Annotated in this window: 43 protein-coding genes and 1 pseudogene (1 of these 44 running past the window's edge); 22 read left to right on the forward strand and 22 right to left on the reverse strand. The window is 70.1% G+C overall.

From position 1 onward, the window contains the following. From AQJ67_RS28975 to galU, 5 genes are all read right to left on the reverse strand, one after another. On the reverse strand, nt 1-436 hold the 5' portion of the coding sequence (locus AQJ67_RS28975) for a GNAT family N-acetyltransferase (protein WP_244190624.1). It extends 197 nt beyond the left edge of the window; the window shows 436 of its 633 coding nt (coding positions 1-436); its start codon is at nt 434-436; its stop codon lies off the left edge, out of view. A gap of 59 nt (nt 437-495) precedes the next feature. After that, on the reverse strand, nt 496-996 hold the full coding sequence (locus AQJ67_RS28980; RefSeq protein WP_062722255.1) for a MogA/MoaB family molybdenum cofactor biosynthesis protein: 501 nt from the start codon (nt 994-996) through the stop codon (nt 496-498). Beyond that, nucleotides 993-1,487, reverse strand: a complete 495-nt coding sequence (moaC, locus tag AQJ67_RS28985; RefSeq protein WP_062722457.1) for a cyclic pyranopterin monophosphate synthase MoaC — start codon at nt 1,485-1,487, stop codon at nt 993-995. The genes AQJ67_RS28980 and moaC overlap by 4 nt, the downstream gene beginning before the upstream one ends. Nucleotides 1,488-1,573: 86 nt before the next feature. Next, nucleotides 1,574-2,899, reverse strand: coding sequence for a molybdotransferase-like divisome protein Glp (gene glp / locus AQJ67_RS28990; protein WP_062722256.1), 1,326 nt, complete (start codon nt 2,897-2,899; stop codon nt 1,574-1,576). Nucleotides 2,900-2,903: 4 nt separating this feature from the next. After that, on the reverse strand, nt 2,904-3,806 hold the full coding sequence (galU, locus tag AQJ67_RS28995) for a UTP--glucose-1-phosphate uridylyltransferase GalU (protein ID WP_062722257.1): 903 nt from the start codon (nt 3,804-3,806) through the stop codon (nt 2,904-2,906). A 94-nt stretch (nt 3,807-3,900) separates the two neighbouring features. Here galU and AQJ67_RS29000 point away from each other — a divergent pair, with 94 nt between their 5' ends. Beyond that, complete coding sequence (locus AQJ67_RS29000; protein WP_062722258.1) at nt 3,901-4,521, forward strand: 5-formyltetrahydrofolate cyclo-ligase; 621 nt, start codon at nt 3,901-3,903, stop codon at nt 4,519-4,521. 72 nt (nt 4,522-4,593) lie between these two features. On the opposite strand, the gene AQJ67_RS29005 is transcribed toward AQJ67_RS29000, so the two are convergent. Then, nucleotides 4,594-7,374 (reverse strand): penicillin acylase family protein, encoded by a 2,781-nt coding sequence (locus AQJ67_RS29005; protein ID WP_062722259.1) that lies wholly within the window; start codon nt 7,372-7,374, stop codon nt 4,594-4,596. A 228-nt stretch (nt 7,375-7,602) separates the two neighbouring features. On the opposite strand from AQJ67_RS29005, the gene AQJ67_RS29010 reads away from it, so the two are divergent. From AQJ67_RS29010 to mscL, 6 genes are all read left to right on the forward strand, one after another. Then, nucleotides 7,603-9,129: a potassium/proton antiporter gene (locus tag AQJ67_RS29010; protein ID WP_062722260.1), complete on the forward strand. Its 1,527-nt coding sequence runs from the start codon at nt 7,603-7,605 to the stop codon at nt 9,127-9,129. 246 nt (nt 9,130-9,375) lie between these two features. Continuing rightward, the gene (locus AQJ67_RS29015) at nt 9,376-10,668 is read left to right on the forward strand and encodes an MFS transporter (RefSeq protein WP_062722261.1); all 1,293 of its coding nucleotides are present in this window, start codon (nt 9,376-9,378) and stop codon (nt 10,666-10,668) included. A gap of 67 nt (nt 10,669-10,735) precedes the next feature. Further along, a complete protein-coding gene (locus tag AQJ67_RS45705) occupies nt 10,736-11,065 on the forward strand; it encodes an FmdB family zinc ribbon protein (RefSeq protein ID WP_079056240.1) in 330 nt (109 codons plus the stop codon). A gap of 101 nt (nt 11,066-11,166) precedes the next feature. Further along, on the forward strand, nt 11,167-12,009 hold the full coding sequence (locus AQJ67_RS29020; protein WP_062722262.1) for an S-methyl-5'-thioadenosine phosphorylase: 843 nt from the start codon (nt 11,167-11,169) through the stop codon (nt 12,007-12,009). 219 nt (nt 12,010-12,228) lie between these two features. Continuing rightward, the gene (locus AQJ67_RS29025) at nt 12,229-12,780 is read left to right on the forward strand and encodes a hypothetical protein (protein WP_062722263.1); all 552 of its coding nucleotides are present in this window, start codon (nt 12,229-12,231) and stop codon (nt 12,778-12,780) included. Nucleotides 12,781-12,927: 147 nt separating this feature from the next. Next, a complete protein-coding gene (mscL, locus tag AQJ67_RS29030) occupies nt 12,928-13,386 on the forward strand; it encodes a large conductance mechanosensitive channel protein MscL (RefSeq protein WP_062722264.1) in 459 nt (152 codons plus the stop codon). Between the two features lie 4 nt (nt 13,387-13,390). Here mscL and AQJ67_RS29035 read toward each other — a convergent pair whose 3' ends face one another. Then, nucleotides 13,391-13,582, reverse strand: a complete 192-nt coding sequence (locus AQJ67_RS29035; protein WP_062722265.1) for a hypothetical protein — start codon at nt 13,580-13,582, stop codon at nt 13,391-13,393. A 341-nt stretch (nt 13,583-13,923) separates the two neighbouring features. Here AQJ67_RS29035 and AQJ67_RS29040 point away from each other — a divergent pair, with 341 nt between their 5' ends. Next, the gene (locus AQJ67_RS29040) at nt 13,924-14,820 is read left to right on the forward strand and encodes a low temperature requirement protein A (protein WP_279616906.1); all 897 of its coding nucleotides are present in this window, start codon (nt 13,924-13,926) and stop codon (nt 14,818-14,820) included. A gap of 33 nt (nt 14,821-14,853) precedes the next feature. Here the strand turns inward: AQJ67_RS29040 and AQJ67_RS29045 are convergent, their stop codons facing one another. Continuing rightward, a complete protein-coding gene (locus AQJ67_RS29045; protein WP_062722266.1) occupies nt 14,854-15,063 on the reverse strand; it encodes a DUF397 domain-containing protein in 210 nt (69 codons plus the stop codon). Next, entirely contained in the window at nt 15,060-15,890 is an 831-nt protein-coding gene (locus AQJ67_RS29050) for a helix-turn-helix domain-containing protein (protein ID WP_062722458.1), read from the reverse strand. The genes AQJ67_RS29045 and AQJ67_RS29050 overlap by 4 nt, the downstream gene beginning before the upstream one ends. Before the next feature lie 189 nt (nt 15,891-16,079). Between AQJ67_RS29050 and AQJ67_RS45710 the strand changes: the two genes are divergently transcribed. The 3 genes from AQJ67_RS45710 (at nt 16,080) to AQJ67_RS29065 (ending at nt 19,332) form a co-directional block, all read left to right on the forward strand. After that, entirely contained in the window at nt 16,080-16,289 is a 210-nt protein-coding gene (locus AQJ67_RS45710) for a hypothetical protein (RefSeq protein WP_079056241.1), read from the forward strand. Nucleotides 16,290-16,567: 278 nt separating this feature from the next. Continuing rightward, a complete protein-coding gene (locus tag AQJ67_RS29060; RefSeq protein WP_062722268.1) occupies nt 16,568-16,981 on the forward strand; it encodes a hypothetical protein in 414 nt (137 codons plus the stop codon). Between the two features lie 920 nt (nt 16,982-17,901). Continuing rightward, entirely contained in the window at nt 17,902-19,332 is a 1,431-nt protein-coding gene (locus AQJ67_RS29065) for a replication initiator (RefSeq protein ID WP_341846172.1), read from the forward strand. Between the two features lie 496 nt (nt 19,333-19,828). On the opposite strand, the gene AQJ67_RS45715 is transcribed toward AQJ67_RS29065, so the two are convergent. Beyond that, the gene (locus AQJ67_RS45715; protein ID WP_079056242.1) at nt 19,829-21,361 is read right to left on the reverse strand and encodes a recombinase family protein; all 1,533 of its coding nucleotides are present in this window, start codon (nt 21,359-21,361) and stop codon (nt 19,829-19,831) included. Between the two features lie 33 nt (nt 21,362-21,394). On the opposite strand from AQJ67_RS45715, the pseudogene AQJ67_RS29070 reads away from it, so the two are divergent. The 4 genes and pseudogenes from AQJ67_RS29070 to AQJ67_RS29085 all read left to right on the forward strand — a co-directional run. Next, nucleotides 21,395-21,817 (forward strand): annotated as a pseudogene (locus tag AQJ67_RS29070) (low temperature requirement protein A); the annotation flags it as partial. A gap of 78 nt (nt 21,818-21,895) precedes the next feature. Further along, nucleotides 21,896-22,930, forward strand: a complete 1,035-nt coding sequence (locus tag AQJ67_RS29075; protein WP_062722269.1) for a P1 family peptidase — start codon at nt 21,896-21,898, stop codon at nt 22,928-22,930. 124 nt (nt 22,931-23,054) lie between these two features. Further along, entirely contained in the window at nt 23,055-24,269 is a 1,215-nt protein-coding gene (locus tag AQJ67_RS29080) for a L,D-transpeptidase (RefSeq protein WP_062722460.1), read from the forward strand. A gap of 189 nt (nt 24,270-24,458) precedes the next feature. Further along, complete coding sequence (locus tag AQJ67_RS29085) at nt 24,459-25,205, forward strand: DUF6227 family protein (protein ID WP_062722270.1); 747 nt, start codon at nt 24,459-24,461, stop codon at nt 25,203-25,205. 284 nt (nt 25,206-25,489) lie between these two features. On the opposite strand, the gene AQJ67_RS29090 is transcribed toward AQJ67_RS29085, so the two are convergent. The 5 genes from AQJ67_RS29090 to AQJ67_RS29110 all read right to left on the reverse strand — a co-directional run bounded on the left by AQJ67_RS29090 (nt 25,490) and on the right by AQJ67_RS29110 (nt 31,632). Then, the gene (locus tag AQJ67_RS29090) at nt 25,490-25,744 is read right to left on the reverse strand and encodes a hypothetical protein (protein ID WP_062722271.1); all 255 of its coding nucleotides are present in this window, start codon (nt 25,742-25,744) and stop codon (nt 25,490-25,492) included. Between the two features lie 103 nt (nt 25,745-25,847). After that, complete coding sequence (locus AQJ67_RS29095) at nt 25,848-27,908, reverse strand: PTS fructose transporter subunit IIABC (protein WP_062722272.1); 2,061 nt, start codon at nt 27,906-27,908, stop codon at nt 25,848-25,850. Between the two features lie 229 nt (nt 27,909-28,137). Further along, the gene (pfkB, locus tag AQJ67_RS29100; RefSeq protein ID WP_062722273.1) at nt 28,138-29,085 is read right to left on the reverse strand and encodes a 1-phosphofructokinase; all 948 of its coding nucleotides are present in this window, start codon (nt 29,083-29,085) and stop codon (nt 28,138-28,140) included. A gap of 12 nt (nt 29,086-29,097) precedes the next feature. Then, entirely contained in the window at nt 29,098-29,859 is a 762-nt protein-coding gene (locus tag AQJ67_RS29105; RefSeq protein ID WP_062722274.1) for a DeoR/GlpR family DNA-binding transcription regulator, read from the reverse strand. 204 nt (nt 29,860-30,063) lie between these two features. Then, nucleotides 30,064-31,632, reverse strand: a complete 1,569-nt coding sequence (locus tag AQJ67_RS29110; RefSeq protein WP_062722275.1) for an MFS transporter — start codon at nt 31,630-31,632, stop codon at nt 30,064-30,066. A 62-nt stretch (nt 31,633-31,694) separates the two neighbouring features. Here AQJ67_RS29110 and AQJ67_RS29115 point away from each other — a divergent pair, with 62 nt between their 5' ends. Continuing rightward, on the forward strand, nt 31,695-32,666 hold the full coding sequence (locus AQJ67_RS29115; RefSeq protein ID WP_062722276.1) for a helix-turn-helix transcriptional regulator: 972 nt from the start codon (nt 31,695-31,697) through the stop codon (nt 32,664-32,666). Between the two features lie 495 nt (nt 32,667-33,161). Here AQJ67_RS29115 and AQJ67_RS29120 read toward each other — a convergent pair whose 3' ends face one another. Both AQJ67_RS29120 and AQJ67_RS29125 read right to left on the reverse strand, forming a co-directional pair. Continuing rightward, nucleotides 33,162-33,743 (reverse strand): TetR/AcrR family transcriptional regulator, encoded by a 582-nt coding sequence (locus tag AQJ67_RS29120; RefSeq protein WP_062722277.1) that lies wholly within the window; start codon nt 33,741-33,743, stop codon nt 33,162-33,164. 411 nt (nt 33,744-34,154) lie between these two features. Continuing rightward, entirely contained in the window at nt 34,155-35,153 is a 999-nt protein-coding gene (locus AQJ67_RS29125) for a sigma-70 family RNA polymerase sigma factor (protein WP_062722278.1), read from the reverse strand. 170 nt (nt 35,154-35,323) lie between these two features. Between AQJ67_RS29125 and AQJ67_RS29130 the strand changes: the two genes are divergently transcribed. Beyond that, nucleotides 35,324-35,854 (forward strand): GNAT family N-acetyltransferase, encoded by a 531-nt coding sequence (locus AQJ67_RS29130; RefSeq protein ID WP_062722279.1) that lies wholly within the window; start codon nt 35,324-35,326, stop codon nt 35,852-35,854. Nucleotides 35,855-35,867: 13 nt separating this feature from the next. Here the strand turns inward: AQJ67_RS29130 and AQJ67_RS29135 are convergent, their stop codons facing one another. Next, the gene (locus tag AQJ67_RS29135) at nt 35,868-36,656 is read right to left on the reverse strand and encodes a dioxygenase family protein (protein WP_062722461.1); all 789 of its coding nucleotides are present in this window, start codon (nt 36,654-36,656) and stop codon (nt 35,868-35,870) included. 118 nt (nt 36,657-36,774) lie between these two features. Between AQJ67_RS29135 and AQJ67_RS29140 the strand changes: the two genes are divergently transcribed. Beyond that, nucleotides 36,775-37,278 (forward strand): MarR family winged helix-turn-helix transcriptional regulator, encoded by a 504-nt coding sequence (locus AQJ67_RS29140; RefSeq protein WP_062722462.1) that lies wholly within the window; start codon nt 36,775-36,777, stop codon nt 37,276-37,278. A 108-nt stretch (nt 37,279-37,386) separates the two neighbouring features. Here the strand turns inward: AQJ67_RS29140 and AQJ67_RS29145 are convergent, their stop codons facing one another. Both AQJ67_RS29145 and AQJ67_RS29150 read right to left on the reverse strand, forming a co-directional pair. Then, a complete protein-coding gene (locus tag AQJ67_RS29145; protein ID WP_062722280.1) occupies nt 37,387-38,928 on the reverse strand; it encodes an MFS transporter in 1,542 nt (513 codons plus the stop codon). Between the two features lie 186 nt (nt 38,929-39,114). After that, nucleotides 39,115-39,759, reverse strand: a complete 645-nt coding sequence (locus AQJ67_RS29150) for a TetR/AcrR family transcriptional regulator (protein WP_062722281.1) — start codon at nt 39,757-39,759, stop codon at nt 39,115-39,117. A gap of 256 nt (nt 39,760-40,015) precedes the next feature. On the opposite strand from AQJ67_RS29150, the gene AQJ67_RS29155 reads away from it, so the two are divergent. Further along, a complete protein-coding gene (locus AQJ67_RS29155; RefSeq protein WP_079056243.1) occupies nt 40,016-41,296 on the forward strand; it encodes a M6 family metalloprotease domain-containing protein in 1,281 nt (426 codons plus the stop codon). A 212-nt stretch (nt 41,297-41,508) separates the two neighbouring features. Then, the gene (locus tag AQJ67_RS29160) at nt 41,509-43,179 is read left to right on the forward strand and encodes an IclR family transcriptional regulator domain-containing protein (protein ID WP_062722283.1); all 1,671 of its coding nucleotides are present in this window, start codon (nt 41,509-41,511) and stop codon (nt 43,177-43,179) included. Nucleotides 43,180-43,342: 163 nt separating this feature from the next. On the opposite strand, the gene AQJ67_RS29165 is transcribed toward AQJ67_RS29160, so the two are convergent. Further along, the gene (locus tag AQJ67_RS29165; RefSeq protein WP_062722284.1) at nt 43,343-43,930 is read right to left on the reverse strand and encodes an NADPH-dependent FMN reductase; all 588 of its coding nucleotides are present in this window, start codon (nt 43,928-43,930) and stop codon (nt 43,343-43,345) included. 72 nt (nt 43,931-44,002) lie between these two features. Beyond that, nucleotides 44,003-45,061, reverse strand: a complete 1,059-nt coding sequence (locus AQJ67_RS29170; RefSeq protein ID WP_062722285.1) for a GlxA family transcriptional regulator — start codon at nt 45,059-45,061, stop codon at nt 44,003-44,005. 171 nt (nt 45,062-45,232) lie between these two features. On the opposite strand from AQJ67_RS29170, the gene AQJ67_RS29175 reads away from it, so the two are divergent. Together AQJ67_RS29175 and AQJ67_RS29180 are read left to right on the forward strand one after the other, a co-directional pair. After that, the gene (locus tag AQJ67_RS29175) at nt 45,233-45,811 is read left to right on the forward strand and encodes a cysteine hydrolase family protein (protein ID WP_062722286.1); all 579 of its coding nucleotides are present in this window, start codon (nt 45,233-45,235) and stop codon (nt 45,809-45,811) included. 182 nt (nt 45,812-45,993) lie between these two features. Next, nucleotides 45,994-46,485 carry a nuclear transport factor 2 family protein gene (locus AQJ67_RS29180; RefSeq protein WP_062722287.1) on the forward strand — a complete coding sequence of 164 codons (492 nt, stop codon included), beginning with the start codon at nt 45,994-45,996 and terminating at the stop codon, nt 46,483-46,485. Nucleotides 46,486-46,556: the final 71 nt, after the last annotated feature.

The raw sequence follows: 46,556 nt of genomic DNA on the forward strand, positions 1-46,556 counted from the left end.
GCAGCCCCTCCTCGCGGAATCCGAGTTTCTCCACCACCCGGCGGCTGGGCCGGTTCTCGGGGCGAATGCAGACCTCGATGCGGTGCAGACCGACACTGCGGAAACAGTGGTCCACGACCAGCGCCACGGCCGTCGGCATCACCCCGCGGCCCGCCACCGCCTCGTCCACCCAGTAGCCGACGTGCCCCGAGCACATCGAGCCCCAGGTGATCCCGGCGACCGTCAACTGCCCGACCAGCCGTCCCTGGTACTCGATGACGAACGGCAGCATCCGGCCCGAGTGCGCCTCGGAGCGCAGGTGCCGGACCATCTGGCGGTAGGTCGGCCGGTGCGCGATCGGCCCGGTGGGCGTGGGCGGCGGAATCGTCGCCTCCCACGGCCGCAGCCAGTCCCGGTTGCGCCGGTTGACCTCGCGCCAGGCCCGTTGGTCGCGCATCTTTATCGGCCTCAGGACGACATCGCCGTCCCTCAGCACTACGGGCCAGGATGGGCTGTTCAGCTCGCACCCCCACTGCTGGGTCTGGGGTGGTCGCCGCCGCGGATCTGGTCGACGGCGTGGATCAGGAGGGGCTCCAGGACGGCCAGACCGTCCTTCACCCCGCCGCTGGAACCGGGCAGATTGATGATCAGCGTGCGCCCGGCGACTCCGGCGAGTCCCCGGGACAGCGCCGCCGTGGGCACCTTCTCCCGTCCGAACGCCCTGATCGCCTCGGGAATGCCCGGCACCTCGTAGTCGATCACCGCCCGGGTCGCCTCCGGTGTGCGGTCGGTGGGCGAGATGCCGGTGCCGCCGGTGGTGACGATGACGTCGTAGCCGGCGTCGACGCCGGCGCGCAGGGCGGCGAGGACCGGATCGCCGTCGGGCACGACCTGCGGTCCGTCGACCGCGAAGCCGAAGCCCTTGAGGCCATCGGCGATCAGCGGGCCGCCCTTGTCCTCGTAGATCCCGGCGGCGGCCCGGTTGGACGCGGTGACCACAAGAGCTCGGTACGTCATGCCCGGCTCCAGTCGCCCGACTTGCCGCCCGTCTTCTCCTCGACCCGTACGTCCGTGATGACCGCTCCCTTGTCGACCGCCTTCACCATGTCGATCACGGTGAGCGCGGCGACGGAGACCGCGGTGAGGGCCTCCATCTCGACGCCCGTGCGGTCCGTGGTCTTCACGGTGGCCACGATCTCCACGGCGTCGTCCGCGACCGACAGGTCCAGTTTCACACCGGACACCGCGAGCGGGTGACAGAGCGGGATCAGGTCGGGGGTCCGTTTGGCGCCCATGATCCCGGCGATCCGGGCGGTGGCGAGGGCGTCGCCCTTGGGGACACCCTCGCCGCGCAGCAGCTCGACCACGCGGGGTGAGACGAGGACACGGCCGCTGGCTCGGGCGGTGCGCGCGGTCACGTCCTTCTCGGAGACGTCGACCATGCGGGCCGCGCCCGCGTCGTCGATGTGCGTGAGGTGGTCCTGCCTGGATGGGTCCTGCGTGCTCATGCTGGTGTGGCGCTCCCGGTCCTGGCCCGTCGCGGTGCGGCGCACGGGCCTGCTGTGCGCGACACGGTACCGCCAACCGAGGCCGCTCAGCCGAGCAGGACCACCTCGACCTCGGCGCCGGGCTCGACGCTCTCGGTGTCCTCGGGGACGACGATCAGCGCGTCCGCGTGCGCGAGGGCGGCGACCAGATGGGATCCGGCGCCGCCGACCGGCCGGACCTCGCCGTCGGCGTATGTCCCGCGCAGGAACTGTCTGCGTCCCTTGGGCGAGGTCAGCGCCTTGTCGGCGGTCAGGGTCGCGGTCGTGCGGGGGCGGTGGACGTCCTCCAGGCCCATCAGGGTGCGGATCGCGGGGCGCACGAACAGTTCGAAGGAGACGTACGACGACACCGGGTTGCCGGGGAGCGCGAGCAGCGGGGTGTGGTCGGGGCCGATGGAGCCGAAGCCCTGGGGCTTGCCGGGCTGCATGGCGAGCTTGCGGAAGTCGATGCCGCCGCCGGCCTCGTCCTCGTCGGCGACGTGCGACAGGGCTTCCTTGACGACGTCGTACGCCCCGACGCTCACGCCGCCGGTGGTGACCATGAGGTCGGCGCGGACGAGCTGGTCCTCGATGGTGGAGCGGAGGGTCTCGGCGTCGTCGGCGACGGCGCCCACGCGGTAGGCGATGGCGCCGGCGTCCCGGGCGGCCGCGGTGAGGGCGAAGCTGTTGGAGTCGTAGATCTGGCCGCCGGAGAGTTGCTCGTCGGGCTGGACGAGTTCGCTGCCGGTGGACATCACGACGACTCGCGGGCGCGGGCGTACGCGTACCGTGCCGCGGCCGATGGCGGCGAGCAGGGCGATCTGGGGCGGGCCGAGGACCGTGCCGGCTTCGAGGGCGCGGTCGCCGGACTTCACGTCGCTGCCCTTCGCGCGGACGTGGGCGCGCGCCTCGGCCGGCCGGTGGATGTGCACCTGGCCCCGGGCGCCCTCGGGGGCCAGGCTGCGGGCGCGCATGCCGGTGACCGGGCCCTCGCCGAGGCCGCCGTCGGTCCACTCCACCGGGACGACGGTCTCGGCGCCGGGCGGCAGCGGGGCGCCGGTCATGATGCGGGCGGCCTGGCCGGGGCCCACGTGGAGCAGGTCGGTCTGGCCCGCCGCGACGTCCCCGACGACCTCCAGGACGGCGGGGAACTCCTCGCTCGCGCCCGCGACATCCGCGACCCGTACCGCGTACCCGTCCATGGAGCTGTTGTCGAACGGCGGCAGGGAGACCGGCACCGTGACGTCGTCGACCAGGACGCAGCCCTGGGCGTCGAGGAGTTGCAGCTCGATGGGTTCGAGGGGGCGGACGGTCGTGAGGATGTCCTCCAGGTGTTCGTCCACCGACCAGAGGTGGTCCTGGCCGGCGGGGCGGGGCGCGGCGGCGGTGCTCAACTCGCTACATCTCCTCGGCTACGTAACTGCGAAGCCAGGTCCGGAAGTCCGGGCCCAGGTCTTCACGTTCGCATGCGAGTCTGACAATGGCACGCAGGTAGTCGCCGCGGTCGCCGGTGTCATAGCGGCGGCCCTTGAAGACGACGCCGTGCACCGGGCCGCCGACCTTCTCGTCGGCGGCGAGCTGCTGGAGGGCGTCGGTGAGCTGGATCTCGCCGCCGCGGCCCGGCTCGGTCTTGCGGAGTATGTCGAAGATGTGCGGGTCGAGCACATAGCGGCCGATGATGGCGTAGTTGGACGGGGCGTCGGCCGCGGACGGCTTCTCGACGAGGTCGTGCACCTTGACCACGTCGCTGTCGCCGGTGGGGTCCACGGCCGCACAGCCGTAGAGGTGGATCTGCTCGGGGGCGACCTCCATCAGCGCGACGACGCTGCCGCCGTGCTGCTCCTGGACCTCGACCATCCGCTTGAGCAGCGGGTCGCGCGGGTCGATCAGGTCGTCGCCGAGGAGGACGGCGAAGGGCTCGTGGCCCACGTGGGGGGCCGCGCACAGGACGGCGTGGCCGAGTCCCTTGGGGTCGCCCTGGCGGACGTAGTGCATGGTGGCGAGGTCGCTGGACTCCTGCACCTTCGCGAGCCGGCCGGCGTCGCCCTTCTTCTGCAGGGCCGATTCCAGCTCGTAGTTGCGGTCGAAGTGGTCCTCCAGGGGGCGCTTGTTGCGGCCCGTGATCATGAGGACATCGTCGAGGCCCGCGGACACGGCCTCTTCGACCACGTACTGGATAGCCGGCTTGTCGACGACCGGCAGCATCTCCTTGGGAGTGGCTTTGGTGGCCGGCAGGAAGCGGGTGCCGAGACCCGCTGCGGGGATGACAGCCTTGCTGATCCGAGGGTGGGACTGAGTCATGGCCGCCACCCTATCCGGTGCCTTTGTAGGGAATCTGAGGCTCCGGTTATTTGGCTCTCTTATGAGCACATTGGGAAGGGTAAGGGAGCGGCCTATGAGTCACACCGGACGTCCGGGCGAGCCTGACAAGCGCGTGTTGCGGCGGGAGATCCTCTCGGTGAGAGGCAGGTTGACGGCGGATGACGTGCGGGTATCGGCCGCCGAGCTGGCCGGGCGGGCGCTGGAGCTGCCCGAGCTGGCGCACGCGCGCGTGGTGGCGGCGTACGTCTCCGTGGGGAGTGAACCCGGCACCCTCGCGCTGCTCGACGCGCTGCGCGCGCGGGGCGTCCGCGTCCTGCTGCCCGCCCTGCTGCCCGACAACGACCTCGACTGGGGCGCCTACTTCGGGGAGGACTCCCTGGCCCGTGTCCAACACGGCGGAAAGATGGCCCTCTTCGAGCCCTCCGGTGAGCGTCTCGGCCCGGACGCCGTGACCGACGCCGACGTGGTGCTCCTGCCGGGCCTGGCGGTCGACGCGCGCGGGATGCGGCTGGGGCGGGGCGGCGGATCGTACGACCGGGTCCTCGCCCGGCTGGAACGCGCGGGCGCCCGGCCCTCGCTGGTGGTGCTGCTGTACGACTCGGAGGTCGTCGAGCGCGTCCCGGAGGAGCCCCACGACCGGCCGGTGCACGCGGTGGTGACACCGTCGGGGGTGCGCCGCTTCAAAGAGCCCTGAGCCCGCCCCGATCGCGAAGGGGCCCTCCACGCGCGCGTGGAGGGCCCCTTCGGCGGTACGAGCGTCAGCGGCTCACGGCCTGAGCACCAGGGTGTCGCTGGTGCTGTCCACGACCGCCTCGTCCGAGAAGGACCAGTCGAGCAGTTCGCCGTCGGCCCACTTGTCGGTCTGGTCGGTGTAGTGGGCGTTGTAGGCGTGCCCGGAGGCACCGGTGAGGTTGATCCACTTCGACTTGTCGAGGTCGCTGAGGTTGACCACCATCCGCATCGACGGCACCCAGACGACGCCGTAGCCGCCGGCGGCGTTCCAGCCCGAGGCGTTGACCGTGGCCTCGCCGCCGCTGAGCTTCCAGGGGCCGCGGTTGAGGATGTACTGGAGCACACCGGGGCCCTCGGTGCCGAGGGTCTGGTTCTTCAGGAACAGGCGGTGCAGCCGGCCCCAGCTCCAGGTGTCGATGTCCTTGCCGAGCTTGGCGGTCAGCTCCCAGCGGGCGTCGACCATGGCGCGCCTGAACAGGTCGTCCCGGTTGCGGTCCGCTCCCTTGCGGTTGCCCGACTTCGGTGTCGTCCACCAGTCGCTGTCCTCGTCGTCCATGAGGGTGCGGACGACCTCGAACCAGCGGTCGCCGCCGTCCGGCTGCGCCTGGTCGGCGTCGCGGTCGCCGCACTCGCGTACCTTCTCGGTCGCGTCCACGGGCCCCGTGGTGTTGACCGGGTCGACCAGCAGGCACTGGCCCTTGACCCGCAGCTCCTTGGGCAGCTTGTTGCCGAAGGCGAGCTTGAGGATGTTGCGCCAGACCGAGTTGAAGTAGGCGGCCGCGGCCGAGTCGGCGTCCTGGGTGTAGTCCCAGCCCTCCAGGAGCTCCTGTGCGTCCCGTACGTCCGCCGCGTCCCGGACGTCCTTCTCGGAGATGTCGATCTTCAGCAGCTTGGGCACCAGCAGCTTGGCGATCTCGCTGCTGTTGTCGAGCTGCATCTGGCGCATGTCGTCGGTGGAGATCTTGCCGCCGCCGTCGATCTTCGACTGGATCAGGTCGTTGATGCGCTGGCTGCGGGCGCCGTAGCCCCAGTCCGTGGTGAGCGTGTAGGGGTACTTGGCCTTGTCGACGACCGCCTGGTTGGCGGTGACGATGTAGCCCCGGGACGGGTTGTACTCGTACGGCAGCTCGTCCTCGTCGATGTAGCCGGTCCAGCGGGACCTGGAGTCCCAGCCGGGCGCCGGGACGGAGCCGTCGTAGCCCTTCGCGCGCGTGGGGATCTTTCCGGGCAGCGTGTAGCCGATGTTGTCCTTGGTGTCGGCGTAGATCAGGTTCTGCGAGGGCACGTCGAACAGGGCTGCCGCGCCGCGGAACTCCGTCCAGTTCGCCGCCTTGTCGATGGCGAAGACGGCGTCCATGGAGGTGCCCGGGTCCAGCGCGGTCCAGCGCAGCGAGATGCCGTAGCCGTCGCCGCGGTCGGGGGCGGCGGCGTCCACGGTGGCCTTCTTGCCGACCTTCACCAGCTCGGAGCTGCGGTCGGACAGCAGAGGCCCGTTCTCGGTCTCGCGGACGACGATCTTCTTGGGCGAGCCGCCGGCGACCTTGATGGTCTCCTCGCGCGTGGTGAAGGGCACCGTCTTGCCGTCGAGCTGGTAGCCGTCGCCGGAGAGCTTCTCCAGGTAGAGGTCGGTGACGTCGACGCCGGAGTTGGTCATGCCCCAGCCGATGTTCTGGTTGTGGCCGATGATCACGCCGGGCATGCCGGCGAAGGTGTAGCCGCTGACGTCGTACTGGCACTTGCTGGAGACCGCGCGGCAGTGCAGGCCCATCTGGTACCAGACGGACGGCAGCGCGGCCGACAGGTGCGGGTCGTTGGCCAGCAGGGGCTTGCCGGTGATCGTGTACTTCCCGCCGACGACCCAGGAGTTGGAGCCGATGCCGTTGCCGTTCACGCCGACGGCCGTCGGGAGGTCGTCCAGGACGTCCTGGAGGCCCGCCAGCTGGCCCTGCAGGCCGCTGGTGCCGGAGCCGGAGGCGGTGCCCGTGCCGGTGCCGGTGCCGGAAGAGCCCGCGGAGGACGTGGAGCCGCTCTGCTGGAACGTCTTGGTGATGTCGTCGTACTGGCCGGTCTGGACGATCGTCTTGTTCCGGCCGTACGGGTAGTCCGGGTAGAGGTCCTGGATCTGCTTGGGGCCGAGGCGGCTGGTCATCAGGGCGCGGTCGATCTCGTCCTGCATGTTGCCGCGCAGGTCCCAGGCCATCGCCTTCAGCCAGGCGAGCGAGTCGACCGGGGTCCACTTCTCGGGCTTGTAGTCGTTGGTGAACCCGAGCGCCGCGTACTCCAGGGAGATGTCCTTGTTGTCCTTGCCGTCCAGGTAGGCGTTGACCCCCTGGGCGTAAGCCTGGAGGTACTTCTTGGTGGACGCCGACAGCGTCTTGTCGTACTCCTCCTTGGCGACGCGGTCCCAGCCGAGGGTGCGCAGGAACTCGTCGTTGTCGACCTGGCTCTCGCCGAACATCTCCGACAGCCGCCCGGAGGTCATGTGCCGGCGGACGTCCATCTCGTAGAACCGGTCCTGCGCCTGGACGTAGCCCTGCGCCATGAACAGGTCCGCGTCGGAGGAGGCGTAGATCTGCGGGATGCCGTAGTCGTCGCGCTTCACGTCGACGGGCCCGGACAGGCCGGGGAGCGTGAGTGATCCCTTGGTCTGCGGGAAGGAGGCACGGACGGTGCTGATGGACCAGTACCCCCCGTAGCCGACGCCTCCGACAAGGGCCAGCACCAGCAAGAGGACGATCAGACGGGCTCTGCGCCCCTTCTTCCTGCCGGACTTGCCGGGCTTCTGACCCGTGGAGGCGGTGGTGTTGGGGGGCATCGCTGTCCTTGCTGTCCTAACGCGAGCGGCAGGCGGTCCTGGAGTGCTGGAGCAACCATAGGCGCAGGGCCCGACGCAACTTGACTCGGAGTAGGGAACCAGCACGGACGGACGTTCGATCATGCACCCATTAGCGTCAAGAAATCGTCAAGAGTTAGGTAAGGTAACGAAGTAGTTGGGTGCGGAGAACCGCCACTTCGTGTCCTATGTACATGAGCCCGCGCGCGCGTGCGCGCGGGCCAGGGAAGGGAACGGCCGCTGACTGTCCACGACCTCAACCAGCTCCTGCTCGTCTGCTCGCTCGTCCTGCTCGTCGCCGTCGCCGCGGTCCGGATCTCCTCGCGCAGCGGGCTCCCCAGCCTGCTCGTCTACCTCGGCATCGGCGTCCTCATGGGCCAGGACGGCATCGGCGGCATCCGCTTCGACGACGCCGAGCTGACCCAGGTCATCGGGTACGCGGCCCTGGTCGTGATCCTGGCCGAGGGCGGTCTCGGCACGAAGTGGAAGGAGATCAAACCGGCCCTCCCGGCCGCCACCGCACTGGCGCTGGTCGGCGTCACGGTGAGCGTCGGGGTCACGGCGGCGGCCGCACATTATCTGATCGGTCTGGAGATCCGGCAGGCACTGATCATCGGGGCGGTCGTCTCCTCGACCGACGCCGCGGCGGTGTTCTCCGTACTACGGCGGATTCCGCTTCCCTCGCGCGTGACCGGCACCCTGGAGGCCGAGTCCGGCTTCAACGACGCCCCCGTGGTCATCCTGGTGGTCGCGTTCTCCACCCACGGTCCGATCGAGCACTCGTACGTGCTGCTCGGCGAGATAATGCTGGAGCTGTCCATCGGCGCCGCCATCGGCCTCGCGGTGGGCTGGCTGGGCTCCTGGGGCCTCAGGCACGTGGCGCTGCCCGCCTCCGGCCTCTACCCGATCGCCGTCATGGCCATCGCCGTCGCCGCCTACGCGGCCGGCGCGATGGCGCACGGCAGCGGCTTCCTGGCGGTCTATCTGGCCTCGATGGTCATGGGCAACGCCAAGCTGCCGCACTGGCCCGCCACGCGCGGGTTCGCCGACGGGGTCGGCTGGATCGCCCAGATCGGCATGTTCGTCCTGCTCGGCCTGCTGGTCACCCCGCACGAGCTGGGTGACGACATCCTGCCCGCGCTCGTCATCGGGCTGGTGCTGACCATGGTGGCCCGCCCGCTGAGCGTCGTGCTGTGCCTGGTGTCGTTCGGCGTCCCCTGGCGGGAGCAGGCCCTGATGTCCTGGGCCGGGCTGCGCGGCGCCGTACCCATCATCCTGGCGACGATCCCCATGGTGGGCGGCGTCGAGGACAGCCGGCGCATCTTCAACATCGTCTTCGTCCTGGTCGTCGTCTACACCCTGGTCCAGGGGCCGACCCTGCCGTGGTTCGCGCGCAAGCTGCGGCTCGGCGGGGAACCCGAGCCCGCCGACCTCGGTATCGAGTCGGCGCCGCTGGAACGGCTGCGCGGGCATCTGCTGTCCTTCGCGATCCCCGCGGGCTCGAAGATGCACGGCGTCGAGGTCAACGAGCTGCGGCTGCCCGCCGGGTCCGCCGTCACCCTCGTCGTCCGCGATGGAAAATCGTTCGTTCCGCTGCCGACGACGGTGCTGCGACGCGGAGACGAGCTGCTGGTCGTCGCCACGGACCCGGTACGGGACGCCGCCGAGCGCCGGCTGCGCGCGGTGGGGGCCGGAGGCAAGCTGGCCGGATGGCTGGGAACGAACAAGACATCCTGATCGCAGGCCGAGCGCCCGCAGTGCTCAGGTTCACAAGGTCAACGGCCCGTGTCCCCTGTACTATGCAGGCGTACCCCTAGATCGAACCACCTCTGCCTGACGCAGAGCTGGCGCGACCGTATGGCGGCCGGGACGTCCCTCCTCAGTGGACGCCGGTATCTACCGCAGTTCCGCGCGACAGGACAGCTCTCGGCGCCGCCCCCACCCGACGGGGCCGCGCTACCAGGCGGCAGAAAGGCACGGGCCGTGGCGTCCACGGTCACCACCGAGCAGTCGAAGGACTCGCCTGCCTCCTCCCGCCCCGGATACGGACAGCTGCTGCGCACCCGCGGCGCCTGGACGTTCCTGCTCCCCGGCTTCGCGGCCCGCCAGCCGTTCGCGATGCTGACCATCTCCATCGTGCTGCTGGTGCAGCACACCACCGGTTCCTACGGCGCGGCGGGCGCCGCCGCTGCCGTCACCGGCGTCTCCATGGCGCTGTTCGCGCCCTACAGCGGCCGCCTCGCCGACCGCTACGGGCAGCGTGCCGTCCTGCTCCCCGGTGTCGTCGTGCACGTCCTGTCCGGTCTGACGCTGACGGCGCTCGCGCTGACGGAGGCACCCCTGTGGGCGCTGTTCGTGGCCGCCGTGCCGACCGGCGCCTCGGTGCCGCAGATCGGCCCCATGGTGCGGGCCCGCTGGGGCGTGAAGCTCCAGGGCTCGCCGCTGATGACGACCGCTGCCGCCTTCGAGTCGGTCACCGACGAGCTGACCTTCGTCGTCGGCCCGCTGCTGGCCACCGCCCTGTGCACCGCCGTCGACCCGGCCGCGGGCCTGGTCACGGAGGCCGCGCTCACACTGCTCGGCGGTCTGCTGTTCGCCGCGCAGAAGAGCACCCAGCCGTCAGTCGCCGTCGCCGGGCACGCGCGCGTGGAGCACGTCTCGGCGCTGCGCGTCCCCGGCGTGCGGGTGCTGATCGTGACCTTCCTCGGCATCGGTTCCGTCTTCGGCGGCATGCAGGTCTCCCTGGCCGCGTTCACCGAGTCCATCGGCGAACCCGGACTCAACGGCGTCCTGTACGGCACCTTCGCCGCCGGCAACATGCTCTCCGGCGTCGTCTGCGGCGCCATCGCGTGGAAGGTGGCCCCGCAGCGCCGCCTCCTCGTCGGCTACGCCGCCCTCGCGCTGGCCGCGTCCGGCCTGTGGGCCGCGCACTCGGTCCTCGTCCTGGCCGGCCTCGGACTGCTGGTCGGCATGTGCATCGCGCCCGCGCTGATCACCGGCTACACGCTGGTCGAGAGCCTGGTCCCGGCCGGCGCCCGCACCGAGGCCTTCACCTGGCTCACGGGCGCGGTCGCGCTCGGCCAGGCCGCCGCGGTCACCGTCGCCGGACAACTGGAGGACCGCTTCTGGGGCGGCGCCGGATTCCTGGTGCCGATGGGCGGGACCCTGCTCGCGCTGGCGACCCTGGTGGCACTGCGTTCACGGCTGGTGGCACGGCCCCGCGGGCGCACCGTGGCACGTGGCGTCGGTCACCGCGTGCCGGTGGCAGTGGACTGAGCGGCTGGAATACGTCACACTTGACCGTCGTTAGCACTCATCGAGTGAGAGTGCCAGGAGGAAGACAGTGCCGACCTACCAGTACCAGTGCACCGCGTGCGGCGAGGGCCTCGAGGCGGTGCAGAAGTTCACCGACGACGCCCTGACCGAGTGCCCCAGCTGCCAGGGCCGCCTCAAGAAGGTGTTCTCCGCGGTCGGCATCGTCTTCAAGGGCTCCGGCTTCTACCGCAATGACAGCCGCGGCTCCTCGTCGAGCAGCTCACCGGCGTCGTCGAAGCCGTCGACGTCCGCCTCGTCCGACTCGTCCTCTTCCTCCTCGACGTCGTCTTCCTCGTCGTCCTCGGAGTCGAAGTCGTCGAGCGCCGGCACCTCCTCCAGCAGCAGCTCCGCCGCGTAAGCGCCCTCCTACGCGCGCGCGTAGGACCCACTCCTTACGGGACCCTGTCGTCATCCGGCGGCGGGGTCCTCGGCTTCTCCGGGTGCGGTTAGGGTGCGGGCATGGCGAACAAGGCGAACGCAGAACTCGGCGTGATCGGCGGCTCCGGCTTCTACTCGTTCCTCGACGACGTGACCGAGATACAGGTGGACACCCCGTACGGGCCACCCAGTGACTCCCTCTTCCTCGGCGAGATCGCCGGCCGACGGGTCGCCTTCCTGCCCCGGCACGGCCGCGGCCACCATCTGCCGCCGCACCGGATCAACTACCGGGCCAACCTCTGGGCCCTGCGCTCGCTCGGCGTGCGCCAGGTCCTCGCCCCGTGCGCGGTGGGCGGTCTGCGTCCCGAGTACGGGCCGGGCACCCTGCTCGTGCCGGACCAGCTGGTCGACCGTACGAAGTCCCGGGTGGGCACGTACTTCGACGGGCTGCCGCTGCCCGACGGCTCCGTGCCGAACGTGGTGCACGTCTCGCTGGCCGACCCCTACTGCCCCACCGGCCGAGCGGCCGCGCTGAAGGCGGCGCGCGGGCGGGACTGGGAGCCGGTGGACGGCGGCACGCTGGTCGTGGTCGAGGGGCCCCGCTTCTCGACCCGTGCCGAATCGTTGTGGCACCAGGCGCAGGGCTGGTCGGTGGTGGGCATGACCGGTCACCCCGAGGCGGCGCTCGCCCGTGAACTCGAACTCTGCTACAGCGCGTTGGCGCTGGTCACCGACCTCGACGCGGGCGCCGAGACCGGCGAGGGCGTCTCGCACGACGAGGTGCTGCGGGTGTTCGCGGCCAACGTGGACCGGCTGCGGGGCGTGCTGTTCGACGCGGTGGCCGCGCTGCCGGCGAACGAGGAGCGGGACTGTCTGTGCGCGACGGCGCTGGGCGGGATGGATCCCGGGTTCGAGCTGCCGTAGGGGCTCGCCGGCCGCGGGCGCTTGAAGAGGACGCTCGGAGACGGCACTTGAGGGGGCGGCACTTGAGGGGCGGCGGAGCAGCGGAACTTCCCGTTCGGGCGGCGGAGTTTTCCACAACCGGTCGGTCGTCCACGGGCTCCGACGGGCGGCGGCGCGATGGCTCATCGTGGCTACGTCGTGGCTTGCCAAGCCGTTCCGTCGTCGCAGGTGGTGGTCCTCATGTCCGTTGCCCGGTCGTTTCCCTCTCCCTCCTCCCCCGTCGTCCCGCTGCCGCTGGGCACAGACGCTCCGGCCACGTGCGAGGTGCCGCACTTCGCTCCCGTGCGGGTGCGCGGCGGGCGGTCTCAGTTGCGTCGGCTGCTACGGCATCGCAGGCGGGCCGCGGCGGCGGGACTCGCCGTCACCGCGGCCGCGCTCGTGGCGGCGGGGCCCGGGGAGAGCGGCCCGGCACGCGGGCATCCGGTGGCGGAGCCGGTTCGCCAGCACCGGGCCGTCGAGCGGGTCTCCGCGCCGGTGCGGATCGCCGACGGGGCCACCGTGCGGCTGCTGCGGCCCGGTGACCGGGTCGATGTGATCGCCGCGGAGGAGAGCGCGCCGGGCCGGGGCGGCGCCGAGGTGGTCGCGCGCGGGGCCCGGGTATCGAAGGTGCCGGAGCCGCTGGACGTCGCGGCCGGGAGCGGGGCGCTGGTGGTGCTGTCGGTGCCGCGTTCCACCGCGGCGCGTCTCGCGGGCGCGAGTGCTACGGCGCGGCTGGCGGTGACGCTGTGCTGAGCCGGGTCGCGCATGTCGTGCACATGGTGCTTATCGTCCTGTCAAGTCCCTCGGTCAGGTGGTGCAATTGGACAGGATGGCCTAGCCCTGACGTAGGTTGCGGAGCTGTTCGTTCCACAACCTGTGCACACGAGGAGAGGCTCCGCGGTGAGCGAGAAGAAGGAACCGGGCGTCTGGGACGGCTTCAAGGCCTTCCTGATGCGCGGGAACGTCGTCGATCTGGCGGTAGCGGTGGTCATCGGCGCCGCGTTCACCAACATCGTGAACGCGGTGGTGAAGGGGATCATCAATCCGCTGGTCGGAGCGATCGGCACCAAGAACCTCGATCACTACAGCTCGTGCCTGAGCGCGGAGTGCCCGGGCGACCAGGGCATTCGGATCCTGTGGGGCTCCGTCCTCGGCGCGGCCCTCAGCTTCGTGATCACGGCGGCCGTCGTCTACTTCCTCATGGTCCTGCCGATGGCGAAGTACCTGGCCCGGGTGGAGGCCCGCCGCAAGGCGAAGGAGGGCACGCAGGAGGTCATCGAGGTGACCGAGCTGGAGGTCCTCAAGGAGATCCGCGACGCGCTGGTCGCCCAGCGCGGCTCGGGGCACAACCAGCAGTAACGGCTCAGATGTGGTGGGGCGGCTTCTCGTCGAGGAAGCGCTTCAGATCGGCCGCGCTGTCACCCTCGCCGCGCGGCCGCTCGCCCCAGCCACGGTCGGTGTCGTCGGAGGACTGCTGGTCCAGCGGGTCGTCGAAGACCAGCACGGGCTTCGGTTCGCGCGGCTCGCGCGGCTCGGCGGCGGGGGCGGTGCTCATACGTCCAGGGTACGGGTCGTAGGGCTACGGTCTTCCCGACGGCGGTCCGGGATGCCGGCACGCGGTGGGCCGGGAGGTCTGCGCCTGGCGGTACGGGGGGCTTCGCCTGGCGGTCCGGGGGGCTTCGCGGGTGGGTCTGGGGGGCTTCGCCTGGCGGTCCGGGAGGCGGGCGCGCGTCGGTCCGGGAGGCTTGCGTCCGACGGTCCGGGAGGCGGGCGCGCGTCGGTCCGCGGGGCTTGCGTCCGACGGTCCGGGAGGCGGGCGCGCGTCGGTCCGCGAGGCTTGCGCGCTTGTGATTCCTTCGCAGGAAATTCCGCGCCTGATCTGCTGTGCTTGACCCCATGACGTCCAGTTCGACTCCCGCGCCGGACTCCCCCCGCCTGCCCGGACACCGCCGTCCCCTGCGTCGGCTGACGGCCCGGGGCCGTGGTGAGGCGCACCGTGCCGCCACTCCGCTGGAGCTCTTCTTCGACCTGTGCTTCGTCGTGGCCATCGCCCAGGCGGGCATGCAGTTGGTGCACGCCGTCGCGGAGGGGCATCCGGGCGAGGGCATCCTCAACTACGCGATGGTGTTCTTCGCCATCTGGTGGGCCTGGATGAACTTCACCTGGTTCGCCTCGGCCTACGACAACGACGACGTCCTTTACCGGGTCGTCACCCTCGTCCAGATCGCCGGCGTGCTGGTGCTGGCGGCCGGGGTCACCAGGGCGTTCGAGGACCACGACTACCTGGCCGTGCTGCTCGGCTATGTGATCATGCGGCTTGCCCTCGTGACGCAGTGGCTGCGGGTGGCCAGGTCGTGTGACGGCCCGGAACGACGGATGGCCCTGCGGTACGCCGGCGGTGTGCTGTTGTGTCAGATCGGCTGGGTGGGCCTGGTGGTGCTGCCCGAGGGCGCCAGGTCCTGGGTGTTCCTGGTGATGGCGGTCCTCGAGATGTGTGTGCCGCCGTTCGCGGAGAGGGACCACCCGACGTCCTGGCATCCGCGTCATATCGCCGAGCGGTACGGGCTGTTCACAATCATCGTGCTCGGCGAGACCATCGCCGCCGCCACGGTCGCCGTGAAGACCGGTATCGACGAGAACGACGCGCTGGGCGACCTGCTGCCGATCGCCGCGGGCGGGCTTTTGATCATCTTCGCCGCGTGGTGGATCTACTTCGTGGTCGGGAACCAAGCTAAAGAATACCTTGCCGGGGCTGGGACGTCAGCGGCCATGCGAACGGCCCCCTCTGACTAGGCAAGAGGGGGCCGTCTCGTGCGGGTGGGACGATCAGACAGCGTCGAACTTTCCCAGCTTGATGCTGGCCACGAAGGACGCGAACGCGTCGGCGGGGAAGTTCAGAACCGGCCCGGTCGGCCCCTTGGAGTCACGGACGGGGACCACGCCGCGCGGGGCGGCGAGGTTTGCGGCGACCTCCACGCAGGCGCCGCCGTTCTCGCTGTAGGAGGACTTGAACCAACGGGGGGATTCGGTCGTCACGGGGTGCCCTTTCGCAACTGGTTGATCATGGCCACAGATGCCGCTTGAGAGAGGGCCTCGGCCTGCAACTGATGGTAGGCCGTTAGTAGGGGGACGACGGCACCGCGTTCCCGTTCGAGCTGGCCACGCTGTGCGGACTCCGCGTAGGAGAGGAGAGAGCGGTTCTCCATTGTGAGGACGTACAGCGGCAAGCTGAGTGGGCGACGGTCCCCCATGGTGAACGGGGCAATCTGGAGCACGGTGTTTGGCAGGGCGGCGAACTCGGCGAGACTCGCCAACTGGTCGTCCATGGTCGCAGAGCTGCCGACTGGCCTCCTCAAGCAGCTTTCGTCCAGCACGACGAACACCAGTGGTGACGGAGTCCGCGTCAAGGCCGCCTGGCGCTCCTTGACGAGTGCTAAGCACTCTTCTCCTTGCTCTGGAGTGATCGCGCCCCGCTCGACGGTGCGGGAAGTGAGTGATGACGCGTAATCCGGTGTCTGAAGAATTCCCGGTATGACGCCGACCTCGTAGAGCCTGATCTCTGCCGCACGGGCCTCGTGCGTCACATACTCCGGGAACCCCTCCAACAGCGCTGTGTGTCGAGCGGCGCGGCTCTGGCGTTGGAGTCGCTCCCCGGTGCCAAACACCCTGTCGCCACTTGCAGCGAATCGGGGAGTTGGAGGCCTACGGCCAGTTTCGACGGCCGAGATATGAGTTCCCGAGCATCCCATTTGTTCCGCTAGCTCGTCCTGGGTCCAGCCGCGCTCATCTCGTAACCTCCGCAGGAGTGCCCCAAACGCCGCACTAGGTGACTTTTCGGCGTCCAGTTCTTTGCGGTTCAACAGGCACCACCCAGTTCTTCGCTCAATTCGCGCAAGTTGAAGACACCTTGACTGTAGGTCACGCTGAACCCCCTTGGTAGTGGAAGCACTACAGAGAGGAACGGCCGTGCCCGGCATCAGCAACGTCACGTGGCAGGAACCTCCCCCGTCGACCAGAATCCTGACGCTGTACCAGCGGATGGGGGTGAGAGCATGACCGCCCCCAGGACCTATCCCGGTCCGCCTGTTGATCTGCCGCTGAGGCTCGACGGCGAACCGGAGCCTGACGCGGATTGCGACGTGTGCCAGGCGTTGGGCGAGCAGCGTTCGGAAGCTCGTACCAAGGGCGACATGTCCAGGGTCTCGGACTGCAATGTCGAGATCCGCAATCACCCGCACAAGGGCAGGGGGCGGCGTTCGTGATTCCGATGGAGGACCTACAGAAGCAGCAAGAGGGCTGCTGCCGCCGCTCATGAAACGTTGCGGCAGGCGTTCCTGGCGATCGGGGTTCCAAGGCGGGAGCTTGGCTGGCTGGTCCCGCACGTGGCGCCCGACGGCCGTCCGATGGTGGCCATGGGCATGTGGAACGCTGATGTGGTGCATAGGGTGGCGGCGCACCTGATGGCGTCACCCGCACGCATCGAGACGGCGCCGGACGGCCCTGTCGTGGCCGATCACGCCCGCGTGACGCGGGACGACTGATGCGTCAGTGCACCGCCACAGCCGAAGTGCTGCTCACGGACATTTTGATAGCAATTCTGGCTGGACAGGGGAAGGTCTTCAGTCAGGGCTGTGAGGACATCCCCGACTCGGCCCGATGCCAACTCGGCCTCTGGCATGGAGACGAACACGCTGACTTCGTCTGGGAGTGGGAGCACAAGCCGGAAGAGGGACTGTGGGCGCGCTGGACACCGGACGGGGTGATGCGGTTCGAGTCGCTGGCTCACTGCGAGGTCACTGATGGCTCGGACGACGGCGACGCATGCTGGCTCTACCGGGACCACGCCCGCGAACACTCGTGGGCTCTGCGTGACCCGGCGATGGAAGCGTTCCGCCGACAGGTGCTCGCGGAGAACGCCGGATTGCTCGCGTGGCTCACCCGGGAGCGGGAGTAGCCGCCCTGGCGCTCGTGGCCCCTGAGCAATGACACCGGCGCGCTGGGCGACGGCGAAGCAGGGCTCAGCGCGTCGGCTGCCCCGTCTGCGGCTCTCCTTCCCTGGTGGGTCGTGGGCGGGGCTTGTGGTGTTGGTGCGTGTGGTGCCGTGATGCTGCGCTTGGGCACGCCGCCGGCCGTAGAGGCTTTGGGCGGGAGCTGCCATGGAGCGAGTGAACAGGGGGCCTTACGCTGCCTCGCGGATCGGGCAGTCTTTGGGACCTGCCCGCAATAGCCCGATCGGCCCCCTGTTCTTCGAGGCTCGCTCCATGGTGGCTGCCTAAAGCCTCGTAGGCCGTCGGCCCCCAGCCACACGGGGTTGAACCCCGCCCGAGTCGGCAGGTGGTCTCCGGCTGCGTCGAGCTGCTTGATACCGACGGGGACAGGGTCTTGGGCTGGCCGGTGAGTGGTCCTGGCGTGGATCGGTGGCTGAGGTGCTGGAGGCCGTGAGCACGGGCCACGGTCCACTGGAGAGGGCAGACAGGGTGGACTGCTGGGGCGGACTGGCTCACTTTCTGGCGTCGTCCTGGTCCGCGCGCCGGGGCTGCGGCGCCCCGGACCGGACCGGCCGAAGGCCGCATGCCGGGCCGGGGTGCGGCAAGCGGCCCCGGCGGCGCGCCGAAGGCGCGCCTTCAAAAAAGTGAAGACAACTTACGCCACATGCTTCACACCTACGTCTGCTCCGCATCCCGGTGAGAGCAGAGCCCGCGCCGCAACCGGCTGCCCAGCCAACGCAAGATCACCGCATCCAGATTGGCACACGCTCATCCGGATAAGTGGTTGACCTTGAGCCACTGGCGGGCGAGGATCCCTACCCTGACTCATCCGGATAAGTGGACGGGCCTGCTCTGGAGGTGCCCTGTGCTCAACCCCTCACACGACGTGACCACTCTGAAGAACCGCTCTACCGACCTGGAGCGGGAAAGAAGTCTGCGGCTGATCTCCGATGCCGATCGTGACCTCACCCGGCTGGTCAACGATCCGAAGTTCTCGCGCTGGCTGGCACAGATCAAGGCCATCGGCGGATGCGCCCACCCCATCTACCTGTCCGGCTCCACACTCACCCTGAATCCTGTCACCGGTGAGGTGGTCTCCTCCTACTCGACCGCCGACGAACCCGCTGAGCGGCTGGCCGTACGCTGCGGCAACCGGCGCGCCTCGGTCTGCCCGACCTGCTCCTACCTGCACGCCGGGGACACCTATCAGCTGATGCGTGCGGGACTGTCGGGCGGCAAGGGGGTGCCCGGCGCCGTGACGGAGCGCCCCCGTCTCTTCGTGACCCTGACGGCGCCCTCGTTCGGACCGGTGCACCACGCCATCGAGGGCCAGCGCTGCCGTCCGCGCCGGGATGATCCTGTGTGCGAGCACGGCAGGCCCTTGGGCTGCGGCCGTATCCATGGCGAGGATGACCGCCTGGTCGGGCTGCCGCTGTGCCCGGACTGCTACGACTACGTGGGCCACGTGCTGTGGCACGCGCACGCCGGGCGGCTGTGGAACCTGTTCACCACCGCCGTGCGGCGTAGCCTCGCCTCCGCCGGGGCCATACCGCGCTCCAAGCTGGGTGAGCACCTGGTGGTGTCCTTCGCCAAGGTCGCCGAGTACCAGAAGCGGGCGGCCATTCACTTCCACGGCGTGGTGCGCCTCGACGGCCCGGACGGCCCCGGATCGGCGCCTGCCGCCTGGGCGGGTGAAGAGCTGCTGACCGATGCCGTGACACGTGCGGCGGCGTCCACCTTCGTCACGGTCCCCGAGTCGGACGCGTACGGCACCGAACGGCTCGGCTGGGGCGGGCAGTTCGACGCGCGCCCGATCCATCCAGCCCCTGATAGTGACGGGCCGTCAGGGTCGGCGGTCGCCGGGTATGTGGCCAAGTACGTGACCAAGGGAGCGGCCGAAACCGGCGCCGGACTCGACTACCGCATCACCACCCCGGACGACATCCGCGCGGCCGTCGTCACCACCCACATACGGGCACTGATGGCCACCTGCTGGCGCCTGGGCGGCCTGGCCGAGCTGGAGCACCTTCGGCTGCGCAGGTGGGCTCACAGCCTCGGCTACCGGGGTCACATCCTCACCAAATCCCGCCGCTACTCCACCACCTACGGCGCACTGCGCGCCGACCGCGCCGACCACCGACGCGGCGGCCCGGCACCAGAAGCGGACACGATCACGGAATCCGCCTGGCGCTTCGCCGGATCCGGCTACACCCCCGCCGAATCCGACATTGCCGTCGGCATAGCGGAAGACCTGGCAGAACTGCGCGAGATCAGGCGGGACATGATCGCCGAGGGGTGGAAATATGGTGCGCGATAAATACGCAGGGTCTTTCCGTCCCGCCCACGAATTCGAGGATCATCCCGCCTCTTTTCCGGCTTGGCGAGTAACCTCCCACGACTGGCATGTCGCAAACAGAATCTCTCACCTACTCGGGGGAAAGGCTCAACGATATCTATCGGAGGATGGCTCTCAATGGAACGTGGCAACCGAATCAGTCCGGCTCCGGGTAGCCTTGGAACGCAGCACGGAATCAGACATTCGCTTCCGTTTGGCCAATCATCAAGAGCTAGGGCCGTTCCAACTCTTCTCTAAATCGAAGATGCTCATGAACGCCCTGACCAGAGAAACACAAGCCTTCTCCACCGCAACGCTTCGCGAATTGTCAATAGAGCCAATAGAATTCACGACGAGAAACGGTATCACTATCACCTATCTCAGACCCGTGTTACTGCCACCAGATAAGTAACCGGCAAAGAGGAACGGAAGAGCGCCCCGACACATGGCAACGTCGGGGCGCTCTTCCGTTCCTGGATTACCTGACTATCTCGTAAGCGTTCACACCTTCTATCTTTACCCGTTCTCCAACTCGACCTGGAAACAGGGTGACTTTCACCCCGAATTCATTCAGCAACTCGCGTCGTGCTGCGTCATCCTTAGCACTCGCCCAATCATCCGCCACAGTCCGACCTGTTGGAATCATGCGCATCCCGGCCGGTCGCTCAGGTAGCTTTTTCAGCTCGGCGATTTCAGCGCCCATGCGCGCATACTCCGATCGGAACCATTCGGCGTCGTCGTCCGCGTCGTACAGGCCTGCCCGGCGGTCTTCCCGGAGCCGCTTTCGATCAGCTTCAAGATCGGCAATTTGCGCTGCGTACCCTGTACCAGGGTCGAACTCCTTCTTCATCACCTGGCCCCTCCCATACTCCGTCAAGAACCAATCTTTGACGGCTGCTTCGAGCTTATGAATTCGCATGCTTGGGGCGGGCTTGCAGGCTTGGGAGCTGGGGATTCCACGCACCCGCGCCGTGCATATGTATCGGTTGAGTCCTCCCATCACTAGACGCTCACCACAGTTGCCGCAGCGGGCAATTCCCACTAGCAGCTTTGTCCCCTGTGCCGCTCGCCCATATGACACCCCTTCCTTTTTCTCCCGCTTGGGCTTGGTCTTCTCAATCAATGCATCACGTGTCGCTCGACCCCAAAGAGGGGGTGCAATCTTCCTGGGCCTTCCATCGGGACCAAGTACCGGCTTCCCCTTATGCATGAGGTAGCCCAAGGATGCCTCACTCCAAAGAATCCCCCGGAGGGTCTGATACGTCCACGGGCTACCTTTCGGCTCACGTCCGTACATGACTGCCATCAGGTCGTGAGGCGACAGCACACCTTCCCGCGTAAGCCTGGAGCATTCTGTCGAGACCGTAATTTGCCCCGTAACGTCAGCCAGAATCCTCTTAGCTACATTCCGAATTTCCTTGGACGCTTCGGGATGCAACGCGACTTCGTCGACTTTTCCCGTCGGGATATGGCGAACGTACATGTAGCCGTATGACAGCTTATTCTTCGGCTGTCCCGCTGCCCGTGCGCGTACGTGCTCGTCCTGAACGCGCGTCCTGATTGCCCGGTGTTCGAGCTGCGCTCCAAGGGCTTTGAGGAGCAATTCTGATTCTTGGCTCGGGTCGTCGAGATCCCAGATTCCCGGGTGGTCGGCCGTAACGAGAAGCTGTCCAGCTCCGTGGATGGTGTACGCGGTGTTCAGAACGTCGCGTACGTTGCGGCCGATCCGGTCGACCGCTGCGCCGACAATGCCGTCGTACGGCCCTGCCTCGCCACGCAGCCAGGGGCCGAGCTCGGGCCGTGTGAGCGGGTCCGTGGCACCCGACACTTCCCAGTCGTCGGCCCACCCGATGACATGCCCGCCCACTTCGGCTGTGGCCTTGAGGATCTGGTTCCTCTGCTTCTCAGGGCTGTTGGTCGTCTCGGTCTTGCGCGACAGTCGGCGCACGCCTACCAGGCACTTCCCGCACCCGTCATAGTCAGTAGTCTCCGGCCTGTCCATGAGCGCCATTCTCCGCGAACCTCCGTATGGTGTGCATTAGGTTGGTTCCCGGTGCCGATCCACGGTCACCTGAACTCCAACAGGCAGGCCTTCCTGTGGGGTTACGGCCACTACGTGGTGTTCGCCTCGGCGGCGGCGATCGGCGCGGGCCTGGAGGTGGCGGTCGAGCAGGCCGTCCACAAGGCGCACATCTCGACGCTGGCCGCGTCGGCGGCGGTGACCCTGCCGACGGCGCTGTACCTGCTCACCGTGTGGGCGCTGCACTCGCGCTACTTCAAGGTGGGCATCGCCCAGCAGCTGGTGCTGCCGACCGCGGCGCTGCTGGTGATCTGCTGCACCTTCCTGGGCGACTGGGCGGTACTCGCGGCCGGCCTGGTCTCGGCGGGGACGGTGGCGACCGGGGAGACGTTGACGGCGCGCAGGGCGGGCCGGGCGCGCGGGGAGGCAGCGGCGCCGGCCGGCTGACGCGAGGCACGGCCGGGTCCTGCGACAGTCCCGCGAGGTTCCGCGGGGCGGGCTGGGTGGCTGGACGACACTGGGCTCATGACAGTTGACGCTCTGACAGATGTCGCCGGGCTGCGGGTGGGCCACGCGACGCGCGACGGCGAGGGCTGGCTCACCGGCACCACGGTCGTCCTGGCGCCCGAGGGCGGGGCGGTGGCCGCCGTGGACGTACGCGGTGGCGGGCCCGGCACCAAGGAGACGGACGCCCTCGATCCACGCAACCTCGTGCAGAAGGTCGAGGCGATCGTGCTGACCGGGGGCAGCGCGTACGGGCTCGACGCGGCGTCCGGGGTGATGGCCTGGCTGGAGGAACAGCGGCGCGGGGTGCGGGTGGGGGTGGATCCGGCGCATGTCGTGCCGGTGGTGCCCGCGGCCTGTGTCTTCGATCTCGGGCGGGGCGGCGACTTCAGGGCCAGGCCGGACGCGGCCACCGGGCGGGAGGCCGTCGAGGCGGCCGCGGCGAGCGAACCGGGCGCCCCGGTGCGGGAGGGCTGCGTGGGCGCCGGTACGGGAGCCACCGTCGGGCCGGTCAAGGGCGGGATCGGCACCGCGAGCACGGTCCTCGGCTCGGGGATCACGGTGGCCGCGCTGGTCGTGGCCAACGCGGCCGGGTCGGCCCTGGATCCGGAGACCGGCGTGCTGTACGGGGAGTTGTTCCAGGGGCGGGTCGACTACCCGGAGGCGGGCCTGCACGAGGCGGCGCGGCAGCGGCTCGCGGACATCGCGGCGAAGAGCGCGCCACCCCCGCTGAACACCACGCTCGCGGTGGTCGCCACCGACGCGGACCTGACGAAGGCACAGGCGCAGAAGCTGGCCGGTACGGCACACGACGGCATCGCGCGGGCCGTGCGGCCGGTGCATCTGCTCAACGACGGGGACACGGTGTTCGCGCTGGCCACCGGGGACCGCCCGCTCGACGCGGGGCACCCCCTCGCGTTGAACGAGCTGCTCGCGGCGGGCGCGGACGCGGTGACGCGGGCGATCGTGCGGGCCGTGCGGGCGGCCGGGTCGGTGGACGGGCCGGGTGGTGTGTGGCCGTCGTACGGGGAGTTGTACGGAGGTCGGCGATGTTGAAGTGTCGCGGTTCTGTCACGTGACGGCATTCACCGCGAACGCTGGGAACCCGGCTCGGGGGCGGGGACCTCTTCCCCCCTGCAACGGAACGCATCCCGCAGATCGCATGAAGATGGAGCAGATCGTGACAACGCCGGACATAGCAGCGCGGCGCGCACTGGGGGCCTGTGCCGCCCTGATGATCGGCGCCCTGACGCTCACCGCCTGCGGTGGGAGCGCCAACGCCGACAACGACGACAAGGCCGGCAAGGACTCCAAGTCGTCCGCCGCGACGATCGAGATCTCGGCGAAGGACGGCTCGAACGGGGCCTCGATCAACGCGACCGGCGTGAAGGTCAGCGACGGCAAGCTGACCGAGGTGAGGATGACGGTGGCGGAGAGCGGGCAGGCCGTGCCGGGCTCCCTGTCCGCCGACGGGGGCAGCTGGAAGCCGAAGGAGCAGCTGGAGCGGGGGACGAAGTACCGCATAGCGGCCACCGCGAAGGACGCCGACGGACGCAGCACCGCCGCCGACTCCACCTTCACCACGGTCTCCTCGGCCAACAGCTTCATCGGGACCTACACGCCCGACGAGGGCACCACGGTCGGCGTCGGGATGCCGGTGTCGTTCAACTTCGACAAGGCGATCGGCGACAAGAAGGCCGTCCAGTCGCACATCACCGTCAGCTCCAGCAGCGGGCAGAAGGTGGTCGGGCACTGGTTCGGCGAGCAGCGGCTCGACTTCCGGCCCGAGGAGTACTGGAAGGCCGGCTCCAAGGTCACGATGAAGATCGACCTGGACGGCGTCGAGGGCGCGAACGGCGTCTACGGCGTGCAGAAGAAGACGGTCACCTTCACCGTCGGGCGTTCACAGGTCTCGACGGTCGACGTGAACACGCAGACGATGACGGTCGTGCGGGACGGCAGGACGATCAAGTCGGTGCCGATCTCGGCGGGCAGCCCGGAGTTCACCACGTACAACGGGCAGATGGTGATCACCGAGAAGTTCGAGAAGCTGCGGATGGACAGCAGGACGGTCGGCCTCGCCAACGCCTACGACATCCCCGACGTGCCGCACGCGATGCGGCTGACGCAGTCCGGGACCTTCATCCACGGAAACTACTGGTACAACAAGGGCAACCCGCCCTTCGGCAGCCAGGGCACCAGCCATGGCTGCGTCGGCCTGCAGGATGTGCGGGGCGGGCAGGGGGACACGCCTTCCAAGTGGTTCTTCGAGAACTCGACGGTCGGCGACGTCGTGATCGTCAAGAACTCCCCCGACAAGACCGTGACGCCGGACAACGGCCTCAACGGCTGGAACATGTCGTGGAACGAGTGGGTGGCGGGCAGCGCCGCCTGATCCCCTCGTAACGCCCTGAAGTAGCGTCTCAGCAAGGAATCTTGACGGTTCGTCGGGCCGCGCGGGAACTTCTCGCGCGGTCCGCGCGTTTTACCGGACGTACGTTTTCTCGGTTCCCGGACATGATGTCCGACCGAGGGGCTACGGTATGCACCCACAAGGTGACATGCAGCAACGCCGGGAGAAACCTTGAGCGTTCCGTACGAGACGGCAGCGTACGAACCAGCCGAGTCGCCCGAGTCTCCGGAGGAGCATCTCGCGCGACTTCTCGGCCGCGCCCTGAACTCCTTCGAGTTGCCGGACGAGACGATACGGCGGCTCGACTGCGCACTGGCCCACGACAGCTCGCTGCACTCCGCGCACCACAGCGCGGGGCTGCACCGCGAGACGTACCGGCACACCTGGCTGCTCGCCGACGGCTCGGCGCTCACGTTGTGGGAGCTCGTCCACAACACCGCGAGGGGCCGCGACCCGCAGCACGAGGTGTACGCCGACGAGGAGGAGCTGCGCGCCGCGACCGCGCGGCTGCCGCTGCCGCCGGACGCGCCGGACTTCGAACTGCCGGTGACGGTGCAGCTGTCGCCGATACCCGCGCCCCGGCACGCGTATGCGCCGGACGACTCGGCGGACCATGCGCGCCGGGTGCTGCGCCGGGCGGAGAACCCCGACCGGCCGGACGCGTCGACGGCCGCCCTGCTGGCCACGGCGTGCGCGCACCAGATCACACAGGCCTTCGGACGCCCGCGCGAGGCCGCGCGCGCCGGACTGTGCTTCTCGCTCTACGAGCACGCCTTCCTGCTGCCCGACGGCGAGGAGATCTCCCTGTGGGAGGTCGAGCACACGGCGACGCCCGACGGACGGCACATGTGCGAGGTGTACGTCAGCGAGGACGCGGCGCGCGCGGCGATGGAGCGGCGGGCGGCGCAGGTGCCGTAGGGGCGGGCCGGCCCAGGTGCCGTAGGGGCGGGCCGGCGCAGGTGCCGTAGGGGCGGCAGGTCAGCTGCCGTAGCGGCGGGCCGGCCCAGGTGCCGTACGGGCGGCAGGCCGGCTGCCGTAGCGGCGGGCCGGCGCAGGTGCCGTAGCGACAGGCCGGCGCAGATGCCGTAGGGGCGGGCCGGCGCAGGTGCCGTAGGGGCGGCCGGCCGGCTGCCGTAGCGGCGGGCCGGCCCAGATGCCGTAGCGACGGGCCGGCCCCGGTGTCGTAGCGGCGGATGCCGTTGTCAGCGGCCGTTGCCGAGCTGTCGCACCAGGCCCGCGAAGGCGTCCCGTTCGGCCGGGGTGAGTTCGACGGCCTCCAGGTCGGGGGCGGTCTGCCGCTGGTGCGGAAGGCCGGGGAGCGCGTGGCCGGGTGCGCGCCGGGGGTCCAGCGCGCGGTAGCGGCGCAGCAGCCGGGGCAGTCCGGTCACCCACAGTGCGACCGCCAGGGCGAGTACGACGGGGCCCAGCAGCTGGATGATCGTGACGTTTTCCGGCATACGCCCCAGTGAACACCACGGTCCGGGCCAGGTGGCCCGGACCGTGACGTATCTCGCAGGTGCCGTGAACAACTCACAGCTCCCCAAAGGGACAAGCGGGAGGTTACGCGGCGACCGGCTGCTTCGCCTCGGCCGCCGGGGTCACGACGTCCGCGGTGCCCTCCGGCGCCTTCCGGCGCATCCCCTTCAGCAGGATGACCAGGCCGGCCGTGACCGCCGTACCGGCACCGATGGCCAGCAGGTACAGCCAGGGCTTGCCGATCAGGAAGGTGACCCAGATGCCGCCGTGCGGGGCGCGCAGGGTCGAGCCGAAGGCCATGGTCAGCGCGCCGGTGACCGCGCCGCCCGCCATCGATGCGGGGATCACGCGCAGCGGGTCGGCCGCCGCGAAGGGGATCGCGCCCTCGGAGATGAAGGAGGCGCCCAGCACCCAGGCCGCCTTGCCGTTCTCGCGCTCGGCCGTGGTGAACAGCTTCTTGCGGACCGTGGTGGCCAGGGCCATGCCGAGCGGCGGGACCATGCCCGCGGCCATCACGGCGGCCATGATCTTCATCGCGGAGTCGCTGGGCGCCGCGACCGAGATACCGGCTGTCGCGAAGGTGTAGGCCACCTTGTTGACCGGGCCGCCGAGGTCGAAGCACATCATCAGGCCGAGCAGGACGCCGAGCAGGATGGCGTTGGTGCCGGAGAGGCTGTTGAGCCAGTCGGTCAGGCCCTTCTGCGCCTCGGAGATCGGCTTGCCGATCACCACGAACATCAGGAAGCCGACCACCGCCGAGCCCACCAGCGGGATCACCACCACCGGCATGATGCCGCGCAGCACCGGCGGGATGTCGATCCGCTGGATGCCGAGGACCACGCCGCCGGCGATCAGACCGGCGACCAGTCCGCCGAGGAACCCGGCGCCGATCGTCACGGAGATCGCGCCGCCGACGAAGCCGGGCACGAGACCTGGCCGGTCCGCCATGCCGTACGCGATGTATCCGGCGAGGACCGGGACGAGGAAGCCGAAGGCCGCCGCGCCGATCTGGAAGAGCAGCGCGCCCCAGCTGTCGATCTGGCCCCAGTCGAAGTGCTTGGTCACCGACTCGGCCTCGTTGATCTGGTAGCCGCCGATCGCGAAGCCGAGGGCGATCAGCAGACCGCCGGCGGCGACGAACGGGACCATGTAGCTCACGCCGGACATCAGCCACTTGCGCAGCTTGGTGCCGTAGCCCTCACCGGGTTCGCCGGCGCGGTCGACGGGGGTGCCGGGCCGGGCGGCCGCGGTGGCCTCGCCGCGCTCGGCCTTGCCGCGGACCTCGGCGATGAGTTCGGCGGGGCGGTTGATGCCCGCCTTCACACCGACGTCGACGGTCGGCTTCCCGGCGAACCGGTCCTTCTCCCGTACGGCCACGTCGTGGGCGAAGATCACGCCGTCCGCGGCGGCGATGACGGCCGGGTCGAGCCGGGTGAAGCCGGCCGAGCCCTGCGTCTCGACGACGAGTTCGACACCCGCCTCACGGCCCGCGTTCTCCAGCGACTCGGCGGCCATGTACGTGTGGGCGATGCCGGTCGGACAGGAGGTGACGGCGACGATACGGAAGGGACGTTCGGGCGCCGGCTCGGCGGGCGCGTCGGAGGTGGTGCCCGTGGCGGCGTCGGCGGAGGCCGCCACCGACGACGCCACGGAGTCTGGGGAGACGGAGGCGGCGGGCGCGTCGGCCGCCTCGGGCGCCGGGGGCTCCTCGCCCCGGATCAGGGCCGCCGCGGACGCCGCGTCGCCCGCGGCGCGCAGGGCGTGGGTGAACTCGGCGTTCATCAGCTGCCGGGCCAGCGACGACAGGATCGTCAGGTGGGCGTCGTCCGCGCCCGCCGGAGCGGCGATGAGGAAGACCAGGTCGGCGGGGCCGTCCGCGGCGCCGAAGTCGATCCCGGCGGCGCTGCGTCCGAAGGCGAGCGTCGGCTCGGTGACATGGGCGCTGCGGCAGTGCGGGATGCCGATGCCGCCGTCGAGGCCTGTCGGCATCTGTGCCTCGCGCGCGGCCACGTCGGCGAGGAAGCCCTCCAGGTCGGTCACCCGGCCCAGGGCCACCATGCGCTCGGCGAGGGCACGCGCCGCCGCTTCCTTGGTGTCGGCGGACAGGTCGAGATCGACCAGGTCCGCGGTGATCATGTCGCTCATCGCGGGCTCCTTAGCACGCGTATCGCCCGGTGAGTCTGGTGGGCGGGAAAGGGGACGGGGGTGCCGTGGGGGGAGGTTCGGGTGGGGGAGGCGGGGTCGGGGAAATCCCGCCTCCCCCGGGCGGCAGAGCGGCTCAGGAGGCCCTGCCGTCCGTCGGCGGGCGTGAGTAACGCCGAGCTTCGCCACTTACGGGCCGGATCGGCAATAACTGTGACAACCACGACATTCGTCATGACACCGGCTCCTTGAGGACACGGTCCATCGGCACCTCGGCCGTGACCGTCACCGCGGACGGGTCCAGGTCGGAAGGCGAGGGCATCACGCTGCCGGGGAGCTGCACGGCGGCCGCGCCGTGCGCGACGGCCGAGGCGAGGGCCTGCGGGCCGCTGCCGCCCGCGATGAGGAAGCCGGCCAGGGAGGAGTCGCCGGCGCCGACATTGCTGCGGACGACGTCCACGCGCGCGGTGGCGAACCAGGCGCCCGCGCCGTCCACGAGCAGCTGCCCGTCCGCGCCCAGGCTCGCCAGTACGGCCCCGGCGCCCATCGCACGCAGTTCCTCGGCGGCCTTCAGCGCGTCGCCGACGGTGGTCAGGGGGCGCCCGACCGCTGCCGCGAGCTCCTCGGCGTTCGGCTTCACCACGTCGGGACGGGCGCGCAGGGCTTCGAGGAGGGCGGGCCCGGAGGTGTCCAGGGCGATCCGCGCGCCCCCTGCGTGCGCACGGGCGACCACATCGGCGTACCAGGTCGGCGCGAGTCCGCGCGGCAGGCTGCCGCAGCAGGCGATCCAGGCGGCGTCGCGCGACTGCTCGCGCACCGTCTCCAGGAGCAGCTCCTGCTCGGCGGCCGACAGCTCGGGGCCGGGCGCGTTGATCTTCGTGAGGACGCCGTCCGACTCCGCGAGCGCGATGTTCGAGCGGGTGGCTCCGGCGACCGGGACGGGCGCGACCTCGATGCCCTGGGCGTCGAGCAGGTCGGCGACGAGTGCGCCGGGCGCGCCGCCCAGGGGCAGTACGGCGACCGTGCGCTGCCCGGCGGCCGCCACGGCACGGGAGACGTTCACGCCCTTGCCGCCCGGGTCCATGCGCTCGCCGGTGGCGCGGATGACCTCGCCGCGGTCGAGGGAGGGCACCTCATAGGTGCGGTCCAGGGACGGGTTCGGGGTGACGGTGAGGATCATGCGCACTCGTTTCTAAACACACAGCACTTCCGTGCCGCCGCGCTCGATCGCGGTGGCGTCTTCGGGGCTCAGCCCGCTGTCGGTGATCAGCAGGTCCACGTCGCTCAGGTCACCGAAGCGGGCGAAGTGCTCCTGGCCGTGCTTGGAGGAGTCGGCGAGCAGCACCACACGGCGGGCGGCGGCCACGGCCGCGCGCTTGACCGCCGCCTCGGCGAGGTCGGGGGTGGTCAGACCGTGCTCGGCGGAGAAGCCGTTGGCCGCGACGAACAGGACGTCGGCGCGGATCTCGCCGTACGCGCGCAGCGCCCAGGCGTCCACGGCGGCGCGCGTACGGTGCCGTACGCGCCCTCCGACCAGGTGGAGCTGGACGCTGGGGTGGTCCGCGAGACGGGCCGCGATGGGCAGGCTGTGCGTGACGACGGTGAGGGACGCCTCCAGCGGCAGGGCGGCGGCGAAGCGGGCCACCGTCGTACCGGCGTCGAGGATCACCGTGCCCTCCGTGGGCAGCTCGGCGAGGGCCGCCTTCGCGACGCGGTCCTTCTCGTCGGCCGCCGTCGACTCGCGCTCGGCGAGGTCCGGCTCGAAGTCCAGACGCCCGGCCGGGATCGCGCCACCGTGCACACGGCGCAGGAGGCCGGCGCGGTCGAGGGCCTTCAGGTCCCGGCGGATCGTCTCCGCCGTCACCTGGAACTCCTCGGCCAGCGACAGCACGTCCACTCGGCCGCCGTCACGAGCCAGCCGGAGGATCTCCTGCTGTCGCTCCGGTGCGTACATGTCCGTTCGCCTCCGAACTGTGCCCGAACTTGTGGTTTCGCAGGGAGGCTACGCCCGGATTTCCGGAAAGTAAACAGGTTCGGGCTTGATCGGGCTTGATCGGGCACGAACAGGCCTCTGAAGTGGGAAAGCGGCGGATGCGGAAACCGAGACGCCCGGCACCGCAGCGCCGGGTCTCTCGGTTTCCGCATCCCTCCCCCGCCGTCATGACACCAGCGCCGGCTCCTTCTCCTCGGTCGGCGTCGGCTCCTCGGCCGCTCCCTCCATGTGCTGGGCCGGGCGGCCCGGCAGCGCGAACATCAGCAGGAAGATCACGCCCATCACCGCGGCCACCCAGCCCAGCGCGTGCTGGAAGCCGTCCCCGTAGGCCGCCGCGAACGCCTGCGGAGTCTGCGCGGTCTCGGACAGCCGGTCGTCGACGACTCCGAAGAACACCACCGAAACCAGGCCGAGGCCCAGCGCGTTGCCCATCTGCTGCACCGTGTTGATCAGGCCCGACGCCGAACCGGCGTGCTCGCGCGGCACCTCGGAGAGGATCACGTCCGTCAGCGGCGCCACGATCAGGCCCATGCCTACGCCCATCACGACCAGGGGCAGCGCCATCTGCCAGGGGGCGATGGACAGGCCGTAATGGTTCGCCTCCCAGATGTAGAGCACGACGCCGAGCACCATCGCCAGCGCGCCCGCCTGGAGCACCTTGCGGCCGAAGCGCGGGATCAGCTTCTGGACCGACAGGCCGGCCGCCGTCGAGACCGCGATCGAGAACGGGATGCCCGTCAGGCCCGCCTTCAACGGGCTCCAGCCCAGGCCGAACTGCATGTACAGCGTCCAGACCAGGAAGAAGATGCCGAGCGCCACACCGAAGACGGTCTGTACGGCGATGCCGGCCGCGAAGCTCTTCACCTTGAACAGGGAGAGCTCGATCAGCGGGGAGCCGTCGCGGGCGCCCTTCCTCTTCTCGTACGTCACCAGCGCCCCGAGGACGACGAGCGCGCCCGCCATCACCACGTACCCCCACGTCGGCCAGCCCAGCTCACGGCCGCGGGTCAGCGGGTAGAGCAGCATCAGCAGGCCGAGGGTGACGAGTCCGACGCCGACGAGGTCCAGCTTCAGGGCCCTGGGTGCCTTGGACTCGGTGATGAAACGGCTGCCGAGGATCAGGCCCGCGATGCCGACCGGGAGGTTGATCAGGAAGATCGGGCGCCATTCGAGGCCGAAGAGGTTCCACTCGGTGAGGAGTGCGCCGAGGAGGGGGCCGGTGACCGCGCCGAGGCCGACTACCGCGCCGAACAGGCCGAAGACCTTGCCGCGTTCGTGCGCCGGGAAGGTGGCGTGCACGATCGACAGGACCTGCGGGACCATCAGGGCCGCCATCGCGCCCTGGAGGATGCGGGAGGCGACCAGCATCTCCGGGTTCGCGGCGAAGCCGCACAGGGCCGAGGCGAGGGTGAAGCCACCGATGCCGATCAGGAACAGTCGCTTACGGCCGTGTATGTCGCCGAGACGGCCACCCGTGATCAGGCCGGCGGCGAACGCGAGGGCGTAGCCGGCGGTGATCCACTGGATCTGGCTGAACGTCGCGCCGGCCTCGCGCTGGATCGACGGGATGGCGATGTTGACGATCGTGACGTCAACCAGGTCCATGAAGGCCGCGGTCATCACGATGGCCAGGGCGAACCAGCGGCGGCGGTCGCCTGCGGCGGGCTGAGCGGTGGGTTGAGCGGCCGGGCTGGGGTGGGGCACGGGTGCTGCTTTTGTCTCGGCTGAGGTCATGGTTCGAAGTTAGGGCCCAAGTAGGTCAGATCGCGTCCTATTTCTGCGGCATCCTCGGATTCATGACTACGGATACTCCGGCACGGCTGCTGACGCTCCTCTCGCTTCTTCAGACGCCCCGCGAATGGCCCGGCGGCGAGCTCGCCGACCGGCTCGGGGTGTCCCGGCGTACGGTTCGACGGGACGTCGACCGGTTGCGGGAGCTGGGGTATCCCGTGCAGGCCAGCAAGGGTGCGGACGGGGGGTACCGGCTGGTCGCGGGCAAGGCGATGCCGCCGCTCGTGCTGGACGACGAGGAGGCCGTGGCCATCGCGGTCGGGCTGCGGGCGGGGGCCGGGCACGCCGTCGAGGGCGTCGACGAGGCGTCGGTCCGGGCGCTGGCCAAACTGGAGCAGGTGCTGCCGTCGCGGCTGCGGCACCGGGTGAGCACGCTTCAGGCCGCGACCACGCCGTTGACCAGCGGGGACGGGGCGAGCATCGCGCCCGAGACGCTGACCGTGATGGCGTCGTGTGTGGCGGGGCGGGAGCGGTTGCGGTTCGCGTACCGGGCGAAGGACGGGGTCGGGTCGCGGCGGGTGACCGAGCCGCACCGGCTGGTGTCCACGGGGCGGCGGTGGTACCTCGTGGCGTACGACCTCGATCGGGGCGACTGGCGAACGTTCCGGGTCGACCGGGTGAGTGAGCCGTTCGCCACCGGAGTGCGGTTCGCTGAGCGGGAGTTGCCGACGGGGAGCGCGGCGGAGTATTTGCGGCAGTCGATTCGGCCTCGGCAGGAGACGTACGAGGTCGCGGTGACGTTCGCTGCGGGGGCGGACGTTGTCGGGGCTCGGTTGCCTGGGTGGTTGGGGGTGCCGGAGGCGGTGGGTGAGGGTGGGTGCCGGGTGCGGGCTGTGGTGAGTGAGCCTGTGGAGTGGCTGGCTGTGCGGTTGGCGATGGTGGGGTGTGAGTTCTCGGTGGAGGGGCCGGGGGAACTGGTGCGGTGTGTCCGGGAGTTGGGTGGGCGGTTGAGTCGGGCGGGTGCCTCCGGCGGTTGAGCGGGGTGCCTCCGGCGGTTGGGCGGGGGATGCCTGCGGCGGCCCGTTGCTGTTCGGTGGGGGTTCGCGTAGCGCGGTTCGGTGAGTGGGCGGGTCGGGGCCGCGCCGGGGGGTCTCCGTCCTCGGTCGGGCGGCTCGGTTGGCTCTAGATGTGCTCTGCGTTGACGCCCGCCGCTGCGGGCGGACACCCCCCGACACGGCCCCTGCTCGCCGCGGGCGGCTGCGGGTGCGTCCACGGCAACCCCCCTAGGGGCGCGGGGAACTGCGCGACCAGCCACAACGGACCCGCAGCCGACGTACCACGCGTGCCCGCCCATGTCCTTCACGCGGCCCACTGCAACCCCCCAGGGGCGCGGGGAACTGCGCGACCAGCCACAACGGACCCGCAGCCGACGTACCACCCGCGCCCACCCATGTCCTTCACGCGGCCCACTGCAACCCCCCAGGGGCGCGGGGAACTGCGCGACCAGCCACGACGGACCCGCAGCCGACGTACTACGCGTGCCCGCCCATGTCCCACGGGAAGTTCCTCAACGCGGCCAAGTTGGCCTGGGCCAGGGCTGCTGGGCCCTGGGGGCCCTCCGTGGGGGCGTCGCTGGAGGCCCAGGTTTCTACGGCTACGCGGACCGCGGCGGCCGCTACGGCTGCCGCGAAGTTCAGCGCGGCAACGTTGTCTTGGCCTGTTCTTGCCGCGAGGGCCTCCGCCAGGGTTCGTTCGGAGTCGTGGCAGGCCTCGGACCAGACCTTGCGCAGGGCTGGGCTGGAGATGGCCAGGCGGACCAGGGTGCGGACCCATTGCCAGGAGGACTCCGAGATGCCGGCGCCCGGGGTCAGGGTGTGGTGCAGGGCGTGTTCCAGGGCCTCGGGGACGGGGAGGTCGGCGGGGGCGTCGCGGACCGCCTCGGTCCAGCGGCTGGCACCGGCCGTGTAGAGGGGAGCCACCGCCTCTTCCTTGGTGGCGAAATAGCGGTAGAAGGTCCGCGGGGCGACACCCGCGGCCTGGGCGATGTCCTCGGCTCGGGTGGCCCGCAGGCCCTGCTCCACGAAGAGGGCGGCCGCGGCTCGGGCGATCTCCATGCGGGTCGCCGCCTTGCGTCGTTCCGTGAGGGAGGGAGAGGTGCTCACGCCCGGCAGGCTATGCCCATGTGGCACAATCTGCCATTCGGGTGGGCCACCCCGTGGTTCAGGTACGGGGTGGCTTGCCCTTCCAGCGTTTGGGGCGAAGTGGAGCCGGGCCCGGCACCCAGGGGGGATGGGCGCCGAAGCCCGGCTCGGGGAGAGTCCCGGCGCCGGGGGGAGTGCGTCGGGACTTGGTCTGCGGGGGGGCGGTACGGGTTCGGGGCCCCGGGGGTCCAGGGCCCGAACTCCCTTGCCCTAAGGGCTTGTTCCCGGGGGTCTGGCGGTTGAAGCGGCGTTACATCGCCATGTTTGCGCGGTCTTTCGCCACCCGGCGTACGCGAGCGGAGCCGGTCGCACGCCCCCGGTCCGCTACGCCGCCGCGTCGAAGCCCGTACTGCGGGCCAGCTTCTTCAGCTCCAGCAGGGCGTGCTTCTCGATCTGGCGGATGCGCTCGCGGGTGAGGCCGTGCTCCTTGCCGACCTCGGTCAGCGTGCGCTCGCGGCCGTCGTCGATGCCGTAGCGCATCTTGATGATGGAGGCGGTGCGCTGGTCCAGGCGGCCGATCAGGTCGTCCAGTTCCTCGCTGCGCAGGAGGGTGAGGACCGACTGTTCCGGGGAGACCGCGGAGGTGTCCTCCAGAAGGTCGCCGAACTGGGTCTCGCCCTCGTCGTCCACCGACATGTTGAGGGAGACCGGGTCTCGGGCCCAGTCCAGGACGTCGGTGACCCGGTCCGCGTTCGAGCCGAGTTCGGCGGCGATCTCCGCCGGCTCGGGGTCGCGGCCGTGCTCGCGGTTGAACTCGCGCTGGACTCGGCGGATACGGCCGAGCTCCTCCACCAGGTGGACGGGGAGGCGGATCGTGCGGGACTGGTCGGCTATCGAGCGGGTGATGGCCTGGCGGATCCACCAGGTCGCGTACGTCGAGAACTTGAAGCCCTTGCGGTAGTCGAACTTCTCCACCGCGCGCACCAGACCCGCGTTTCCCTCCTGGATCAGGTCGAGGAGGGGCAGGCCGCTGCGCGGGTAGCGGCGGGCCACCGCGACGACCAGACGGAGGTTGGAGCGGATGAAGATGTCCTTGGCCCGCTCGCCGTCGGCGACCAGGGCTTCCAGCTCTTCGCGGGTGGCGTCCGCCTTGGCCTCCTCGTATCCGTCGAGGACCTGCCTTGCGAACACACCCGCCTCGATGATCTGCGACAGCTCGACCTCTTTGGCTGCGTCGAGAAGCGGCGTGCGCGCGATCTCGTCGAGGTACATGCCGACCAGGTCGCGGTCCGCGATCTCGCCGCCATGGGCGCGAACACTGCTTGCCGCGTCGACGGCCTCGCCTGTGGCGGACTGACGACGGGCGACGGCACGGGTTGCCATGCGTGCTCCCTTGCGAAGTGGGGCGGGCGGGTGGTTCGTGAACGGTTGGGACTCTTCTCGAGTGCCCGCCGTTCGATGGAAACAACGACTGGAATCAGGACAGAATTCCCAACCCGCCCCTCTATTTTTCTGATCTTGCAGTACCCTGTCCGGCCACACGAGGAGGCACGATGTCGTCGGGACGTACAGAGGTGCAGGTCAGACCGGGAGTCGAGGGTGACCTCGAAGCCCTCACCGACATCTACAACCACTATGTACGTGAGACGCCCATCACGTTCGACACTGCTGTCTTCACGCCGGAAGAGCGCCGCCCTTGGCTGCTCTCCCACCCTGAAGACGGCCCGCACCGGTTGATGGTTGCCGCGCAGGACGGTCCCGCGGGCAACTCACAGCGGATTCTGGGCTACGCCACATCCAGCGCCTTCCGGCCGAAGCCCGCCTACGGGACCTCCGTGGAGGTCACCGTCTACCTCGCGCCGGACGCCGGGCGCCGGGGCGTCGGCACCCTTCTCTACAAGGCCCTGTTCGAGGCCCTGGCGGAGGAGGACGTGCATCGCGCCTACGCGGGGATCGCGCAGCCGAACGAGGCGTCCACGCGCCTGCACGAGCGGTTCGGCTTCCGGTACGTCGGGACGCACCGGGAGGTGGGCCGCAAGTTCGGCCGGTACTGGGACGTCGCCTGGTACGAGAAGGAGCTCTGAGCGTCGGGACGGCTCAGCCGAACTGCACCGAGCGCTTGGCCAGGCCCATCCAGAAGCCGTCGATCACCGACTTCTGCGGGGTCTGAAGTTCGCCCGCCGCGTCCGCCGCGCCCATCGTCACGAACAGCGGGGCGAAGTGCTCGGTGCGCGGGTGGGCGTAGCGGCCGGCCGGGGCCTTGTGGAGGAAGTCCAGCAGGGCGTCGAAGTCGCGGCTCTCCAGCGCCCGGCGGCCCCAGTCGTCGAACTCCACGGACCAGGCGGGGATGCCGCTCTGCCGCAGGGCCGCCAGGTTGTGGGTGAAGAACCCGGAGCCGACGATCAGCACGCCCTCGTCACGCAGCGGCGCGAGCTTGCGGCCGATCTCCATGAGCTTCACCGGGTCGAGGGTCGGCATGGATATCTGGAGGACAGGGATGTCCGCGGCGGGGTACATCTCGACGAGCGGAACGTAGGCGCCGTGGTCGAGGCCGCGGTCCGGGATGTCCTGGACGGGCATGCCGGGGGCGCGCAGCAGCTTCCGTACGGACTCGGCGAGTTCGGGAGCGCCGGGGGCCGTATAGGTCACCTGGTAGTAGTGCTCGGGAAATCCCCAGAAGTCGTAGACGAGAGGAACGGTCTCGGTGGCACCGATGGCGAGCGGGGCCTCCTCCCAGTGGGCGGAGACCATGAGGATCGCCTTCGGGCGGGGCAGGTCGGCGGACCATGCGGCGAGCTCGGCGGGCCAGATCGGGTCGTCCGCGAGCGGCGGTGCGCCGTGGCTGAGATAGAGGGCAGGCATGCGCTCCTGCGTGGCGGCGGACATGGCGGCGACTCCCTCCGAGGGCTTGAAGCCGATGTGCTTCAAATCTAAAGCTTCCCTATGGAAGACCGTACGCCGAAGTAGTTAAAAATTCAAGGAGAGCTCTCGTACAGTGGAGTACATGAATACGGCATCGACCTCGGAACCGCGCTGGCTCAGCGACGAGCAGCAGCGCGTATGGCGCTCCTACATCGACGCGACCACGCTTCTCGAGGATCACCTGGACCGCCAGCTCCAGCGGGACGCCGGCATGCCGCACGTCTACTACGGCCTTCTGGTCAAGCTGGCCGACTCACCGCGCCGCCGGCTGCGGATGACCGAGCTGGCGATGTACGCCAAGATCACCCGCTCCCGTCTCTCGCACGCCATCGCCCGGCTGGAGAAGAACGGCTGGGTACGGCGCGAGGACTGCCCCGACGACAAGCGGGGCCAGTTCGCGGTGCTGACGGACGCGGGCGGTGAGGTACTGCGGCAGACGGCACCGGGCCATGTGGAGGCCGTACAGCAGGCGGTGTTCGACCGGCTCACCCCCGAACAGCAGAAGGCCCTCGGCGAGATCATGCGGATCGTCGCCGAGGGCCTGCAGCCGAGCGAAGCAGGTGCGGACCTGCCCTGGCTCCGCTGAACCGCTCATTCAGGGAGCCGGGGCAGGTCCTGGTGGCCGTACGTACGGAGCGTCCCCATCCCCGTACGTACGCCAGGTCCCGAGGGGTTACGACGGTCGTCGTCGGCGTCAGTGCGCGATGACCGGCACCGCCAGCTCCTCCGCCGCGCCCTCCTCGGAGGACGCCACCGTCGTACCGCCCGGGCGGCCGGCGTTGACGAAGGTCAGGGCGATGGCCGCGGCCGCGACCAGGATGCCGACGGCGAACCAGATGGCGCTGGTGTAGCCCTGCACCATGCCCTCCAGCTGGACCAGCTGCTGCTGGGACTTGCTGGACGCGCCGACGATGTGGTCGGCGATGTAGGACGTGGTGGCCGAGGCGGCGATCGTGTTCAGCAGGGCCGTACCGATCGCGCCGCCCACCTGCTGCGAGGTGTTGACCATCGCGGAGGCGACACCGGCGTCCTGCGGCTTGACGCCCAGCGTGGCCAGGGACATGGCCGGCATGAACGCCGTACCCATACCGAGGCCGAGCAGCAGCATCGCGGGCAGCAGCAGCGCCGCGTACGACGAGCCGATCTCCAGCTGGGTCAGCAGCAGCATGCCGAGCGCGGCGACCAGGAAGCCGGGGCCCATCAGCAGCCGCGGCGCGACCCGGGTCATCAGCCGGGTGCCGATCTGGGTGGAACCCGTGATCATGCCCGCGATCATCGGCAGGAAGGCGAAGCCGGTCTTCACCGGCGAGTAGCCCTTAACGATCTGCAGGTAGTAGGTCAGGAACAGGAACAGACCGAACATCGCGATGATCGCGAGGCCGAGGGACAGGTACACGCCGCCCCGGTTGCGCTCGGTGATCACGCGCAGCGGCAGCAGCGGGGCCTTGACCTTGGACTCGACGACCACGAAGGCCAGCAGCAGCACGCCGGAGGCGACGAACATGCCGACCGTCATCGAGTCGCCCCAGCCCTCGGACTCGGCGCGGGTGAACCCGTAGACCAGCGAGACCAGACCGAGGGTGGACAGGATCACGCCGGGGATGTCGAGCGCGGAGCGGTTGCGGCCGCCCTCGGGCTCACGGATGACGTACCAGGCACCGGCCGCGGCGATGATGGCGAACGGGATGTTCACGAAGAACGTCCAGCGCCAGTCCAGGTACTCGGTGAGGAAGCCGCCGAGGATCAGACCGACGGCACCGCCACCACCGGCGATGGCGCCGTAGATGCCGAACGCCTTGGCGCGCTCCTTGGCGTCGGTGAACATCACCGCGAGGAGGGAGAGCGCGGCGGGCGCGAGCAGCGCGCCGAAGGCACCCTGGAGGGCGCGGGCGCCGAACATCATGGCCTCGTTGGTGGCCGCGCCACCCAGCGCGGAGGCCGCGGCGAAGCCGCCGAGACCGATGACGAAGGCCCGCTTGCGGCCCCAGAGGTCGGCGATACGGCCGCCGAACAGCAGCAGACCACCGAAGGCCAGGGCGTAGGCCGTGACGACCCACTGCTTGTTGCCCTCGGATATCCCCAGGTCCTGCTGGGCGGAGGGCAGTGCGATGTTCACGATGGTCGCGTCGAGGACGACCATGAGCTGGGCCAGCGCGATGAAGACGAGCGCTTTCCAGCGGTTGGAATCGGCGGCACCGAGGGTGCCGCCTGGAGCCTTTGCGGCTGTTTCGGACATGGGGATACCCACTTCGGGACTTCGTGACGGAAAAAGGGTGTCTAGAGGAAAGAAAGGTGACTCAAGGGGACGGCTCGTCGGCTGTGACGGCCGGTGAGAATCGCTGCGGGTGACGACCGCCGGTGATGATGCCTACGGTGACGGCCGCCGGTGATGACGACTGCTGGGGCGCTCTGAACTGATCGGTCAGGCCTGGCGCAGGTCCTCCATGGTCAGCGCCGTGCCCGGCAGGACCGAACGGGCCGGGGCCCGCAGTCCGTCCAGGAACAGCTGGAGATGACGGTGGACGAAGCGGTCGGCGATGCTGCACCCGGTTCCCGCCGGGGGCCGGCTGAGCTGGGCCACGGCGACCATGAGGTCGCTGACACCCACGTCGGAGCGGAGCTGGCCGGCCGCCTTGGCGCGGTCCATGATCGCCCCGACGAGCTGCTCGGACCGCTCGCGCGCCGCCTCCAGGTCCGGGTGGTGCTTGTCGAACGTGCTCTGGACCATCGGACACAGCGCGCTGAGCCGCTCGTCGGCCGCGGCGTGCACGAAGCGCTCCAGGGCCTCGAAGGCATCCCCGGACTCGGCGAGCGCGAGCTCGGCCGCCGCCACCGTACGATCCATGACGGAGCAGACGACCTCGCGGACCAGCGCGTCGCGGTCGGGGAAGTTGCGGTACACCGTGGCATTGCCGACGCCGGCCCGGCGGGCGATCTCGTCGAGCGGCACGTCCGGGCCGAACTCGACGAACATCTCCCGGGCGGCGGTGACGATCCGCTCCCGGTTGCGCAGGGCGTCGGCGCGCGGCCGGGGCGCCTTGCGCGCTACGGGGGTCACGGTCTGCACGGCGTACTCCTGATGCTGCTGGGTGGCGATCCGGGGAAGCTGTCCCCGTTTCGCTCGGACACATGACCAAACGGGGAAAGGGTCCCCGGTTATTTCCCGCCCCGCGAAAGAATCCATGTGACCTGAGTCACAAGCAACTGGCCGAAGAACCCACGTTCGGTCTCTTCCAGCGCGCGCCCGCGCAGCGCCCGACACAGGGTGATCGAGAGGGTGCAGCACGCAGTCCGGCGGCTGCCATGGACTGAAGGGCCCATGCATGCAGCCGAGCCGTCGGATACGCCCCCGCCGTGTGGCCGCCCTCGCCTCCGTGACCGTCCTGACCCTGGCGGTCAGCACCTCGGCAGGCACCGGACACCTCACGGCGGGTACCTCGACGGCGGCCGGAGCGAGCCCGATGCCCCCGGTCCCCCCCTCCGCGCTCGGCCCCTGTCTGATCAGCGGCCGGCCCACCATCCAGATGTCGGAGGGCATGCCGACCACCCGCGGCTACGCCCGCTCCACCGGCACCGTCCGCGCCCTCACCCTGATGGTCGACTTCTCCGACGCGCCCGGCCCGGGCAAGGCCCTCGACCGCTTCGCCGAGTTCTTCCCGCAGACCCAGAACTGGTTCCGCACGAGCTCCTACGGCCGTCTCGACTACCGCCCCGAGACCCCGATCCCCCGCTGGCTCAGGATGCCCAAGTCGTTCCGGGCCTACGGCATAGAGCGCGGCGCGCCCTTCGACCCCGGGTACCGCAAGCTGGTCCAGGACATCGTGGTCGCGGCCGACCCCAAGGTGGACTTCCGCTCGTACGACTTCCTGAACGTCCTGGTCACCCCGAACGCCGGCCCCTCCGCCCTGGACACGGTCCTGTCCGTGACCTTCGCGGGCAACGCGGAGGCGCCGGTGGCCGACGGCGTCTCGGTGACCAACGCGTCCTTCGTCTACTCCCGCCAGGACGACGGCTCCGGCACCTACCACCGCACCGGCTACCGGGTCCTCCCCCACGAGAACGGCCATGTCTTCGGCCTGCCCGACCTCTACACCGCCGAGGGCGGCGGCGCGGTCGGCCACTGGGACATCATGAGCGAGGACTGGGGGGCCAACAACGACCTGCTCGGCTGGCACAAGTGGAAGCTGGGCTGGCTGGACGCCTCCCAGGTCCGCTGCGCGGCCACGTCCGGCACCGCCGAGTACGCCCTGACGCCGCTGGCCCGCGAGGGCGGCCCGAAGCTGGTCTTCATACCGCTGGACCGCCGTACCGGCTACGCCGTCGAACTGCGCACCCGCGAGGGCAACGACGAGGCCGTGTGCCGCCCCGGCGTCCTGATCTACAGGGTCGACGCCGACGTCGACACCGGGATGGGCCCGGTAAAGGTCCTCGACTCCCACGAGGACAGCGGCGGCTGCACCCGCAGCCCGAACGTCCATGCCGAACTCTCGGACGCGACGTACGTGCCGGGGGAGGAATTCCGGGACGAGAAGCGGGGGGTGCGGGTGGAGGTGGTGGGGGCGGATCTGGATGGGGGGTATCGGGTGCGGGTGACGCGGGGGTAGAGGTTCCAGCCCTGCGGGCGGGTGCTGCCTTCTCAGCCCCTCCGGCGCGTGATTCCAGCCCCTCCGGCGTTTGAGGAGCGGGGGTCCAGGGGGCAGAGCCCCCTGGCGGGGTGGAAGGGGCAGCGCCCCTTCAAGGATGGGACGGGTAGGGGCGGCGGGGGCGAGAACCACTTACGGTTGGCCCTGCCGCGAACCGCCGTACCGGAGAACCGATGCCCGCGAAGACACCCCTGGACGACCACCCCGCACCCACCGAGGCGGTCACCCCACTGATCCGCGGCGTCACAGTGCTGCGGCACCTGACAGACTCCGGCGGCACACTGAGCGCAAGCGCCCTGGAGCGCGCCACCGGCCTCGCCCGCTCCACGGTGGACCGAATCGCCGCCACACTCGCCCGCATGGGCTACGTCCGCCTGGACGGCCGCGACGTGGTACTGGCACCCCCCGTCATGGAACTGGGCAACGCCTACCTGGCCTCCCTCGGCCTGCCCGCCCTCCTCTCCTCCCACGCGGACGCCCTCGCCGACGAGCTCGACGAGTCCGTCTCCCTCGCGGTCGCCGACCGCGACGGCATCCGCTTCATCCACCAGGCCACCCGCCGCCGCGCGATGTCCCTCAGCTTCCGCATCGGCGACCTGCTCCCGGCCGAACGCACCGCGCCCGGCCCGCTGTTCGCCACGGAGTGGACGGACGCGCGATGGCACGCCTGGCGCGAACGCCGGGCGGCGGACCCCGAGGACCGCGGCTTCCCGGCCGTACCGCCCCGGGAGCACCTGTCCTCCGACGAGGACTTCGCCCGCCGGGCGGCGCGGGCGCGGGAGGACGGCTGGGCGCTGGACGACCAGCTGATCGAACCGGGGTTGGTTGCGGTGTCCGTGCCGGTACGTGATCCGCGTACGGGCGGCGGCCGCATCGCGTGCGTGGCGAACGTGGTGAGCCACACGAGCCGGCACACCGCCACCGACCTGCGCGACACGCTCCTCCCCCGGCTGCGGTCCGCGGTCGCGGAGATGGAACGCGAGCTGCGCGAGGCACCGGAACCGCGCCCCGGCACGGCTCCGGCGGGCCTCGCCGTCTGGACGGGAGCCTCCAAGCAGGAACTCGGCAGGGAGTTCGTCGAGTCGCTGGCGCGCGGGCTGACCGTACTGACCGCCTTCGGCGCGGGCCGGGCCGAGCTGACCCTCACGGACGTCGCCCGCGCCACCGGGCTGGCCCGGGCCACGGCACGCAGGGCGCTCATCACCTACGAACACCTCGGCCTGGTACGCCAGTCGGGGAACCGCGGCTTCGCGCTGACCCCGCGCGTCCTGTCCCTCGGCTACCCGCCCCTCTCCCGCACCTCACTGGCCCAGATCGCCACCCCGCACCTGGCCGAACTGGCCGACCGCGTGCACGAGTCGGCATCCCTCGCGGTGCTGACGCCGTCGGGCGAGGAGGTCCAGTACACCGCCCGGGCCGCCACCAGCCGCGTGATGAGCGTCAACATCACGGTCGGCACCCGGCTGCCCGCGTACGCGACGTCCCTGGGCCGGGTGCTGCTGGCCGATCTCCCGCCTGCCGAACGGCAGTTGGGCGACCTGGCCCCGCTGACCCCGCGGACGACCACGGACCCCGCGACACTGCGGGCCACCCTGGAGGACGTCCGCACGCGTGGATACGCCCTGGTCGACGAGGAGTTGGAGGCGGGGCTGCGGTCGGTTGCCGTACCGGTACGGGACCGTACGGGGCAGGTCGTCGCCGCGGTGAACGTGGCCATGCACGCCGCTCGGCGGTCGGTGGAGGAGTGCGTGCGGGACGTGCTGCCGGCGTTGGTGGAGACGGCGGGGCGGGTGGAGGGGGATCTGCGGGTGGCGGGGAGGTTCGCGCGGGTGACGATGGTGTGAGGTGCGCGAGGCCTGGGCGGCCTGCGTGGCCTGTGCGGCCTGTGCGGCCTGTGCGATCTGCGAGGTCGGCGCGGTCTGCGCGGTCTGTGAGGCCCGCGGGGCGGCCCGCGTGGAGGCCAGCGGGGCGGCCAGCAGGCCCGGCATTCAGGGCCTGCCTGCCTGCTCAGCCGTCGTAGGGCCTGGCGGCGCGGCCCTCGCGCAGGGTCAGTCCCCACCAGGCGAGCTGGTCGAGCAGCACGGCGGCGGCCTTGCCGGTGCTGTCCTGGTCGTACGGACGCCCTTCGTCGTCGAACCGCTCCCAGGCCATGTGGAAGCTGACGGTGTCGCGCAGGGTGACGGCGTGCAGCTCGGCGAAGACCTGCCGCAACTGCTCCACCGCCCGCTGCCCGCCGGCCATCCCCCCGTACGACACGAACCCGACCGGCTTGGCCCGCCACTCCCGGTAGACGTAGTCGATGGCCAGCTTCAGGGCGGCCGGGTAGCCGTGGTTGTACTCCGGCGTGACGACGACGAACCCGTCGAGTCCTTCGATGCGTTCGGCGAGGGTCGGCGCGTCGCCCGGGGCGTCGGAGCGCTCCAGGGTGAGCTTGAGTTCGTCGGCGAGGGCGGGTTCGGAGAGATCGATGACATGGGTCTCCATGTCGTCCCGCCGACCGATCTCCGACACGAACCACCGGGCGACCGTGTCGGCGAGGCGGCCGGGGCGGACGCTGCCGATGAGGACGCCGATCTTGAGTGGGGGCGTGGACATGGGGCTGCCTCGATTCCGTGAAGTCGTGATCCCGTGCGGGGAGGTCGGTAGAGGCAACGTAGAATCTCAAGTTCACTTGAGGTCAATGCGGTCGATGCGGTCGACGCGGTCGACGCGGTCGACGCGGTCGATGCGGTCACTGCGGAACTTGGCCCGGTACTCGCTCGGTGTAGTGGCGAGGCGGCGGCGGAACGCCCGGATGAGGGTGTCGACGGTGCCGAACCCGCAACGGGAGGCGACGCGTTCCAGCGTGTCGTCGGTGGTCTCCAGCAGGCCGGCGGCTCGCTCGACGCGGGCCGACTCGACGTAGGCGTGCGGTGTCGTACCGAGTTCCGTCTTGAAGATCCGGGTGAGCTGACGTTCACCGACATGCAGGTAGGCGGCCAGGTCCGGAACGGTGAGGCGGCGGTCGAGGTTGTTCAGGATGTGATGGCGCAGATCCTCGACGCGCCGGGTCGTGGACACCTGCTCCAACGGCACGCTGAACTGCGACTGCCCGCTGGGCCGCTTCAGATACATGACGAGCCGCCGAGCGACGCGCAGTGCGACGCTCTCGCCGAAGTCCTCCGCGACGAGCGCGAGGGACAGGTCGAGGCAGGCGCTGATACCCGCGCCCGTCCAGACCTCACCGTGCTCCCCCTGCTGACGGATGAAGATCGGATCCGGGTCGACCAGCACCGCGGGATGGTCTGCGGCGAGCCGTTGCGCGGTGGACCAGTGCGTGGTGGCGCGTTTGCCGTCGAGGAGCCCCGCGGCGGCGAGGATGTGCGCACCGACGCACACCGAGGCCACCCGCCGGGTACGTCCGGCCAACGCCTTCACCCGGGCCACCGTGCCGGGCTCGGCGACGGGGTGGATGCGCTGCTCGCTGTCGACCTCGACCGAGCCCGGCACCAGCAGGGTGTCGATCACCCGCGCACCGACCTCGTCGAACGTGACGTCGGGCAGAATCCGCACCCCGGCCGCCGTGGTCACCGGCGCCAGCGTCTCGGCGGCCAGTACGACCTCGTAGCCGCCCTGTTCGGTGGCTTCCCTGGGGACGAGGGAGAACACCTCCGGCGGGCCGGTGACGTCGAGGAGGTCGACGCCTTCGAACAGCACGATCACGATCAGCCGGTTCACGATCCCCACCCCACCCTGTGCCGCGCGCCCACCCCCACCGGGGTCGGTTTCTGCAACTACTACGTCATTGCGGGCGCTTCGGTCCGAGCCGTAGCGTCACATACGGCTTCAACGGACTGCTGATCCCACGCACCGCACCTGTCCCCACCCCTCCCCCTTCCCCTCCCCTTGGAGAAGACCGTGCCGAGCAAGACGTTGCGCGAACTCGCGGGTGCCGACAGCACGCCGGCCGCCCTCGCGACCTCGACCCTCATCCTCGTCGACTACCAGAACACCTACACCCGCGGCGCGATGGAACTCGACGGCTGGCAGCCCGCCCTGGACGCCGCGTCGGACCTGCTGTCCCAGGCCCGCGCGGCCGGCTCCGCGATCATCCACGTCCAGCACGACGACGGCGAGGGCTCCCTCTACGACATCCGCCAGGACATCGGCCGCATTCACCCCAGCGTGGCACCCATCGACGGCGAGCCCGTGGTCGTCAAGCAGGCCCCGGACTCCTTCCACGGCACCGACCTCGGCAAGCTCGTGGACGAAGCCGGGAACGAGACCGTGATCATCGCCGGGTTCATGACCCACATGTGCGTCGCCTACACCTCCGCCTCGGCCGCCCTGCGCGGCAACAGGCCCACGGTCCCGGCGGACACATGCGCCACGAGGCCGATCGTCGACGTCAGCGCCGCCGAGTTGCATCGCGCGGCGTTGGCGACGATCGCGGATGCGTATGGGGTTGTGGTGGGGGCGGGGAGGGAGCTGGTGTGAGAGAACGGAGGCGTCATTGAGGGGGCATGCCGGGCTGCATGCCGGGCGGGATGACGGACGCGATGGCTCGCGGCGGGAGGTCAGGACGCGTCAGAGATCGCCAGGGCACGTCAGGGCACATCAGGGCACGCCAGGAAAGGCCCTCTTGACCTCAAGCATGCTTGAGGAAGGAGTCTCCCCCCATGGACACCGAAGAGATGCAGCGCCGGCAACAACGACAGTTGCAGACCCTGACCGACCGTGCCGAGATCACCGACCTGTTGGACCGCTACCTGCGTTCCCTGGACGACGCCGTCCTCGACGAGGAGTGGGCCGGCGCCTTCCACACCGAGGACGTCACCGCTGAGATGCCCATCGGCACCGTCCACGGCCGCGATGCCCTGCTGTCCCACGTCCGCCGGGGAATGGCCCTGTTCGACCGCACCGTGCACCTCGGCACCAACACCGTCATCGAGATCGACGGCCCCCGAGCCACGGCCCGCGGCGCCCAGCTCAGCACCCACGTCCTGGCGGACGGCTCGGCCGACGTCTTCATCTCCGCCGGCCACACCGACACCGAACTGGTCAGAACAACCGACGGCTGGCGCATCTCCGCCACATCCCTGCGCGTGACCTGGACCCAGGGCACCCCTCCCCGCCTCCCGACCGGACTGGGGCCTGCCCGTACGGCCTAGTTCCGGACCACCAGAGCAGCCCGCCCCGCCCACTTCCGCGACAGCACGCAGCCCCCCCCCCCCCCCCCCCC

The sequence above is a fragment of the Streptomyces caeruleatus genome, assembly GCF_001514235.1.
Classification (GTDB): domain Bacteria; phylum Actinomycetota; class Actinomycetes; order Streptomycetales; family Streptomycetaceae; genus Streptomyces; species Streptomyces caeruleatus.

Bases quoted from the DNA above. Each gene is read 5' to 3' on its own strand.
- AQJ67_RS28980 (WP_062722255.1), bottom strand. From the start codon at position 996: ATGACGTACCGAGCTCTTGTGGTCACCGCGTCCAACCGGGCCGCCGCC.
- moaC (WP_062722457.1), bottom strand. From the start codon at position 1,487: ATGAGCACGCAGGACCCATCCAGGCAGGACCACCTCACGCACATCGAC.
- galU (WP_062722257.1), bottom strand. From the start codon at position 3,806: ATGACTCAGTCCCACCCTCGGATCAGCAAGGCTGTCATCCCCGCAGCG.
- AQJ67_RS29000 (WP_062722258.1), top strand. From the start codon at position 3,901: ATGAGTCACACCGGACGTCCGGGCGAGCCTGACAAGCGCGTGTTGCGG.
- AQJ67_RS29005 (WP_062722259.1), bottom strand. From the start codon at position 7,374: ATGCCCCCCAACACCACCGCCTCCACGGGTCAGAAGCCCGGCAAGTCC.
- AQJ67_RS29020 (WP_062722262.1), top strand. From the start codon at position 11,167: ATGGCGAACAAGGCGAACGCAGAACTCGGCGTGATCGGCGGCTCCGGC.
- AQJ67_RS29025 (WP_062722263.1), top strand. From the start codon at position 12,229: ATGTCCGTTGCCCGGTCGTTTCCCTCTCCCTCCTCCCCCGTCGTCCCG.
- AQJ67_RS29035 (WP_062722265.1), bottom strand. From the start codon at position 13,582: ATGAGCACCGCCCCCGCCGCCGAGCCGCGCGAGCCGCGCGAACCGAAG.
- AQJ67_RS29040 (WP_279616906.1), top strand. From the start codon at position 13,924: ATGACGTCCAGTTCGACTCCCGCGCCGGACTCCCCCCGCCTGCCCGGA.
- AQJ67_RS45710 (WP_079056241.1), top strand. From the start codon at position 16,080: ATGACCGCCCCCAGGACCTATCCCGGTCCGCCTGTTGATCTGCCGCTG.
- AQJ67_RS29060 (WP_062722268.1), top strand. From the start codon at position 16,568: ATGCGTCAGTGCACCGCCACAGCCGAAGTGCTGCTCACGGACATTTTG.
- AQJ67_RS45715 (WP_079056242.1), bottom strand. From the start codon at position 21,361: ATGGCGCTCATGGACAGGCCGGAGACTACTGACTATGACGGGTGCGGG.
- AQJ67_RS29075 (WP_062722269.1), top strand. From the start codon at position 21,896: ATGACAGTTGACGCTCTGACAGATGTCGCCGGGCTGCGGGTGGGCCAC.
- AQJ67_RS29090 (WP_062722271.1), bottom strand. From the start codon at position 25,744: ATGCCGGAAAACGTCACGATCATCCAGCTGCTGGGCCCCGTCGTACTC.
- AQJ67_RS29095 (WP_062722272.1), bottom strand. From the start codon at position 27,908: ATGAGCGACATGATCACCGCGGACCTGGTCGATCTCGACCTGTCCGCC.
- pfkB (WP_062722273.1), bottom strand. From the start codon at position 29,085: ATGATCCTCACCGTCACCCCGAACCCGTCCCTGGACCGCACCTATGAG.
- AQJ67_RS29105 (WP_062722274.1), bottom strand. From the start codon at position 29,859: ATGTACGCACCGGAGCGACAGCAGGAGATCCTCCGGCTGGCTCGTGAC.
- AQJ67_RS29110 (WP_062722275.1), bottom strand. From the start codon at position 31,632: ATGACCTCAGCCGAGACAAAAGCAGCACCCGTGCCCCACCCCAGCCCG.
- AQJ67_RS29115 (WP_062722276.1), top strand. From the start codon at position 31,695: ATGACTACGGATACTCCGGCACGGCTGCTGACGCTCCTCTCGCTTCTT.
- AQJ67_RS29120 (WP_062722277.1), bottom strand. From the start codon at position 33,743: ATGGAGATCGCCCGAGCCGCGGCCGCCCTCTTCGTGGAGCAGGGCCTG.
- AQJ67_RS29125 (WP_062722278.1), bottom strand. From the start codon at position 35,153: ATGGCAACCCGTGCCGTCGCCCGTCGTCAGTCCGCCACAGGCGAGGCC.
- AQJ67_RS29130 (WP_062722279.1), top strand. From the start codon at position 35,324: ATGTCGTCGGGACGTACAGAGGTGCAGGTCAGACCGGGAGTCGAGGGT.
- AQJ67_RS29135 (WP_062722461.1), bottom strand. From the start codon at position 36,656: ATGTCCGCCGCCACGCAGGAGCGCATGCCTGCCCTCTATCTCAGCCAC.
- AQJ67_RS29140 (WP_062722462.1), top strand. From the start codon at position 36,775: ATGAATACGGCATCGACCTCGGAACCGCGCTGGCTCAGCGACGAGCAG.
- AQJ67_RS29145 (WP_062722280.1), bottom strand. From the start codon at position 38,928: ATGTCCGAAACAGCCGCAAAGGCTCCAGGCGGCACCCTCGGTGCCGCC.
- AQJ67_RS29155 (WP_079056243.1), top strand. From the start codon at position 40,016: ATGCAGCCGAGCCGTCGGATACGCCCCCGCCGTGTGGCCGCCCTCGCC.
- AQJ67_RS29160 (WP_062722283.1), top strand. From the start codon at position 41,509: ATGCCCGCGAAGACACCCCTGGACGACCACCCCGCACCCACCGAGGCG.
- AQJ67_RS29165 (WP_062722284.1), bottom strand. From the start codon at position 43,930: ATGTCCACGCCCCCACTCAAGATCGGCGTCCTCATCGGCAGCGTCCGC.
- AQJ67_RS29180 (WP_062722287.1), top strand. From the start codon at position 45,994: ATGGACACCGAAGAGATGCAGCGCCGGCAACAACGACAGTTGCAGACC.